This window comes from Marinomonas sp. NPDC078689 (genome assembly GCF_044542435.1).
Lineage (GTDB): Bacteria > Pseudomonadota > Gammaproteobacteria > Pseudomonadales > Marinomonadaceae > Marinomonas > Marinomonas arenicola.
The window spans coordinates 1-57,164 of record NZ_JBITUJ010000010.1; the positions used below are offsets into that span (position 1 = coordinate 1).

Here is a 57,164-nt window from a genome sequence, read left to right on the forward strand (position 1 = left end):
TGGCGAAATTATTGATCACCAAGGGCCATGAACGTTCCCTTCTTGCGTTAACTAATTGTTATTTATATCAAATTCGTGGGGATACCTCAGGCTCTAACCCATACGTTGAGTAGCGCCATTAAAACTTACCTGACAATCTGTTCATTTATTGATCTGCATCTAATCCCACCCTCTATAAGAGCTGTAAACTCAAATCCAACGGATGGCTTATAAAACAAACAGCCTTCTCACAAGCAATATTGCCTGAATCATACCCACAAGGAGTCAGTTATGTCATTACACGGTAAGGTCGCACTTGTAACAGGTGCAGGACAGGGCATTGGACGAGCTATTGCACTTCGCCTAGCAAAGGAAGGTGCGGATATTGCGTTGGTTGATTTAAACGAAGAAAAAATTCTAGCGGTGGCACGAAAAATAGAAGCATTAGGTCGTAAGACAGCCATTTTTACAGCGGATATAAGTGACCAAAAACAAGTTTATGCGGCAGTCGATCACGCTGAAAAAGTCTTAGATGGCTTTGATATCATGGTAAACAACGCTGGCATTGCACAGGTTCAAGCCATTACAGACGTCACCCCAGAAGAGTTTGAAAAAATCCAACAAGTAAACGTTGGAGGTACGCTTTGGGGGATTCAAGCGGCGGCGAAAAAGTTCATAGAGCGCAAGCAGAAAGGCAAAATAATCAACGCCTCTTCCATTGCTGGTCATAATGGTTTTGCCTTGCTCGGCGTGTACTCAGCAACAAAATTTGCCGTACGTGCGTTAACCCAAGCCGCTGCGCAAGAGTACGCAAGCCAAGGCATTACCGTCAATGCGTATTGCCCAGGTGTCGTAGGGACAGATATGTGGGTTGAGATTGATAAGCGTTTTTCCGAAATTACTGGTGTTCCCGAAGGTGAAACCTACAAAAAATATGTTGAAGGGATTGCGCTTGGACGGGCGCAAACACCTGAAGATGTCGCTAACTTTGTCGCGTATCTTGCCGGCCCAGACTCGGATTATATGACAGGGCAAGCCCCATTAATCGATGGCGGCATGGTCTATCGCTAATCGTTTAGCAAACAAAAAAGACAACATTAAAAAGCCACCATACGCTTAGCGAATGGTGGCTTTTAAATCTAACCATAACAAAGAAACAGCAGGTTTCTAGGCACTAAAAAACAAAGTGTACCAAGGCTTGCAGCACAACGAATGACATCACGCCCGCTAGAATATCGTCCACCATAATACCGAAACCACCATGAACATTTTTGTCCAACCAAGAAATCGGCCAAGGTTTCAAAATATCAAATAAGCGAAATAGCACAAAGCCCAGCACAATATAAAACCAACCTGCTGGTGCTAGCCACATGGTAATCCAGTAACCGACAAATTCATCCCAAACGATACCAGAGTGATCATGCACGCCGAGGTCTTTGGCCGTTTTGTGGCACAAGTAAATGCCGACTAAAGAGGTGACGATCAGCATTACTAAATACGCTTGATCCGTCAGATGTTGCAGAACAAAAAAGAATGGAATGACCGCAGCCAAAGTACCAAATGTGCCTGGGGCTTTTGGCGCAGCGCCAGACCCTAAGCCAAACGCCAAAAAATGAATGGGATTACGCCAAATTGAACGAGGAACAGGATGAGCCATGAATCTTTTCCGTGTTTATTAAAATCTAAATACAAAGTTGATAACCATCGCTATCAAGTCTTTAAAAATGTTGCCAGCCGTGACGCTCGCCATGATAACCATCGATTTCAAAGCCAGATTCCACAATGCGCCCCACTTTAGTACAAGGCAAATGCAGCGTTTGTGTGATCAAGGCAATTTCTTCAGCCATTTCAGGAGCAGCGGTAAAGCAAAGTTCATAATCGTCGCCGCCCGTTAAGGCCAACGCAATCGCGGCGTCTGGTTGCCACTGACACAAGATATCAGAAATAGGCAACGCGTGAGCATCAAGCATGACCCCAACGTTAGAGGCTTTGGCGATGTGCTGAAGGTCTTGCGCCAGTCCATCGGAAATATCCATCATGGCGTGCACGACTCTCTTCAATGCCATACCGGCAATAAGACGCGGCGTAGGGCGCCAAAAGCGATCATAAAAGTAATCAAAACGCTCACTGGAGACTTGCACCTCACCCGTCACAATAGGGACAGCAGCGGAGGCATCGCCCAGTAATCCAGTCACATAAATGTCATCGCCCACCTTGGCATGGGAACGCAACGGCACCTGATCGGCTTCTACGTAGCCATGAACCTGTAGAGTCAGAGTTAATGGGCCTTTGGTGGTGTCTCCACCGACGAGAATCAAGCCAATCGGCTCCGCCAATTCGGCCATGCCTTGCGCAAGCCCTGCGAGCCATTGTGGGTCTGATTCCGGTATCGTCAATGCCAGCGTAAAGAACGCAGGTTTCGCGCCCATCGCCGCCAAATCACTTACACACGTTGCCACGGCCCGATAACCAATATCCACCGGGTCCGCGTCGATTGGAAAATGACGCCCTTCCACCAAGGTATCCATGGAAAAAACCAAGCTTTGTCCCAAGGGCACAGCCACCTGAGCACAATCATCTCCAATGCCAACTAGAATATCGTCACGACCCTGTGTGTTGGCCATCATTGACGCTTGAAAGATGTTTTGTATTAACTCAAATTCTTTCAATAGAATGCCCTTTTTCTGATACGACGTAATGCCTTAATGACAGCCCCATATCTGCTTCATACTGATCTTTATAGAGGCTGCCATTGATCCGTAAAGAGGATACCCCATTGGCGCGACAGCTGCGACTCGAAAACGCGCAAAGCAGGTTGTGGATCGTTACTTTGATTCGGCGTTAACGACCTAAAATCTCAGCCCTTTCATCCAAACACTCATAGGAACCCATCTCGAATTCTCGGCAGATCCAAGGACGATTTTCATAGATGGTACACATTAAGGTTTCACGGTCGACCGCCGAACACCAACCATCGTCTAAACGCAGCATGGTTTCAGCGCCCCATTCATCCACAGAAATGTGTTTTTCAGGAACGCCAGTATCGGTAATGATCATCACTTCTAGACGACAGCAACAGGCCTCGCAATTGGAGCACGAGACTTCAGGGACGGTGACATTTTTAATCGGAATGGTCATTGCTATCTATCGTTAATATAAGTCGCCCTATAATACTGCAAAACGTCAGCAATTTATCTAACACTCTGATGCTAACCGTCTTGATCACGCTCTTCTTTTTCAGCTTCAGCTTCGGCTTCACTGTGCTCAACCGCCCACTCCCCAGCCGCTTCTACTGCGACCGCCGTCGCTGTTGGTAACACGCCCAAATAACTGTCGGTTTCTTCGACGGGCACCACAACCCCTTGTTGCGTCATGCAATACAAGGCATAACAAGCGATGGCGGCAAAGGTCACCGCCAGCACCAACCAGAACACAAAGGGGCCAAACGTTTGCATCATCCAACCACTAACGAGAGGCCCGCCGATGGCACCCAACCCAAAGGTAAACACCAAACCGCCTGACGCTGCTGGCATATCATCGGTGGATAAGGAGTCATTTGTGTATGCAAGAAACAGCGAATAAAGCGGCACAGTCACCCCACCAGAAAAGAAAGCGGTGACCATTAGCACCCAAAAAACATCGCCAAAATACCAGCCCATCACACAAAAAATGCCGCCAACACACGACAAACCAAAGATTAACTTACTCCGATCCACCCGATCAGACAGCCATCCTATGGGGTATTGGAGAATAAGCGCGCCGACAAACAAGACAGCCACAAACAGAGCAATATTGTTCGCCGTCATACCAATTTGGCTACCAAAAACGGCCCCCATCCCTGTTTGCACCGCATACGCTCCACCCAACAGAAAAATACCTACCGTCCCTAATGGGGATCCAGCAAAGAGCGTAGCTAAAGACATTGGCTTGGTTACTTCCACAACCGGCACCGATGTGACCGATAACAGAATCGGCGCAAAAGAAATAGACACCAATATAGAAGCACCAATAAAGAGTGCAGAATTGCTCGCATCACCAAAGCCTAATAATCCTTGAGCACCGATAACACCAAGCGTTTGGGCAATCATGTAAGCTGACAGCACCTTACCTCGTGTGTCATTACTCGCGGCGGCGTTCAACCAGCTCTCTGCCACCACATAAATACCCGACATACAAAACCCCAACAGCAAACGCAATATCGTCCAAGCCCAAGGCTCTGCGAGCAACGGCAAAGCAATCACACCGGCGGACATAAAGCTGCCAAGCGCCGCAAACACTCGTACATGCCCAACACGAAGGATCAATAAAGGTGAAAAACGGGCGCCTAATAAAAAGCCCATATAATAGCCAGAGGTGATGATCGCCAGCTCCGCTGCTGAGAAGCCTTCGATTCCGCCACGCAATCCAATGAGCGTGAATTGCATACCATTGCCCAACATAATCAGGACAATACCCAGCAACAAAGCCCAGACCCGCAATAAGACTTGAACCATAAACATCCCTATCAACACGCATTTGATTTATAAACAATGGCTCGTCTTTAGCTCCTGGTGAGCAGGCTAAAAACGTAATCTATCACCGTCGATGCAACCACTAAGGGGACGTCAAAAGACCATTTATCCTAGTGAAGGTGGCATTTTTCAGTCTATAACCCACATCTAAAAGCACATCGACTCACACCGCCATTATCTTATCTATTAACGCCATCCAAGACGTTAAGAGAGCCCGTTATGGACGCCTTATTTTACCGCTTATCCCTAAGGCAAGTGTTGGCCATAAAAAAGCCCTCGCACGATCACTTTTCAGTCATCCTGCGGGGGCTATTTGCCATTTTATAATGGCGTTATCTTATTGACTCACATCGCTCATACAGCATCAAAACGGGCAAGGCGATCGTATTATTACCCACGCCCACCATGACCATAAGACGATATTTTAGCTATTACGACGTGCGGCAATTTCTTCGCGACGAACACGCTGGGCAAGCTTATCAAGAATACCATTTACGTATTTGTGGCTTTCTGTCGCGCCAAATCCTTTCGCCAGCTCAACGCCTTCGTTGATAACAACACGATATGGAACATCCAAACGCTCAGATAACTCAAACGCACCGATGCGCATCACGGCAAGCTCAATAGAGTCTAGTTCGCTCAAAGAACGGTCTAGCAGCTCTTCAAACAAATCATCTAGTTTTTTCGCACGGCTAGTCACGCCCTGCAACAATTCACGGAAGTAGGCCTTATCACAATCGCTCATGTCTTGGTCTAGGGTGAACTGTGTTTCGATCTCACTGACAGCGGAATGATTCATCTGCCATTGGTAAATCGCCTGTAATGCCAAACGACGAGAAGCACTGCGCATTTGAGAACGTGAAGGTTTTTTCGCCTTACGTTTCGGTGCTGGGTTTTGGTCGTTTGTTGTTTCCACTTCGCTCATTTTCTGCCTCAGTTATCCAGACTACGTAGGACAGCCACGGTTTCTAGGGCAGAAATTGCTGCTTCTGACCCTTTGTTACCCGCTTTTGTGCCCGCACGCTCAATCGCCTGCTCAATGGTATCTACGGTCAACACGCCGAAAGATACCGGAATACCATATTGTAGCGCTAATTGGCCAAGGCCTTTCACACACTCACCAGCCACATATTCAAAATGTGGCGTACCACCACGAATGACCGCACCTAATGCGATAATGGCATCGTGCTTTCCTTGGTCAGCCACTTTTTTTACCACCACTGGAATTTCAAATGCACCAGGTGCACGAACAATGGTTAAATCTTCTTTGCGAATACCGTGACGCACTAATGTGTCCACAGCACCTTCTAATAAACTTTCAACGATGTAGCTGTTAAAGCGACCAACGACAAGCGCAAATTTCGCTCCTGGTGCTGAGAAGTTACCTTCGTAAGTAGTAATATCGTTCATTATCATCTCTCTTAATCTTGTTTCACGGCTGCATTGTCTGCACCCGGATAAGGAATAAATTCAACCGCTTCTAAATCGAAGCCCGTCACCGAAAATTTCTTCGGTGAGCTTAATAAACGCATTTTACGAATACCAAGGTCTCGCAAAATTTGTGACCCTGTGCCGACTGTCAAATAGGTACCAGAACCACTTTTATCTGGTCCTTTTCCAGCTGGAGGAGATAACGACGCTTCGAAGCTGCTCGCTAAATCATTCGTTTTCTCTGGGCTGTCGATCAACACAACCACACCTTGCCCAGCGTTACCTATGTATTCAAGTGATTTGCTCATCGACCAACGTGGTTCGTCTGATTCACAAATAATGCCTGCGAAATCACGCGCAGGATCGGCCACATGAACACGCACTAAACTCGGCTCATCATCTTTAATCTCACCTTTCACAAAAGCAAGATGCGATAAGCCTTGAACGGTATCACGATAGGTAATTAGGTTGAATTCGCCCGCTTCAGTTTGCACGGTACGCTCGTTTTCACGAACCACTGTGGTCTCATTCAGCGTACGATAATGTATCAGGTCGGCAATTGTACCAATTTTTATGCCGTGTTTCTCGGCAAACTTCTCTAAATCTGGTCGACGCGCCATAGTTCCATCATCATTGATTATTTCAACGATCACAGAAGCCCCTTCATAGCCTGCCATACGAGCCAAATCACAGCCTGCTTCGGTGTGTCCTGCACGGCTTAATACACCACCAGCACGTGCCATTAATGGGAACACATGACCTGGCTGAACAATATCAGAGGGTTTCGCGTTCGCCATCACGGCACGCTTAACCGTCAAGGCTCGGTCTGCCGCAGAAATCCCTGTCGTGACGCCTTCTGCCGCTTCTATCGAGAGGGTAAAGTTGGTCGCATAAACCGTGCCGTTGTCATTCACCATCAAGGGTAAATTCAGCTGTTGGCAACGCTGCGGAGTCAGCGTTAAGCAGATCAGGCCACGGGCATGAACCGCCATAAAGTTAATGATTTCTGGAGTAATGCATTCTGCTGCAACGATCAAATCGCCTTCATTTTCGCGGTCTTCATCGTCCATCAAAATAACCATTTTACCCTGACGGAAATCGGCTAAAATTTCATCTACACTATTTAACGCCATGTTTTTCTCACTTCTTATTCATGGTTGTCGTTGTATGTATTTTAAAATACGCCAAGGCGTGACCTAATGGAGACGCCCAATAAACCCTTGTTCTGATAAAAAAGCCCCACGGATTCAGCGAGTCTTTTCTTTGCTTCATCGTGCTTATCGTCGAAAACTGGCCAGCTTACTCTTGAGGTGCTTCGTCTAAGTCGCTGTCATCTTCTTCAAATTCTAAATATTGAGGCACATAGACCAAACGCAAATCTTGGCCTACTTGACGCACTGAGGTTAATTCTAAATTCAGCGCTTCATCCATCTTATCTAATGGTAGTTGAAACATAGGTCGAGCGGTTGACCCCAGCAATTTAGGCGCCATGTAAACCACTATTTCATCGACCAAACCGGCTTGTAAAAAGCCACCAGCAAGCTCAGCACCGGTTTCCACCAGCACTTCATTAATGCCCGCGTCGGCCAATTGTTCCATGGCATCTAGCAGATCCAAACGACCGTCATCACCACGGGGCGCAAAACGCACATTCACGCCTTTCTCTTGTAAGACATCCAAGTGCTCAGATTCCACTTCATCTTCCAACACAAACACACAGGCTTGCTTCGTTGGGTAGAGAATTTTGGCTTCTGGAAGAATCGACAAGGCCGTGTCCATCACAACACGTAGCGGCTGGCGAACCCGTTTTGCTTCAATCGCCTGATCAGCCTCATTAATACGTACCGTCATGCTTGGGTTATCAGCCAAGACAGTGCCAATACCGGTAATAACCGCATCGCTTTGTGCTCGTAAGCGCTGTACATCTTGACGAGCCTCCGCGCCGGTAATCCATTGGCTTTCACCGGATTCCATCGCGGTGCGACCATCGACGCTCATGGCCAATTTCACTCGAATAAAAGGCAAGCCTTCACGCATACGTTTAACAAAGCCTGGATTCAATGCTTCGCATTGTGCTTCTAACACGGGTCCTATGACGTCAATGCCTGCTTTGTTTAGTTTAGTCAGCCCTTTTCCTGACACCGCAGGGTTAGGGTCTTGCATGCCGAAAACCACGCGTGCCACACCGGCTTTCACCAAGGCGTCGGCACAGGGTGGCGTTTTGCCTTGATGGCTACATGGCTCTAGCGTCACATACGCCGTCGCACCAGCCACGTCTTGTGTGGCATTCGCAATCGCATTCACTTCGGCATGACCTTCACCAGAGCGAATATGGTAGCCCTCGCCAATCAACTCATCATCTTTCACCAGAACACAACCCACCCTTGGGTTTGGGTGCGTGGAGTACAGACCTTTACGGGCCAGTTGCAGCGCTTTCGCCATCCAATATTCGTGGTTATAGGTCATGATTTCTTCTCTTCTTTCAATACAGGGGATGGTTGATCGTCGTCGTTGTTGCTTTCTAGATGATCAATAGCATCGCGGAATTCACTAATGTCTTTAAAGCTTCGGTACACGGAAGCAAAACGAACGTAGGCCACTTGATCAAGACGCTGTAATTCGTCCATCACCGCCTCACCGGTCCAACGCGATGGTAACTCGCGCTCCCCTGTTGCCTGCATTTTTTCCATGATCCGAGTAATGGCGGTTTCTACTGCTTCAATACTCACTGGACGCTTTTCAATGGCTTTTAAAATACCACTGCGTAATTTTTCTTCGTCAAAAAGCTCTCGGCTACCATCGCTTTTAATTAATTTGGGCATCTGTAACTCGGCCACTTCAAACGTAGTAAAGCGCTCCTGACAATGGCTACAAGCACGTCGACGGCGCACTTGAGAACCTTCTGAGACTAGGCGGGAATCTACAACTTTGGTATCTTGCGTTCCGCAAAATGGACATCGCATGGCGTTTCCAGAATGACTGTAAAAAAGGATGAAAAAGCCGCCTGAACGGCTCTATTTTCTAACCAGAATAATACCAACCTCACTTTAATATAGCTACCAAACGACACACAAGCATTCCCCCATACAGTGATTTGGGTCATGGCTCTCGCAATGCTGGCTTAGCCTCCAATGAGTACTTTAATTAAGAAGCATTGGATTTATAAACTGAGACCTTTGTACAATGCGATAAATACAATAAAGGCGCTTAACAAAGCCTCTCATAAGCATTTTAATAAGGACATGACATGCCTTTCGCGGAATTATCTGGGCTCGTCGCAGCACTGTGCTGGACCATCTCTAGTTTAATGGCCCCTAGATTGATTGGCCGCTTTGGCACCATGCGATTCAACACCTTTCGAATCCTTACCGCCAGTACTATTTTGCTCTCTATTAGCCTCCTCACCCAGCGCTTTGACCCTTCTTTGTGGGAACATAAAAACAGCGTTATGTTGTCGGGCATATTAGGCATTTTCTTGGGTGACACCTGCTTATTCAGCGCGGTTCACCGGCTTGGCCCTAGACGCGCGGGCATCTTGTTTGCGACCAACGCTCCTATCTCGATTTTACTAAGCTGGTTGTTTTTAAATGAAACACTGACCCTATGGCAACTCTTCGCTTGTGGTTTAGTACTCACCGGTGTCGTCATTGCTATCCTGTTCGGCAGACGTACTCAAAGCCATGACTGGGAACAGACCAAAGGTCGTTTGAGTGTGGGCATCTTGATGGCATTAGGTGGCGCCTTAGGCCAAGCCAGTGGCGCCTTGCTCAGCAAACCCGCACTGTTGGATGGCGCAGACCCGATTGCCGTCTCAGCACTCCGCGTTTCCACTGGCGCCATTGCTCTGGCGCTTGCTTACGGCCTTTACTACCGTCATCACTTACCGGCGACGGCGCTTTCTTTTCAACAACTGACGTACAAAGATGCGCTGGGCTTAATGACGATCGCGATTGTTGGCATGGTCATCGGCATGAGTGTTTTGGTTTGGGGGATCGGCCATGCTGACGTGGGGCTCGTGACCACGTTATCTGCCACAGTGCCCGTGCTGATCTTGCCGGGGCTTTGGATAACGACCCGACAAATACCTTCTTTTGGTGCTTGGTTAGGGGCAATTTTAGTTGTTATAGGAGCCTCTCTAATTATTCTGCATTAGGGTCAGCTGTGCTATCCTTAGCGCACTTTGTTTTATCAGCACCCCTGGTTTTTAACGGTTAAAAAATCGCCGTAAAAACGAGGCGTGTTTCGTATATTCATTCATCTATTTCAGGATTATTACTCGCTTATGGCTCAGTTTGTTTACAGCATGAACCGCGTAGGGAAAGTCGTACCTCCTAAACGCGAGATTCTTAAAGACATCTCTCTTTCTTTCTTCCCTGGCGCCAAGATTGGTGTATTGGGTCTTAACGGTTCTGGTAAATCCACACTGCTTCGCATCATGGCAGGCGTAGACACTGAACATAACGGTGAAGCTCGCCCAATGCCGGGCATCAAAATTGGCTACTTGGAGCAAGAACCTCATCTTGATCCAGAAAAGAACGTCCGTGGCATTGTTGAAGAAGCCTTTACTGACGTTATTGAAGCGATGGCCCGCTTGGATGCCGTTTACGCGGAATACGCAGAGCCAGACGCTGACTTCGATGCACTAGCAAAAGAGCAAGGCCAACTTGAAGCCTTGATCGAAGCAAAAGAAGGCCACAACCTAGAGCGCGCGCTTGAAGTTGCCGCCGACGCCCTTCGCTTGCCGCACTGGGACGCGAAAGTAGAGCACCTTTCTGGTGGTGAACGTCGCCGTGTTGCCCTTTGTCGTCTATTGCTAAACAAGCCAGACATGATCCTTCTCGACGAGCCTACCAACCATTTGGATGCAGAATCCGTGGCTTGGCTAGAGCGTTTCTTGAAAGACTACCCAGGTACCGTTGTGGCGATTACCCATGACCGTTACTTCCTAGACAACGCAGCGGGCTGGATTCTGGAACTTGACCGTGGTCACGGTATTCCATACGAAGGCAACTACTCGTCTTGGTTGGAGCAAAAAGACGCTCGATTGGCCAGCGAAGCGAAGCAACAAGCCTCTCACCAAAAAGCCATTAAATCGGAACTTGAGTGGGTTCGCCAGAACGCCAAAGGTCGTCAGTCTAAATCCAAAGCACGTTTGGCTCGCTTCGAAGAAATGAACTCTCAAGAGTTCCAAGATCGTAACGAAACCAACGAATTGTACATTCCACCAGGACCACGTCTTGGCTCTAAAGTCATCGAAATCGAAGGCGTTAGCAAAAGCTTCGAACACAAGATGCTACTAGAAGACTTCAACATGGTGGTACCGCAAGGCGCGATCGTTGGTGTTGTTGGTGGTAACGGTGCGGGTAAATCGACGCTGTTCAAAATGATCGCAGGCATCGAACAACCCGACACAGGCACAGTCACCATAGGCGAAACCGTACAGCTTGCTTACGTAGACCAAATGCGTGAATTGGACGGTGACAAAACCGTCTTTGAAGAAATCGCTGACGGCCAAGACATGATCACGGTTCACAACTACAAGGTGCCGTCTCGTGCTTACATTGGTCGCTTTAACTTCAAAGGGTCTGATCAACAAAAATTGGTTAAGCATCTGTCTGGTGGTGAGCGTAACCGTTTGCACCTTGCGAAATTGCTTAAAGAAGGCGGCAACGTATTGCTACTGGATGAGCCGACCAACGACCTTGACGTAGAAACCTTACGTGCACTGGAAGACGCGCTATTGGCCTTCCCAGGCGCCGCGATTGTTATTTCCCACGACCGTTGGTTCCTTGACCGTATCGCCACACACATCCTAGCGTACGAAGGTGACTCTAAAGCCGTCTTCTTCGAAGGGAACTACGCAGAATACGAAGCCGACTACAAACAACGTACCGGTAACGACGCGACACCAACCCGTATCAAATACAAACGTATTGATGCGTAATTAATTCTATTTAATAGGATTGGTAAATCAGAAATGAGAAGCCGCTTTCAGGGATGGGAGCGGCTTTTTATTTTCAAAAGTTCATTATGAATAAGGACAAATAACGGTTTCAGCAGTGGGCAGCAGATAATTTTCGTGCAAAAAAATAAGTATCAGACAGCTGAATTGCATCACGGTTTATTTTTTCCACCTCTGTAATTCCAATAGATCTACTTACTTGGTTCGCTGCTAATATCATTGTAGGAGTTAAAGGTAAGTACCTATGCTTTATAAAATTATCAGGGATAATAAACTCTCCACCTGTAGCAGATAGAACACCCCAGTAAACGTGTTCACATTGTCTACAAACCTGATCAAATTCATACAGTATTTTTTCGCCGGTTAAGATTCGGCTTGATACGCAAGAATTTGAATCTACATATATATACCCTTTTTTTTCCAGTATTTCTCTTTCATCTAGAGTAAAATATTCTGGCTCAACACCATTAAGTTTTTGGCTAGGAATCGGGATTTTATTACGTTCAAAACGTAAACAGCAAAGAATATGCATTTTAGTAATTATTTCATTTTGAGCATCTGAAAACCGAAAAATTTTGTCATTCAACACATCACTTATAAGTGCCTGAAACTGATCTTCAATTTTCTTCATAAAGCCAGATTCTGATCCATGATCCCATACAAAATCAGCGCAAAATATTTTATTGTCAGATTTGGCTGTAAAGCTTTGCTTAGCTCCTATCCTTTTAACTTCTACATTTCCTTTAACATCTAAAAACCGCTCAATACTCGCTGCTGGAAAAATATGCTGCTTCCATGTCAATTTATGTGGGTTGCCTTTCTGTGGACGTTCCTTTTTCATTCTTTGATTATCCTTATCACAGCTCTCTTTGATTTCATAATAAGCAAGCTAGTATCAAGCGATCGCTTCGATTCCATTTTTCTCAGCCAGCGACAGCATTTTAAGTGCAGCGCCTCTAGGCTTGCTTTCGCCTTGTTCCCATTTTTTGACAAGTTTATCGCTGACGTTTAGGTATTGAGCAAAAACAGGTTGGGAGAGGTTGTTAGCCAGTCGCAGTTGACGAACTTTCTCAGGCGTAAATTCATGGATAGACGTGAGGCACAATGCATCAAACTTACGCATAGTCGTTTTGTCTATCACACCAGCTTTGCTTAGCCCTTTGGCCGTTTTATGTACAGATGTTAAAATATCACTCATGACCCTCTCCTTTCCCACTAGCACCGACTGTCGTTAATTCACCAGACAAGATCAGGCGATCTATCTCTTCCGAATCGAAAGAAATAAAAGTTTGAGCCAACTCTCTAAGTGCGAGTTTTTCTTGATGAGAAATATTTGCTCGTTGATTCTTAGCAAATGCATATAAGAAGAAGTACTTCTCATCAATAACCGCACCAATCAGAGTACGAAAGCCTCCACTCTTACCTTTGTTTCCTGACGCAACTCTCTTTTTATAAAGCGATCCGCCCAAGTCCGCATCGATCAAACCTCGCTTTATTTCGTCACATGCCTGAATCAAATCTGCATCAGACATGCCTTTTTTCTTAGTTAAAGAACAAAACGCTCTTGTCTTATAAATCAAAGTATACCCTCCTTGGGTAGTATTTCAACAATACTCTACACATCCTGTGTTTGTTTTATCTTGCCATCTATTTCACTGTAGCACTCTTTTAGACACTTCAACTAAGCACCTTAAAAGCCGATCGCTATGGCTCAAGTTATGCGTTTGCAACGCAGTGCGATCGTGTAGGGTTAGAAATGAGAAGCCGCCTTCAGAAATGGGAGCGGCTTTTTAAGACATAAAGAGGGTGGTTTTATCGATTTTTGAGGGGGTTAGAGGAAGAATTTTCCGATCTGGATCTTAAAACTGTCTTTTTGTACGAACGCGTATTCTACTTTGTTTAACAGCCCTAAGTTTCCTAGCACGCTCAGTAAGACGGTTTCATCGCAGCTCTCCATCCGCTCGCCGATGATGATTTTAGACAAGGACTTCTTATCATATTGCAGAGAGTCGGATTTTTCCGTTATAAAACGATATTCCCTTTCATTCTCAAATTCTTTCGGCTTTTGGAAAAAGAGGTTTCGATACATGTTTTTGTCGCGCAAAACCTCATGATCAACACCGGATAGCGGCTCTGGCCCTTGGTCGCTAGACAAGGGATCTAACAAGGTTCTACCCGATTGATAATGCACATCTCCATTGAATAAAACGGCACTCTCTATACTTGAAACAAAGCTGTCGAAGCCAAACACCAAACAGAAACCTTTTAATTCATTGCCGTAATGCGCCCACATAAAAGGGGAGTTTTCTATTTGAGAAGGCTCCCCTTTCGTCATACTAAGAATGCCAAATTTTTTTAAATCTTTACTGTGCCCCTCTAAAGCAAACATGCCTTCTGTTGGGTCATTTAACTGATCAGTTCTGGCAAAATATAGGCTATGTTTGATTAACCCTTCTAACGAAAGGTTATTGATCGTTTGAAACTTATATAGATTCATCCAATACTCCATCGATAACTTTTGACGAGCTCGGCCATCACAGCAATGTCTTTTTCAGCCAATGACAGTATTTTCAGCACAACATCTTGAGGGCATTCGCCTTGCCCCCATTGTTAACGCGCTTGTCGCTAGCATTTAAGCATGGTGTAGAAAACGCTGGCGACCGTTTGTTGATGAGCCTTAAAGCCTTGACCTACCCTAGGATGAAACCATAAATACCAGTAAGGCATCAAATTTACGCAGAGTTATTTCCTCCCGATAGACATTGCTTTAACCAGCCTACCGGTCATAGAGTCGTAATAGTGGCGGTTTGATCACGGCCGTTTTTTCAAGATGCCACTGGCGATAAGCACGCCGACGCTCACAAGAACTAAGCCAACAATAGCGTAGCTGGTAATGGCCTCGCCTAATACTGGAATGGCAATAAGCGCAGCGAGAACAGGCGTAAAGGCACCGATGGCCGCCATGTTTTCGGCCCCCAACTTATGAATGGCATACCCATAGGTAAAACCAGTCAGCAATCCCACCAGCAAACTTTGCACCAGTATCTGTCCTGCTAACATATCCCACGAAGCATCTGCCAATCCGCTAGACACCATTCCTGTGGCGTACATAAACAAGAGAATCACGGTGGACGATAATCCCATTAACGCGGTGGACACTAAGGGTGGCAAACCAGCAATGCGAAGGCTTACGGTATATATAGCCCAGAAAACACTGGCGCCCAGCAACATTAAATCCCCTATCCAGGTGCCTGCTGGTGCGGTAAACAATGATAAAACCATTAATACCACGACGCCTGCACACACAAAACTCAAGCCAATTTTACGCGCAGGGCTGACCTTCTCTTGATAAAAAAGCACCGCCAACAAGGTGACAAAAAACGGATAGGCGCCGAGGATCAATAAACCGGCATGGGACGCTGGTGCGTACTTTAGCCCTGTGGCGCTTAAATAGAAAAATGGTAATCCGGCACCACAAATAATGCCTAATAACAGCAGCGGCGATACCGCTTTTACTTGCCCGCGAGCGCGCCAAAGAATCGGCCACAACAGCAATGCCGGTGGCGAAAAACGCAATATGCCCAGGTCAAAGGCGGTTAATGAATTGGTCATGCCAGCACGCATACTGACCAACCAAGATGCCCAAATCAAAATGCTCACCAAGGCCGCTAATAAGCCAAGGCGAAAACCCCACCCGGTCGCGTATTGTTTGTATTTTGGAGGCTCGGCCGCCACGGTTTGTTGAGACTTTTCTAGGTATATTTGTGACATAGCCACCTCACGGAAATCGATACGCCATTATCTGTGCAGAACCGTGAGCATGTCCTTGCTATTACCCCTTATAAAAGGCTACTTTTTAGCATATAACACCCTAATACAATCTATAAAATATGAAGTATGCCAATATGGACAAAACCGATCTTGAAATCCTGTCTCATCTTCAATCCGATGGCCGCCTAACCAATGTGGCGTTAGCAGAAGAAATCCACCTCTCGCCGTCCCCTTGTTTACGTCGCGTTAAGCAATTAGAAGACGCGGGCGTCATCGAGGGCTATCACGCTCGTATTGATCGCCAAAAAGCCGGATTTTCAATGACGGTATTTGTTGAAGTGCGCTTAAAAAGCCACACAGACGACAAACACATCGCTTTTGAAAATGCGATTTTAGAGGTCAGCGACATCATCAGTGCCCACCTTGTTTCTGGCAGCGCGGATTACCGTTTGGAAGTCGTGGCGGTTGATCTACAAGACTACGAGCGCATTCTAAAAAAACTACAATACTTGCCTCACGTAAAAGACATTCAAAGCCATTTCGCCATTCGCACGGTGAAAACCGCAGCACCTTTGCCTTTAACAAAAGCATCAGGTAAAACAAAGGCATAGTCTGAATAAAATACCGTCAGCATAATGGAGTATGGATATGAGAATCATCAATGCACGCTTAAGACAAAAAACCGAGCTCTATACCATAGAGATCGAAAAAGGTCTGTTTTCTGCCATTAACACGCAAGACAAGTCACTCGCCGCGAGCGAAGGTGACATTGATGCTCGTGGGCAGCTGTTGTGCGCGCCATTTGTAGAGCCTCACATTCATCTTGATGCAGCCTTAACCGCCGGCGAACCAGAATGGAATCGCAGCGGCACCTTGTTTGAAGGCATCGAGCGCTGGTCACAACGCAAGCCCATGCTCAACCGTGAGGATATTCGCCGCCGCGTTAAAGAAACCTTAGCGTTATTGATCGACAATGGCGTGCAGCACATTCGCACTCATATCGACACCACAGACCCTTCACTGATTGCTATGCGCACCCTATGTGAGCTGCGCGACGAGCTAAAAGACGTATTAGACATTCAAGTGGTGGCCTTCCCGCAAGAAGGCATTCACTCTTACCCAAATGGCGAAGCTTTAATGGCACAAGCCATGGAAATCGGTGCCGACGTTGTCGGTGGAATTCCGCACTTCGAATACACTCGAGAGCTGGGCGAAAAGTCCGTTAAAACCCTGATTCAATTAGCGCTGAAGTACGATCGTTTAGTGGATGTGCATTGCGATGAAATCGACGATCCAAATTCGCGCTTTTTGGAGTTTCTCGCGCACGAGGCAATGCAAGCTGGGATTGGCGATCGAGTCACGGCAAGTCACACAACCGCGATGCATTCTTACGATAACGCCTACTGTTCAAAGCTATTCCGTTTGCTCAAGCATTCCGGCATTCATTTTGTCTCTTGTCCAACAGAAAGCATTCATCTGCAGGGTCGCTTTGACTCCTACCCAAAACGCCGCGGCTTAACCCGTGTTAAAGAGCTCACCGCGGCAGGAATGAACGTCGGCCTTGCGCAAGACTCCATCTTCGACCCTTGGTATTCGCTGGGTAATGGCAAGCTGTTACGCTCGCTGGATTTCGGCCTGCATATCTGCCAAATGATGGGCTATGACGATTTTGTTCGTGCTTTGGATTTTATTACCGACAACAGCGCCAAACTGATGCAGCTGAAAAACTACGGCATTGTTGAGGGGCATCCAGCCAATGCTATTTTGTTAAGCGGCGAAGACGATTACAGCGTACTGCGTAACCAAGGTGAGGTACTATTGAATCTGCGCCATGGCAAAATTTTGATGCAACGACAGCCTTCCACCGTTACTCAACGAGTCAGCTTGTAAATGTCTTTATCGTCGCCACACAAAACAGATCCACTTAACGCACCAAAAACAGGTCTTTCACAACGTGCGCAGTTATCCATTGCCGCTTGGTTGGAATCCAACACACAGTTTCGCTTACCCAACCAAGCAGCGACTTTAAAAGAGGCTCTGCAATCGCTGAGCGCCTTGCCACAAGAGAAAAGTTACCTAGCGCAAGCGGAGCAATTAAGACGCTATTTTATGCGCGGTTTGTTGCTGCTTTTTGCACTGACCTTTGTCTTAGGCTTGCTGGCTGTGCCACCTGCTTTTGCGGTCTCAGCGTCTGGTAAGGTGAATATTTTCTGGTTGCTGATCGTCATGCTGGGGTTTCATGGAATCAATCTCGCCATCTGGTTTATTGGTATGTTGGCGCTGGGACGTTCATCGAACCAATCGAAAGGCATTGTACTCAGCACCCTTATATTCCTGAACCAAAAGATTAGTAAGTATTCACATATAAACACGGACACCAGTTCGGCATTTTGGCATTGGCAGTGCCCTGCTCATTCTAATCGTTGGCTATTAAGCACTATTTCACATACTGCTTGGCTGAGTTATTTACTCGCGGGCTTTCTTATGACCCTGCTGCTGTTGCTCACCAATCAGGTCAATTTTGTTTGGGAAACCACACTATTAGACGACCAACAGTTTCTTTGGCTCACGCAACAACTCAGTATTCTGCCAAATTTATTGGGGATCACAGTCCCCAATCAAGTCGACATTCTTGCCAGCCGCGTCGACATCATTTCTCAATCCGCCAGCACCAGACAGCACTGGGCTAGCTTACTGCTCGCCAGCTTAATCTTGTATGGCGTATTGCCGCGACTTTTACTGGGTGTTATTAGCCTGCTTATGTATCGCTTGAAACGCGTAACCTTACCCAAAACAACACAAGAGCAAGCCATTGAGCGCCGCTATCAAGAACACGCCAATAGCCACATAATCGATAAAGAAACGCTCGATAAAGCAAAAACACAACGCCACACAAGCGCGTCCAATGCTCACCAGCAAGTTAGACTAACCGTCCTTCCCCAAGAGGCTCTCAGCCAAGTATGGGGATTGTTTGAATGGAGCCAAGCCGCGCCAACTTGCCTCGCCGGAGCCAGCCTTGTCACCATGCTCAATGACGCCAGCCAACAACACGCCTTTTTAGCAACACCTCATCCACAGCCGATGTACATTCTGGTGGATGGCGAGCACAGCCCTGATCGTGGCTCTCGGCGCTTTTTATTAAACGCGATCACCTCACACCCTGATGTCTCTTTAGTCATAGCGAATGGGCAGAGCGCCCCATTTGCCACCGATTGGCAACGTACAGGGCTGGAATCTGGCATTCATCCAGAGCGTCTTTTTCGCCTAATGGATGATAAGGAGTAACTGTGTCGATTTCTCTTTTGGTAGTGGGTCATGCCAATACAGGCAAAACCTCTTTGATTCGTACCTTGCTGCGCCAACAATCGTTTGGTGAAATCAGCAATCAAGCAGGCACCACACGCCATGTAGAAAGCGCGGTGCTCACATTGGCCGGAAAAAACCTGCTTACCTTGACCGACACCCCAGGCTTTGAAGATTCTATTGGCCTTTGGGAAGCTCGCCAAAAAGCCCCATTCGCCGCCTACCAAGGCGCAGATTGGATCGCCCCTTTTTGCCAGAGCCACTTAGCCAATGATGAGTTTGAGCAAGAAGCCAAAATTCTCAAACAATTGGATCGCTGCGATATCATTCTGTACGTGGTGGATATCCGCCAAGCACCATTGGGTAAATACCTCGACGAACTGACACTGCTCGCCAGTGCCAGTAAACCCATAGTACCGATTCTAAATTTCAGCGCGGCGCCCAGCGCGCACTTAGAGGCCTGGCGAAAAGTGTTAGCGGCTCGCCACCTTCATGCGGTGGTACGCTATGATTCGGTCGCCTTTTACTTCGAAGATGAAAAACGACTTTACCAGAGCCTACAAAGCTTGATGCCCGACCATTACAACGACATTGACGCCCTGCTTAAAAACCGTGAAGAAGCCGCACAATCACGTCGAAGCGCCGCCATTGAATTACTCGCCAACTTACAAATCAATGCCGCAAGCAGTCGTAAACGCTGCGCTCAACACCCTCCTCTGGCCTCCGATGTGAGCGAGTTTGAAAATCAAATCAGACGCTTGGAAAGCCAATTTATTCGTGCCTTATTACAGCTATATGCGTTTCGAGAAGAGGATGTGTTACCTGATAATTTTTCTATTCAAAGTGGTGCCTGGCAGCAAGATATTTTTGCTCTAGACACGTTAAAAGAATGGGGACTAAACACTGGGGCTAGCGCGATGACCGGCGCCGCGATTGGGGCAGGAATCGATGTAATGACCGGTGGTTTATCATTAGGTGCCGCCACCACTATAGGCGCTATTTTAGGCGCGTCTTGGCAAACCAGTCGTCACTATAAAGACACCTTAAAAAGCAAACTCACAGGACGCCATTACCTGTGTGTTGAACCCGCCACATTGGGCGTGCTCTGTTTGCGAGGACTCGCGCTTATTGGTCACCTTGACCAACGAGGACACGCATCACAACAAGCCTACTACTTAGACACAGCGGCTCTGAACAACACAGCGTCAGACAAAAAAGAAGCACAAGAAAAGCACGTTAAACGCTTAATCGAGACGTTAACACCAATCTGGAAGAACGCTCAACAGCACCCAGAGTGGGCGAGTCAAGAATTGGCTGCTGACCACGCGAGTAAACAGACGCTTATTCAGGTGCTCACCGACACGCTGCGTCAGAGCAGCCGGCCAAAAAGAACAGCTTAATAGCCAGCGCTCGTCGTCTAGGCGTTGTTCTTGAGCTCGTCGTCTAGGCGTTGTTCTTGAGCTCGTCGTCTAGGCGTTGTTCTTGAGCTCGTCGTCTAGGCGTTGTTCTTGAGCTCGTCGTCTAGGCGCTGTTTTGTTTCGTGCATGAGCGTTTCGCACTGTTTCACCAAATGCACGACATCGGTCTCATGCAACCCTTCGGTGCTGATCGGTGGCAGCATTTCAACAATCACTTTGCCATTGCTCCAACGGTTCACCTTCACTTGCTCGTGGGTATTACTGCACACGATAGGAATAATAGGAACGCCAGCTTGTACCGCCGCATGAAATGCCCCTCGCTTAAACGGTAACCAGCCTCGACCTCGGCTGCGAGATCCCTCAGGAAACATAAAAATAGACAATCCGGTGGTTTTCATCCCTGCCACGACTTGATCGATGGTTGCGATGGCCTTCTTTTTGTTCTCACGATTGATCATGATATTGCCGCTAATCCAATACAAGGCGCCGAAAAAAGGCACCCAACGTAAAGAGCTTTTGCCCACCGTCACAGCGCCTTTAGGAAACACCACAGGCACAGTAAAAAGGTCAAAATTGTTTTGATGATTAGACACATACACAGCTTGAGGAACCGACTTTGAGGCGTCTGCCATTCGACCTTCTACTGATAGACCAAACAAGGGCGCGACTCGAATAAAAATTTTGCTAAGGTGATAAACCCGATCTTTAGACCCCAACCTAAAAGCGCAATAAACCAGCCCCCATAAGGTGACGCCGATAATCAGAATCAGTAATAAAATCATGCGTATTAGAAACAACATATGCGAACTTACCTTGCCCTCAAAAATAAATACAACCAAACCACATTGGCGCAACTCAGACGCTGCGACTCTTGCTAGTTGTTATGAGCAACCGCTCTGATTGCTCAGCCATCAAGGCGGCACAACGATCTGTTAAGCAGGCTGAAACGCTTGCTGCCATTGTAGAAAATCGTCTGCCATAAGTGGTTTAGAGAAATAATAACCTTGTATTTTATCACATTGATAATGCTCAAGAAGCGCAACACCTTCGATATTCTCGGCGCCTTCTGCGGTCACTTGGAAGCCCAAACTGTGAGATAGTTCAATCGATGCTTTCACAATAAACTCATCCCCCTTGTTGGTATCAATGTATTGAATAAATGCCCGGTCAATTTTCACTTCATTGACCGGCAATTCGCGTAAATACGCCAATGAAGACTGTCCCGTGCCAAAATCATCAATCGCTAAATGAATCCCTAACGACTGCAAACCGTTTAGTACTTGAATGACTTTATTACGGTCTTTCATGACCGCACTTTCTGTGACTTCTAACGCCAACGCTTCCACAGGCAATTCGTTTTCTTTCAGCGCCTGCTCAATAAACTTCGGCAACTGCTCGTTGACCAAATCATGGGCTGATAAATTAATCGCTACCCGAATTCTATGCCCATCACGCCACCATACTTGCAACTGCGACAATACCGTGTTGATAACCCAATGGGTCAGCAACTGAATATTGCCAGCCTGTTCTAACAAAGAAATAAACTCATCGGGTGGAATAAAACCTAACTCAGGATGCTGCCAACGCACCAAAGCCTCGGCTTCGTTACAATCCTTCCCAGCCACACCCACTTTTGGCTGATACACAACAAACATTTGCTGTGATTCCAGCGCGGTGGATAAATCGCCGATAATGCGCAACTGGCGCTGATGACTCTCATCTTGGCCGGTTTGGTAAAAGGCAAAGCCTGCTGACTCTTCTTTAGCTCGGTCAACGGTGATGTCCAAACGGCGCATCGCATCATTGACGCTAGTAATGGTTTCTTCAAAAGGCAAAATGCCCACCGCGACCGACAAATGCACTTCCGAACCTTCTACGATAAAGACCGGATCAAAACAGGCGCATAAAGAGTGACATTGCTCAGGTGTGATGTCGCTTTCAAACACTAATAAAAACTGATCTCCCGCGATACGAGCCTGCATCACAGCGTGACTCGCCCAACCAAGTAAACGCTCTGTCACACTGAGTAATAATGCATCTCCGTTATCAAACCCCAACATATTATTAAGGTCTTTGAAATGACGAATATCCACTAGAACTAAGCAGCCATTTTCACGAGGCAGCGTGCTTGCTAGGTGCTGTTCAACAGCGTTTCGGTTATACAATCCAGTGTGCAAATCGTGCAACGCTCGATTGGTCAGCTCCTCTTCGCGCAACGCGATCGAACTTTGCATCGACATCATGGTATTGGAAAGCACACAAAACTCTCCCGTCACCGCCGGGGCTTTTGCGTCGCTGCCGACCAAACCAATTTGCCGAGCAAATTCGACTAAACGCTCAATCGGCGCGGTCAAGTTTCTCGCCAGTAAAATACCTACCAACAATGCCAGCGCCAGCGCCCCAGTAAAGATCAACAACAATTGATTGCGCGCCCGATTGTAGCTTTCAAGCCAGGGTTTATAAGGCAGATGCAAAACACCCCATTGATCCTTAGCGGTTAAATGAATGCTCAACGAAAGGTATTTATCCGCATTGGTAAATTGTGGCTTTTCCGACATGCCAGCAACATCTTGTATCTCTTGAAATAAGTCGTGTTTGTCTTGCTCGGGCAAGGTGGAATAGCCAGAGAAATCTTGCCCACCATTCGTGTCGCCTAAAAAGCTAATATCCAGCCCTGTGACCGCCTTGATTTGTTCGGCTAATTTTTTATCCAATAAAAAAGTCATGCCCACCCAAGCAATGGTATTCGGGGCTTTAATTGGCACCAGAACCAATTGATAGGCTTGGCCGTCAAACGAAATCATTGTGTTGATGGAAGCCCCACCAGAGCGGCGTGCGGATTGCACTAAACGCGTCACTGTCTGGTCGATATTAAGCTCTTTCGTGGCGGCGATAATCTTGCCATCGGGCGCAATAAGCAAAGACACATCGGCGCCAATACGAGCGCCGTGATTCGCAAGAACAGAACGAATTGTGCCAATCTCTTGAGTAGCGACCGCTTGTTTGAAACCAAAGTCTGACGCTAAAATTTTTACGCCTTTGGTTAACTGGTCCGCTCGGCTGCCTAACGAGAGATCAAACACATTTTTCGCTACGTCTATCGCCTGAACGCCTTGCTTGTAATTGTCTTCTTTTAATGAGCTAAGCACCGCCACTGCGGTCCCTAACTGAACCATCGCAAGCAAGCCCAACAATAAAGCAATTAACCGCGACCGAAAGCTGGTTAACATCTATGTATATTCCCTTCTGTAAGCATCAATATATGCCTTATTAAACAAGCGAAACCGCCAAGAGTTCACCACACTACCCACCCCACCACGAACAGGGTTAAACCATTCTCCCGTGGCGCATTAATGACTTAATTAGAAACTATCCTTTTTTCGACCATTGATCTATCCCTCAGGTTCAATAGAAGCGTCATTAAAAAATCTCCGCCAAGATAATACTATTAAGAAATGAAGCGAGCCGCCTTATTGGAGGCATGATTGATGTGGGTAAGACATTGTTAATAAAAAATATATGGAGAGTGAGCGCAGTTACCATAAAAACTAACGAGGCCTTCTTAGGAAGGGGCTACATGTGAGGCTATTTCTACAAAGTACATCAGCCGCATTCGCACCTTCCCAAGAGGTTAAGATTGCCAGTGGTTGTCTTGCCAGTAATCTATTTGATCGTCTTGTAAGAAACTCCACGCCACGAAGCGGCTTATTTTTTGCCCTTGGGCCATTTCGATGGTTTTTACTTGTCGGGCGCCGGCTTCTTTCAAAGCACGGTAGATTGCATCAAGATTGCCTTGTCTTGCCACCAAGGACGTAAACCAAAAACAGCGATCCGCATAGTGCGTGCTTTCTTTGATCATTCGAGACACAAAACCTGCTTCGCCGCCCTCACACCATAATTCAGGTGCGGTGCCACCAAAGTTCAATACTGGCTTTTGATTGTTAGTCACGACCTTGCCTTTTACACCGCGCCACTTACGGTTCGACTCACTCTGCATAGCGGCTTCGCTGGTATGAAAAGGCGGGTTACAAAGCACCACATCAAAACGTTCTTTTTCTTTCCAAATGCCGTCAAATAACTTGGCTGCATTGTGTTGCAAGCGAGCACTGATGGCGCCTTTTAAGCAGGCATTGGATTTAATAATGGTTTCGCAGGTTGCCACAGCAATAGGGTTAACGTCTGAACCAACAAACTGCCAGCCATATTCTTGATGACCGATAATAGGATAAACGCAATTTGCTCCCACACCGACATCGAGCGCCCTGACACTTTTCCCTCGAGGAATAACGCCATGGTTACTGCTTGCCAGCAAATCGGCCAGATAATGTATGTAGTCTGCGCGACCCGGAATAGGCGGGCAAAGATAGCCTGCTGGGATATCCCAAAATGCCACACCATAAAAATGGCTTAAGAGAGCACGATTTAACGTTTTGACAGCATCAGGATTAGCAAAATCCACCGACTCATTGCCATATTGATTTGGCTTAATGTAATGAGAGAGTTCAGGACAAGAGTCCGCTAACAACGCAAAGTCGTACCGAGCTTGATGTGGATTGCGTGGGTGCAACTCAAGCTTATTAGTGCGTCGTCCCTTTGATTGTTTGTTTTTCAATGCCGCCATAATGTTGTCGATTTGATCAAAACGTTAGTATAACTGAGTTTGTCTTTAAGGTGGACTAACTAGATCCCCTCTAATCTGCAGGATACGGTATTAAGGTCTTAACGACGCGTTCGCAAATACCTCTAAACCAAATAACGCCTGGGTCATTTTGTGCCGATCTCGGCCAGCTCAAGTAATAATCTAGAAAGGGAAACTCCATCGGTAAGTCTTTTATCACCAACCCAAACTGGGCGCTAAAACGTTCTGGCAATAGACCGCTGTTGCTCATTAATAACGAGGTTCTGCCCACAGTTTCCAACGCGGCCAACATATAAGGAGTGCGAAAAGCAAAATGCCGCTCGCGGGCGCGCTCACCTAATAAGGCGTCGCTTACCACTGGGTTAGACCCTCCTAGATTCACTAAAACATGCGAGTACGCCAAATAATCCTCTATGGTGATGCTGTCTTTGCTCGCCAGCTCATGATTAGCCGACATAATACAACGGAACTTTTCACGCCCTAATAGGACTTTTTCAAAACGCTTTGGCAGATGTATGTAGTCACTGCATAAGGCGACATCAATAGAATGCTCCGCTTGATTCAACAAGCTAGATTCTGTCAAGGTGCTGGCCTCTAACGAAGCGAATGGAGCCTCTTGATAGAACTGCTCAGCAATGGCCGGCATATAGGCTTGCGCTTGGTAATGCGTGGTTTGAATACGAAAGGTTCGATGGCTACTTTGCGCTTGGAATTCAGACGAGGACCCCAAGCCCGCCATTTGTTCTAGCATCTGCTTTAAGGGGGCTTCTAATGCTAAGGCTTTTGACGTGGGCACCATGGCCCTTGAGGTACGGATAAACAAAGGATCGTCAAACGCATTACGTAGACGATTTAACAGGCGACTCATCGCCGATTGGCTTAAAAACAACCGCTCTGCAGCACGCCCAACATTACGCTCTTCCAGCAAATACAGAAGCCCTGTTAGTGATTTCAAATCCAAATGCTGTAACGCGCTGGGGATCATAAGCTAATTCCGATTTGTGCATAATGGTTAGGACTATTATGCATTGGATTTCGCACCAATGGAAAGCCATGATGCTGAGTCACTCCTTACTTTTTTCAAGGTCATCATTATGCTCACCTCAAAACAAATTTTCCTATATGGCCTCTTTTTTAGCTGTATTACCGTGCTGTTCTGGGGAATGCTGCCGATCGCCTTGAAACTGTCATCTGGTTTTTCGGACCCTATCACCTTAACCTGGCTACGTTTTTCAGTGGCCGGCATTATTTTAGCCCTATGGCAGTGGCAACGCGGCAAGCTGGGCGAGTTTAAACGCTTGTCCAAAAAGGATTGGCTGCGCATTGCTGCCGCCGGCACCTTCTTAATTATCAACTACACCAGCTTTGCTTGGAGCCTACAGTTTTTGCTTCCTGGCTCAGCACAGTTGAGTTTTCAAATTGCGCCACTGTTCTTAGCATTAGGCGGATTAATTTTCTTAAAGGAAACCATTCATATCAAACAATGGGCCTGCTTTGCCTTGCTTGGTATCGGTATGATGGTGTTTTTTCACCCAGTATTTTCGAATAATCAAGGCAATACCATCTGGATTGGATTTGCCATTGTGCAGATGTCTGCATTGGCTTGGTCACTCTACGCATTGCTGCAAAAATCGCTTTTTACTCAGCTATCGCCATCCAATATATTGCTCGCTATTTATGGCTATGCTCTGGTGGTTATGTTGCCTTTTTCTTCCCCTGCGGAGCTAACCAAGATGTCCTTTACGGATGGCATGGTGGCGGCATTTTGCTGTTTCAATACCTTGATCGCTTACGGAGCATTTGCTCAGGCGTTACGTTATTGGCAAACCGTTCAAGTAAGTGCTGCGATCGCACTCACTCCTGTTACCGCTTTTATTTTGACTGAAGTTTGCGTGGCATGGGGCGTGTGGCCGGAGATCATTCAATCCTCTCATGCCGACATGTTAAGTCTATTAGGTATGTTTTTAGTGATTGTGAGCGCCATCAGCGTGCAGTTCATTAGCGCCTCAATGCAGCGTAAGAAAAATCGAGAAATTCTAGAACAACCGCTTAAAGTGGCGTGAGTATTTGCCTCAAGTCCGCAGAAAAAAACAGCAAGGACGTCCATAGCGAACTACACTAAAAGAGTCGCAACATCGAATCTTAATGGGTTTGTCATAAGGAGAACAATATGGCAGCAGAAACTCTTTTAGTGAGAGACATCATGTCCAAAGATACTTTTTTTGTGCATCCAGAAGACAGTATCACGCAATGCGCCATAGGCTTAGCTCAACACAACCTATCTGGCGCACCTGTCGCAGATCAGCATGGAAACCTAATAGGTTTTGTCTCAGAGCAGGACATGTTATCGGCATTAGTACAGAGTGCTTACTACTGCGATGAATCGAATAGCGTAGACAGCGTCATGCAGCATAATGTGTTAAGCGTCAGTCCGAATCAGCATGTCTTACAAGTCGCCAAACTCATGATGGAGGCCAAACCTAAAGTTTACCCTGTGGTGGAAGGTACCCGACTTATTGGCGTCATTACCCGCAAGCATGTTGTGCGGGCTTTGATTCAAAGTCAGGAAAAATGCGTTCCAGTTTAAAGCCAAGCCAAGAAAGGCAGCACAGAAACACTTAATATTATTAAGATCGCAAATAACGTAAACAGGCTTTCTACTGGGTTTTGTCGAGCGTATTGGACATAACCTACTAACCATTCCCAAGGCGTTGGCGGCTTTCGATCGGTTACGCGTTTCGCCTGATCTTCGCGAATGAGTGCCAACGCGGCCTTCGCCTGCTCTTTCTCTTTGACCCAAATGCCTGCTAACGAGATTTGCCAGCGGCCTGCGGATGTTTCATAAAAAGGAATATCATTATCAAACAGCAGTTGGCGGATGTCGTCTGCTTCTTCATCAGGAACATATTTAAGTCGAAAAACCAGAGTTGCCATAACACGCCTTTTGCTTTCATGAGGGAGGGAACCGCGCAAGGATAAGAGAAGCCCCTAAGAAATACAATCGCCCGCTTTATTCTGGGTCTACGACTTTCTCTATTACTAACGTCAGATAGCCAACGTCAAAGCCGAACTTACTCAGCACAGATTCATTAATAACAACACGATCATTCACTCGATACATTCTATCGTCCACGCTCACATCAAGCGTATCGCCATCATAAGGGATGCGTAAAACGTACTGCATAAAAAGGGCGTTACCCGCTTGACGAATCACACCATGACCAATGACATCATTAGCGGTTGCAATATATTGCCCATGTTCGTCTGAGGTCATCGTCCAGGTGCGGTGTTGTTTTTCACCATCGTCAAAGACAAAGTCTTCTTTTAACGTGCCCACGCCATCTTGCCATTGACCGTGTAAGTCGGCATCAAAATACCGAATCACCTTACCACTGCGATTTTTTAAAATGCCATGCGCCGTAAGATGGCCTGAGAAAAACTGAGATAACGCAAAATCGGGGGAGTTATCGGCATACTCAGATACCGTTGGGGAGGAACAGCCGAGCAAGCCGATAAAGCTCGCAAACACCACTCCTTTTAACCACACCATTCGTCTTGTTAATAACGCCATGTCTGGCTCCCCTAAATACTGAATCAATAATAGTGGTATTGGATATCAACCGCTTGGTAGTCGCCGTTTTTATCCGCTATGTTGGCACGACCGGTAAAACGCAGTAAGCGTTTTGTGTCTGAATCATAGGCTAATAAAATAGGGTCAACGAGTATTTTGACTACCCAAGAATCTGGGGTCAGAACAAAACACTCAGCGCCTTTTTGTGTGTCTGGTTTGCATAAGCTGCGACTCACGGTAAAACCAACCGTTGACTGTCGGCTCGGTACGACAAATTGAATGTCCATTTTGGTGTCATTCTCTAGCGACTGCCAATACTGCTTCACAAACGCATTAAAGCCTGCATCCACCACCATACCCGGTTGATAATCAATGCTGGCTACTTTGCGCTCTGTTTCTCGGTCTTTTTTATAATGCACAACAATTTTCTTGGCACTGCTGTCTACTTTGATTTCTTCGCCATTGCGCATATTGGTCTGAGTAAAGCTTGGCGCAATTTTGGAATGGCTTTCATCAATCACTTTATGACCAAACACCAAACCATCCGGCTCTGAATACTCCACCTTGTGTTTTCCATCTTCACTGATGGTATGCGTTTCTCGGTATAAAAGCGCACCAGTTTTTACACTATAAGCCGACCCCACTACCTTCTGAAAGCTCTCTTGGGCCGACGCAATTTGACTAAACGTCGCCCCTAAAAAAAGCGTAAACAACAAAGGCAAAAGTGGTTTTTGAATAATAGATTGTTTGATCATAACGGCTTATCCTCTTTCGAATACAAGGCCCATGTTTCGCAGTAATAAACACCTACGGGCAAAATCAGCGACCAAGCTAAAGCAACGGCAAATAAAGACAGCCACCAAGGTTCAGCTAATGAAATACCAGTTAGCTTTACACCAGCAAGGTAGCTACAGGTTGGCCCAATAAAACCCAGCATAGCACTCAAATAATAGCGGGTTCTCAAAAAGGCCAAGCTATGGGCAAATAAAGTGGCAACCGACACCCACAAACACAACAACCATATTGGCGGGAGGTTACCAAAATATTGCGCGTCGGCTGATGAGGAGAAAATACCAAAGTGGAAAAAACTACCGTCTATCAGAACGCCCAAGAGGAAAAACAGTAACACTAAACGCCACTCAGAGCGCTTATTCATAAAGTAATGATCATGCAAAAATAAGTACACTGACGTAATTATCAACGCCAGCGTATCGCCACCCAACACACAAGCGAACCACACCCCTTGAAACATCATGGCATTCATCAAGGGCTTCATCCCTTTCTACCGTACCGTAGCCAATTCAAAACGATGCTCAGGTTTGGCAAAAACAAATTGCCCGGTGCTGATAGCACGCTCTTTAAAGCCGCCTTCGCAATACGCCAAATAGAAATCCCACATACGACAAAACACATCATCGAACCCCATATCGAGCACTTCTCGACGGGCATTGTGAAAACGAGCCCGCCAATCTGCCAAGGTTTTCGCATAATGCTCGGTAATGTCTTCTAAACCGATAATCTGCATGTCCGTTTTTTGGGCTATTTTATGGGCTATCACCTGGTTCGATGGCAAGCAGCCGCCGGGGAAAATATAACGCTGAATAAAATCCACCGAACCGCGCGCGTAGTCATAACGCTGATCGGCAATGGTAATCGCTTGAATCACCATCACACCATGAGGCCTCAGTAATTCACTGCATTTACTAAAGTAGCTGTCGTAATATTCATGACCCACCGCTTCGATCATTTCAATGGAGACCAGCTTGTCATATTCCCCCGTTAAGTCTCGATAATCTTCTAATAAAAGGGTGACTTTATCACTCAAGCCCGCTTCTTCAACGCGGCGTTTAGCAAACTCATATTGCTCTTGGGAAATAGTGGTCGTGGTAACATGACAACCATAATGCTGCGCCGCATGAATGGCCATCCCGCCCCAACCGGTTCCGATTTCTAACAGATGATCGTCCGCGCAGAGCTGCAGTTTTTGGCAAATACGATCCAGTTTATTGACCGCAGCGTCTTCTAAAGAGGCGCTACTACTGGGGTAAATAGCGGCTGAATACATCATGCTAGGATCGAGAAATAACGAAAAGAAATCGTTGCCTAAATCGTAGTGAGCAGAAATGTTTTTCTTTGACCCTCGCTGACTGTTGGCATTCAACTTGTGGGCGATTTTGGCGCCCACTCGGCTCCAGATAGGACGTTTGGCATCCATCCTATTGATCACATTTAGGTTCGCAACCATAAGACGAATAACACCAACAAGGTCCGACGAGCTCCACCAGCCTTTCATATAGGCTTCCCCAGAGCCAATGCTGCTGTTTAAGAAAATATCCCGATACGCATTCTTATTATGAACCTGTATATGAGCATGGTAGCTAGCGCTTTCTTTAGGCTCACCGAATTCATACATTTGCCCCTCATCGTCTAAGGTTAAATGCCCCACGTCGAGTTTTTTTAACATGCTAAACACGACACGTTTCGCAAGTGCATTAAACCACTCACTGCGGCGGCTCTTAGTGACTTTCTGGTTATTGATACTGACTGAATTCATGCAACCATGCCCCTTTATCTTGATCATTTATGATGCGATGACGCGTCGCTTGGATGAGAATGAAATGGCACTTTTTTCAACCATAACTTCAACGCTTGCCAGTAAATCCCCATCGCCACTTTGAGTGTCATAACAGGATAGTTAAACAACACCTTAGCCAAAGCAGAGCGAGAAATACTCGCTCGATTGAGCGTTAAAGTCGCATCAAATACGCAGCGCTCGTTGTCATCTTGTTCTTTATTCTGCATGTGAATCGCCAACTTCTGACCTGGTAACGAACTACGCCAATCATAAAAATGGTTCATCGGATGAAATGGCGAAACATGCATTTCTTTATTAAAAAGAATACGTTGAGAATGACGAGTCGGATCACAAGAAAGTACATAAGTTACTCGCTCCTGCCATGGCGTATTCGTTACTTCTAGTAAGATGGCGCAAAGCTGCTCTTGTTCATTAAAGCAGTAATACAAAGTAATAGGATTAATAATAAATCCAAAATAACGACAGTTTGTGAGCACCCTAACCGGACCATTTAGCTGCGTTCCAAGCCTATTGTTAACCGCATTGAGCACCGCGTCTTTTAGCGGCACTGTGTCGTCACCAAAATAATCTTGGCGTTTAAATCGCGCCAGACGGAACGCCTTTTTTGACCACCAAGGGCTCAGGGCTAACACCTCATCCAGTTCATCAAGGTCAAAATACATCATGAAAACCGCATAACTAAAATCATGTTTTTTAGGTTCAAACCGACGATGTCTCACGGTGCCATGATAGATAGCACTGTGATAGCCGTCAGCCTTGATCGCCTTGTCCGTTACCATTCAACCCCCAAACCATTGGCCACCCGTACGCCACTCCAGCAGCCATCTTCATGGAAACCATTACGCCAATAAGCACCGCAAAACCATGTGTTGTTCACGCCATTAATGTCCTGCCAACGTTGCTGGGCCTTAATGCCATCTAAGGTAAATGTAGGATGAGCATACTGATAACGACCAAGCACCTTTTTGGCGTCAATCATCTCTGTTTGATTGAGCGAAACAACGTAGGTTGTTTCGCTGCTAAAGCCCTGCAAGATATTCATGTTATAGCTTAACGTCGCAGGCTTATTTTGTTCTTTTCCAAGATGGTAATTCCAACTCGACCACGCCAGTTTGGCATTTGGCAGCAAGCCTGTGTCAGTGTGCAGCACCACTTCATTATTACGGTAAGGAATAGCGGATAAAATCGCTTGTTCGTCGTCACTGGCATCATCGAGCAAAGCCAACGCTTGATCACTGTGGCAAGCAAAGATTACTTGATCGTAGTTTTCTGTCTCCCCATGCTCAAAGTGTAGCGTCACAGAGTCCCCTGAGCGCGTCACTTTTTTGATGTTGCAACTGGTTCGAATACGATCTTGGAACGAGGCCACTAAGGGCTGTAAGTAAGCGGAAGATCCCCCTTTGATAACACGCCACTGGGGGCGATGGCTCACACTGAGCAATCCATGATTTTTAAAAAAACGAACAAAAAACACCAAGGGGAAATCCATCATTTCTTCAAGCGTTGCTGACCAGATCGCGCTGCCCATAGGAATCAAATAATGGCTAGCAAAGCGTTCACCATAGCCTTTATTTTTAAGGTATTCCCCTAGCGACAAACCTTCTTTTAACTCACCACTGTCTAAGTCCTGAATGGCTTCTTTGTTGAACTGCATGATGTCTTTTAACATGCCTAAATAGGACCAATTAAAGAGATTACGGCGTTGAGCAAACAAGGTATTCAGGTTGTTGCCACCGTACTCAAGTCCAGTGTTCTGGCAACTCACGCTAAAGCTCATTTCAGTAGGAGTAGACGCCACGCCTAATTCATCCATCAGGCGAATAAAGTAAGGGTAAGTCCAGTCATTAAAAACAATGAAACCGGTATCAATAGCACGCAGTTGTTGCCCTTCTGGAATCTGCATTGTGGCCGTATGACCGCCGATTCTTGAGGCTGATTCAAACACAGTTATCTGATGTTTCTTTTGTAATAAGTAGGCACTCGTTAACCCAGAAATCCCTGATCCGATAATGGCAATATTCACTTACTGTCTCCTTAAACTCACTTGTTTCATCCAACAAGCGCATACTATTACTCTATTGTTTGGGGGCCGTCATAGCGGTCCAACGTTTTGGAAAACACCTTGCGAGCCACAACATGGCACTCAGCCGCTTGGGGAACGCATATTCATATGGGCGCTTCATTAACGCCGACTCAATGCGCGCGGCTGCGTCTTCGGGCGACATAAGAAACGGCATTGAAAAGGTGTTTTTTTGAGTCAGTGGTGTGTCGACAAAACCGGGCAGCACGCAGGTCACATCAATATTTGAAGACTGCAAATCGACCCGTAACGAAGACAGAAAATAGCGCACCGCCGCTTTACTCGCGCCATACGCTTCAGCTTGTGTAAAGGCCGCTTGTACCGCCTGAGAACTGATGCCTACAAGGTGTGCAGACTGGGCCTTTTTCAGCAATGGCAAACTGACGGCGACGCAGTTCACCAGCCCAAAATAATTCACCGACATGATGCGCTTCATCATTTCCCAATCAGGGTGTTGGAGATCTAAATATTCGCAGTTGCCCGCATTGAGAATCACACAATCTAAATGTTGGGTTTGCTGCTGTATTAAGGCACGTACATGGTCAATCTGAGACGCATCGGTCACGTCATAAGGAATAAATGTTAAGGCTGGATTTGCCTGTAATTCGCTCAGCTTCCCTTCGTTTCTGGCGCTTGCGAAGACCTGATAATCACGCGCCAAATAGCGCTCAACCAAGGCATAGCCAATGCCAGAACTTGCTCCGGTAATCCAAATGGTGAGCTTTTGCTGTACGTCTCCCATGCTTTACTCCCTAGTTCACCGCTAAGCGTTTTTTTAACCCTTTCACGACCCCGCCCAATAATGGCACCTGCTCATAGAGCATCTGGCCTAGGTCGTACACGTCTTCATGGTAGTAAATGCGCTCATTAAACTGGATTTGACTGATGCCACGAACGGTGATGGTCTGCTTGCCTAATTTAGGGTGCTTAAAGTGCATATTCCATTTAATGTAAGCGCTATGCTCTGCCACCATCTGATCCAGATATTCGAAACGTCCACTGTGAACATCCAGGCATAAATCGGATAAATAAGCATGCAATTGCTCTATGTTTCTGACTTCCTGTACTGGGTCTTTAAAAATGACATTGTCGTCATAAATATCGCCAATTTGAGGCAATGGGATCCGCTTTAGATCCTTATAAAAAAATTTAAAGCGCTCTATCAATGTGTCTTTAGCGTCCATTTTGGCTTCCACCGTCGCTTTGCAAGTCATCTTCGCAATGGCGGTATTTATTTGGCCATCGCACTACAAGAGGTTAAACGTATGCATTCTTCACTTGGACCACTTTAAAAACGATAAACACCAGAAAAATCTTTATAGGTTTATCAATTCACAAGTGATCCACTATGCTTAACCCAGCGTATAGATAACAAACACACGGCACGACAGTGCTACGACGTCGCCTTCTTAGCCTTTGATGGAGTCATATATGGAGCGTGCCAAACAGACACTATCTGATGACCAGTTAGTGCAAGACATACTTGCTGTAGCTGAACATCGAGATCAAGTTGCCTTGACTCGTCTGTTTGATCACTACGTGCCTAAAATCCGAGCGTTTTGTTTAGCGGCACAACCGGGAGCCAATTTAATGGCCGATGACATCGCTCAAGAGGTGATGATTCGAGTCTGGCGTAAAGCGCATTTTTATAACCCAGAATTAGCGGCCCTCAATACCTGGATTTTCACCTTAGCAAGAAACGCCAGAATCGATTACTTTCGTAAAAATGGGCGTCATCAAACCAACATTGATTCCGACTTTTTGTTTCAAGACATTGTTGATGAAAACGCAGACCCTTTCAAAAGTGCTCAGCATAAACGTGATCAAGAGCAGATTAAGCAAGGATTTAGTCATCTTCCGGAAGACCAAAAACAGGTGCTGTATAAAGTGTATTTAGAAGGCAAAACCCATAAAGAAGCGGCACAAGAGTTATCGCTACCACTTGGGACAATTAAATCTCGAGTACGATTAGCGCTCCATAAACTAACGATTCACATAAAGAGGTAGTCATGATGCTTAACTACCATCCAACCATAGAAATGCTCACGGACTATGCCGCTGGCTCATTACCATTGACCTATTCTTTGGCGGTTTCCACCCACTTAGAGCAATGCCAAGAATGTCAGCAACACGTACGTAAACTGGAACTATTAGGCGCTAATTTATTCACCAAAAAAGCCCCTGATCAGCAGACAACAGACACGCTAAAACAGACCTTTTTTGACAAACTCAACGCTGAAGTTGAGGCGAATACGGCGGCTCAAGCAATGGCTAGTACTTTAGAAGATACGGAAAAAGCACCACTCGATGGCTATTGCATTCCCCGTAGCCTGCGCCAATTTGTCAGCCGTAATTATGATGAACTGAGTTGGATGAGGCTGTCCCCTGCGGTCAAAATCGCCACCTTGTGCGAAGAAGATGGCGTACAAGTAGCGCTGACTCGTATAAAAGCGGGCGCTCATATCCCGACCCATACTCATGCTGGCGAAGAAATCACTCTGGTTCTTGAAGGCGCCTTCTCCGATGAAAAAGGCATCTATTCGTGTGGCGATTTTGTCAGCCGTAATGCCAAACACAAACACAAGCCAAGAGTCACCAAAGACGCGGAATGTATTTGCTTAACGGTATTGGACGCACCCATCGAATTTACCGGCTGGTTGACGCGTTTTCTCAACCCTATTATGCGCCGCCATCATCCCAGTACGCAGCGTGGCTAAAGTGGAAGGCTTCATGAATAAGCGGAACGATAGCGACGCGTTTTCCGAAGATAGGCTACAACAAGAAATAATTATGAAAATATGGTACAGTCCTTGTTCAACTAACAATAAGGACTCACATTATGGCTACTAAAAAGAAGCAACCTGCCGCCTCGGAAACTTCGGAATCCATTGAAAAACAAATGCAAGAGTTCCTTGCTCGCGGTGGTCAAATCGACCAAATTAACTCAGGTGTCAGTGGCCAATCTCAGCTTACGGGATCTCGTCATATTTCCCTAGGTAACAATAAAACGAAAAGCCAATAAGCTTTTCTTTTTATTGTTCAAAGCGTTAATTTGTATTGCAAGGATAGCGATCAAATGACCCTTTCCTTGCTATACAGCCCAAATCACTGCGCATTTCCTTTCTAATGCCAGCAACATCCTTTGCTGCTTTTTGTACTAAACAAAAACACGCCCCGCGTTATGCTTTTTTCTCTCTGCCTGCTTATTAAATATAGATCGCATTCTAATAATATCGCACACTAGAAGAGTACTCAGTCGCCACATTCTACAAAGGAATTACCCTCATTATGCTAACCGATTCAGATCGTGCTTTTTTCCGTCCTAAATGGCGCCGCGTGGCGGCCACTGTTTTTTGTGCCGCCTGGGCCGTACTCGAATGGGTATCGGGTGAAGAATTCTGGGGAACCGTGGCCATCGGAATTACCATCTATTGCTTATGGAATTTTTTCTACCGTTTTAACGAGACACCAGAAGAATAATCTCAAGACGCTCCTTGTTGATCTTGCCGACGTTTTTCTAAGTAAATGAAAATCGTCACAAAAATGTGAAGACAGCTCCTTACTAGAAGCGCATTCCATACCATCTTGAGACGCTTAATTTACTGACTCTTTGTTATAATTCTCTGCGTTGAGTTTCTACTTTTCTTTTTCTTGCTAGATAGGCTTTTGCCTCATCTGAAAAAGAAAGTTTCCCAGATGACTCCGTCGCAGCTGCCCTGCAGCTCGCGATTATTGCCCACTTCGGTGGGCTTTTTTTTGCCTTTCATTTATGAAAGCAACCCTCTGTGTTATCGCCATCCAGTACTCATATTCCCTGTCATTTTTCCGACATCTTATCGTCACCCGTTTGTCACATCCGCCCTCTAGTCTCAAAGCAACTAACAAAGAAACTTTCCCTTTCGTGGAGCGTCACTGTGATACAAGTAGAACAATTGATTGCCAGTAAATCACCTCAGTTCTTCGACAAGAGCCCTTTAATCACACGCCCAACTTTAAGCGTCCTAAAACGCCTCTTTCATGAAAATGAAGTGAATCATTTTTTAGAAGCCAATGGCGATTGCATCGGCTTCGAATTTATTGACCGTGTTTTAGACCATTTCAATTTTACTTATCAAGTCGGCCAAGTGGATCGTCGTAATATTCCCGCCAGCGGACGGGTTATGATCATTGCGAATCACCCTCTTGGCGCGCTCGATGGATTGGCTCTACTGCGCCTAATCGGTGAAATCCGCCCTGACGTAAAAATCGTTGGCAATGACTTATTAATGGGCTTCGATGGCCTCAAAGATCTTGTTCTGCCGGTTGATAACATGGGCGGAAAAACAGGACGCCAGCAGCTGAAAGCGATTATGAATTGCTTACACAATGAAGAAGCCGTGATTATTTTCCCTGCAGGAGAAGTGTCTCGATTGTCCCCAAGCGGTGTCAAAGACCAAGGCTGGAATCATAATTATTTGAAGCTGGCGCAAAAGACCAACAGCCCATTACTTCCTGTGCACATTGGCGGTCGCAACTCTATGTTGTTCTACACCAGCTCTTTAGTGTATCGCCCTCTTTCTACGATCCAACTTGCTAACGAAATGTTTCGCCAAAGAAACCGAAAAATTCCAATGCAAGTCGGTCAGGCTATCCCGATTCAAGAGCTCGCAAAATTACCGTTAAGCGACAAAGAAAAAAGCAAATTGGTAAAACGTCATCTTTACCGTATCGCTAAGGGGAAAAAGCCATTATTGAAAACGGAAAAGACCGTTGAGCACCCACAAAACAGACAGATGATTCGGGCTGAACTAAAACAATCCGAACACCTAGGCAGCACCAAGGACAATAAACAAATCTATTTGTTCGACCACGACCCATCCTCGGTCACCATGAAAGAGATCGGCCGCTTACGTGAGATAGCCTTTCGTAAAGTAGGGGAAGGCACTGGAGAGCGCTCTGACCTAGATAAGTTTGACCAATACTATCGTCACCTTATTTTATGGGATGAAGAAGAGCTAGAAATCGTTGGGGCTTATCGCATTGGTGAAGTCGCTCGCTATATGAAAGAAGAAAGCCCTAATCGCATATACAGTGCGGAGTTGTTTCGATATTCATGCGACATGGCAACGTATTTTGAACAGGGCATTGAACTTGGCCGCAGTTTTATTCAGCCAAAATATTGGGGCAAACGCAGCCTAGATTATTTATGGTATGGCATTGGCGCTTATCTCAATCGTCACCCTGATATTCGCTATATGTTTGGGCCTGTCAGTTTAAGCAACAGCTACCCGCAAATTGCCAAAGATTTTATTGTTTCTTTCTACCGCTTATATTTTTCTGATAAAGAACATCTAGCACGCTCTTTTACGCCGTACCAAGTAACCCCAGAACACGCTGAGATCATTGCGGGTTTATTTTCTGGTACAAGCTATGAAGAGGATTTCAAAGTACTCAAGGAGCAACTCGGGCATTTTGGCGCCAGCGTTCCGACCTTGTTCAAACAATACAGTGAAATTTGTGAGGTAGGAGGGGTTCGCTTCTTAGACTTTGGTGTCGATGCCGACTTTGGCTACTGTGTAGACGGTTTAGTCTTAGTAGACCTAAATACAATCAAAGAAGCGAAAAGAAAACGCTACCTAGGCCAATGATGATGGCGTTTAGAGTGATGGTGAAACTTTCGATGATGCTTAACGTGAGATCGTTTGAAAACGACAAGGTAAATGATCTTAATGACCAAAATAGCACTTAACACGACTAATACAGTCAGCTGAAGATCCATACTATCACCTCTCTTTTTACAGTGAGTGCGTTATGTCACTCTCTCATTATAGTGTATAGGTGAGAATAAAATGTGCATTTTTTGATCTACAGCACCAAACAATGGCAGCGATTTCGTCGCATTTTCATTATGATAGTAGAGTGTTTTTCTGAGTAGCAAGAGCAAGAATTGGATTCTTTAATAGTATTAACAAGTTACGATTCATGGCGCAGGACTTGCTTATATCAGGGGTGTCTTTAATTGCCACCCTAAACATTAATGGCCTCTCAAAATGGACGATGGAGTTGGAAATGATTGAGAAAAAGTACTTAAAAACCAAACCTGAATGCAAAGTAAAATTTGCCCTTCCTGCTGACAAAGTAGGTACTGCGAAAAGCGTTGCGGTCGTTGGCGACTTTAATAATTGGGATTGCACCGCCAACCCAATGAAAAAACAAAAATCAGGGGTATTTGCCTCAACTCTCAGTTTAGAAGTGAACGCAGCCTACCAATTTCGCTATGTGCTAGATGGCACCCAGTGGCTAAACGATGACATGGCCGATGATTACGTGCCAAGCCCGATAAGCTACGACAACAATGGTGTCATCAGCCTCTAAGAAGGCTTTATAGTTTTCTTCACACCCTTGCTTCATAGCACGAAGCAGGGGGTGTTCGTTCGTCTCAAGCTTTCTTAATTAACGGACTTTTACGTCCGGCTGCCATAAAGCCCTTTCTTTCTCTAGTAACTTAACTTTATCCTTAGACCACTAATTATTGGATTGCGGCTGCAATTTATAGTCAAAAAATGTACAATTGTTTTTATTAAACGAGCGTTTAATAAAAACGCGAAAGTCAAAACACCGATTATTCAAGCGAATTTATCGTCAAGAAACCAAACGATTAAAGAGGTTTATCATGGCACATCAGCAGCAATATATTCACGGTCGCTACCTTGCATCAACAAGCGGAGAACATTTCGACACGCTAAACCCAGCAACAGGCGAAGTGATTGCTACCATCGAGCATGCCGGACAAGCTGAGTTGGATGCTGCTGTCGAGTCAGCAAAAAAAGGCCAGCAAGTATGGGCTGCAATGAGCCCAGTTGAGCGTGGTCGCATCCTTAAAAGAGCCGCTGAATTGTTGCGTGAAAACAACGAAGAGCTGGCTCGTCTAGAAGTGTTAGACACAGGTAAACCTCTACAAGAAGCCATTTGTGTTGATATCGAAACCGGCGCCGATGTCATCGAATATTACGCAGGCCTAACCGATAAAATCCAAGGCGAATACCAGGACCTTGGTAACGGTAACTTTTATTACACTCGCAAAGAAGCGTTAGGAGTTTGTGCCGGCATTGGCGCTTGGAACTACCCTATTCAAATCGCTTGCTGGAAATCCGGTCCTGCTCTAGCAGCTGGCAACGCGATGATTTTCAAGCCTTCTGAAGAAACCCCACTAACGGCGCTAAAACTGGCTGAGATTTACACTCAAGCCGGCTTACCAGATGGCGTCTTCAATGTGGTTCAAGGGGATGCTCGCACCGGTCAAATGATTACCGCGCACCCTGGCATCGACAAGGTGTCCTTCACCGGCGAAGTTGGCACAGGTAAAAAAGTCATGGCGGCTTCAGCGCAATCTTTGAAGCAAGTGACCATGGAATTAGGTGGTAAGTCCCCTATGATCATTTTCCCTGACATGCCAATCGATCAAGCCGTGTCGGCGGCGATGCTTGCCAATTTCTATACGCAAGGCGAAGTATGTACCAATGGCACACGCGTTTTTGTGCATGCAGACATCATGGAAGCCTTCACCAAAGAACTAAAAAGCCGCACAGAAGCCATGATCATTGGCGACCCCATGAACATGGAAACCCAAGTTGGCGCGCTAATTTCTAAAGACCATATGCAAAAAGTATTGGGCTTTATTGAAGCGGCAAAAGCCTCTGGCGCAACCTTGTTATGCGGTGGTTACCAAGTCACTGACAATGGGTTAGAAAACGGCGCATTCGTTGCGCCAACCGTGTTCACGGATTGCACCGACGACATGCCACAAGTGCGTGAAGAAATCTTCGGCCCTGTTATGTCAGTCTTAAGCTTTACCGACGAAGACGAGGTTATTGCCCGTGCAAACGATACAAAATATGGCTTAGCAGCCGGTGTTTTCACCAAAGACTTTGCTCGTGCACACCGTGTGATCAACCAAATGCAAGCGGGTATTTGTTGGATCAACGCATGGGGGTCTTCTCCGGCTGAAATGCCTGTCGGTGGTTATAAAGAGTCTGGCGTGGGCCGTGAAAATGGCATCGAGACTTTATATCACTACACGCAAAACAAAAGCGTGTTTGTTGACTTAAACGACATTCAAAACCCTTATTAAGCGAGCACAGACATGAGCAACGAACTGTACGATTACATCATAGTCGGCGCGGGCTCCGCAGGGTGTGTGCTGGCAGACAGACTCACAGAAAGTGGTGACAACAAGGTACTGCTATTGGAAATGGGCGGTTCAGACAAAAGCCTATTTATCCAGATGCCGACCGCCTTGTCCTACCCGATGAACACGGAAAAATACGCTTGGCAATTTCATACCGAAAAAGAGCCAGGCTTAGACAACCGTGAAATGCACTGCCCACGCGGCAAAGTATTAGGCGGCTCTTCTTCCATCAATGGCATGGTGTATGTTCGAGGCCACGCTTGCGACTTTGACCAATGGGAAGAGCATGGCGCCAAAGGTTGGAATTACCAAACCTGTCTGCCGTATTTCAAAAAAGCAGAAACATGGAAAAACGGTGCGGACACTTACCGTGGTGGTCAAGGCCCTCTGTCGACCAACAATGGTAACGACATGACCTACAACCCACTTTATCAAGCCTTCATAGACGCAGGTGATGAAGCAGGTTACGGCAAAACCGACGACTACAATGGCTACCGCCAAGAAGGTTTTGGTGCCATGCATATGACGGTAAAAAAAGGCGTACGAGCCTCAACCTCTAATGCCTACCTGCGCCGTGCAATGCTACGTTCTAACCTGACATTAAAAACGGGTGTTCTTAGCCATAAAGTCGTATTCGAAGGCAAAAAAGCCGTAGGCATAGAATTCAGCAACAATGGCCACACCCAACAAGTCAACGCGCGCAAAGAAGTCATCTTATCTGCGGGATCTGTTGGCTCTCCGCAATTATTGCAATTGTCAGGTGTGGGGCCAAAAGACGTACTTGAGAAAGCTGGCGTGCCACTTTTACACGAGCTTCCTGGTGTGGGTGAAAATTTGCAGGATCACCTGGAAGTCTACTTTCAGTACTTCTGTAAGAAGCCCGTCACACTAAACAGCAAGCTTGGCTTGATCAGCAAAGGCATGATCGGAACCCGATGGATGCTCTTTAAGACAGGCTTAGGGGCGACGAATCACTTTGAATCCTGTGGTTTTATCCGCTCCCGTGCTGGCTTAAAGTGGCCTAATATTCAATACCACTTCTTACCTGCTGCTATGCGCTACGACGGCCAAGCCGCGGTAGAAGGCCATGGTTTCCAAGTGCATGTAGGGCCGAACAAGCCTGAAAGTCGTGGCAAATTATGGATTGAATCTGCAGATCCACAAGCTAAGCCTAGAATTCTGTTTAACTACATTTCAACAGAACAAGACAAGCAGGATTGGCGCGATACTATTCGCCTGACGCGAGAAATACTTCAGCAACCCGCCTTGAACGAATTCCGTGGTGACGAAATTCAACCTGGAATCGACATTCAAAGCGATGCAGACATCGACCAGTGGGTAAAAGAAAACGTTGAAAGCGCCTACCACCCTTCTTGTACTTGTAAGATGGGTGACGACAGCGACCCAATGGCCGTATTAAACGAATATTGCCAAGTTCGTGGCTTGCAAAATTTGCGCGTGGTCGACTCGTCTGTGTTTCCTACTATTACCAACGGCAACTTGAATGCGCCGACTATCATGGTGGCTGAAAAAGCCGCCGATATGATTCTTGGTAAGCAAGCGCTGCCTCGCTTAGAAGCGCCGGTTTGGATTCACCCAGAGTTTGAAAGCAAACAGCGTTAATCCATCGGACCTAATACGCCCGCGACGGTGAATGCTAGATCAGTACTTGAACAAACAAAAACCCAAGTAGATTTTTCTACTTGGGTTTTTTTAATGGCGGCAAAGACGCTGGATATTAGTGCCTAAAAAGGGTCTTCTACCACACGATATTGCTTACGGTGAGCATCAAATCGATACCAAATACCCTTACACTTAAAGTAGTCATGTTCTTGATAATGCACTACTTTATGGTCTTCAGGTATGTCGTCTACCCAAACACCTGGTGACGGCACAATAACGACATATCCTCTTGGTCCATCGCGATAAAAAACGCCATCTGAATAATAAATGTCGTTTCTGACGACCACATGACGCGGAGGCAGTGTCGTCAATACAGAACCAATTGCTACCCCAGCACCAAAAGCAAATAGACCCAGTGGCGCACCGCCGCGCGGCCCCATAGCGCAACCTGATAAGGTGAGGCAGCAGCTCAATGCTAAAACAGAACGAAATCTCATAACGATCTCCTTGTTATTTTATGATGAGCTACTAAGCCTTCTCAGATAGGCGAGTTTGGTGCTAGAAAGGGGAAAGTCCGACCTGTTTTTTGCCCCAAAAGCATCGGCTACGCCTCTCTAAATGCAGGTATCAGACTGGCTCATACATCGATTTAATTAAGAATAAGGCGTTTATTGATGGCTAGGTGGCGCAGGCAATTCGTCTTCTGTTAACGTGCCGCTGTTATCCGTATCAAAACGATCGAAGTCATCCGCTAGAGGGCCTCGTACTTCGTCTTTGGTCAGCACACCATCGCCATTAGCGTCTAGCTGTGCAAAAGAAGGTGGGTCTTTCGGTGGTTGTCCACCGGCTAGGCTATTAACAGAAAACAGCGCGAGTACGCTCGCCGTGATAACAGGCAGTAACACGGCCATTGACAGCTTTTTCATACTTTACTTCCCCTACTCGTTCATTGAACGTGAATCAGATTATTTTGTAAGGGAAGCATAAGTAGAAAGTTAGTATTCAATATGGAGAAAATGCCTACTGGTCGTCAAATTTATAACCAACACCGTAAACAGATTTGATGCAGTCTAGTTCTGGTTCTATTTCTTCTAGTTTACGTCTTAGGTTTTTGATGTGGCTATCAATAGTACGATCTGCAACCACTCTGTGATCGGAATAAATATGATCCATCAACTGATCACGGCTGTATATACGGCCGGCATTTTTGAACAAAAGCGCCAAAATTTTAAATTCAGCTGGTGTGAGAGCAACTTTTTGTTGGTGGTAACGCACCGTCATGGAAGGCTCATCCACTTGCAGTGTGCCTTGCGTTTTAATGGCTGGCGCTTCGCTACGGCGTAAAATATTTTTTACTCTGACCACCACTTCTCTGGTGCTATACGGTTTGCAAATATAATCGTCTGCGCCCAATTCAAGACCAATCAATCGATCAATTTCTTCTATTTTAGCGGTCGCCATAATCACAGGCACTTCACTAAAGCTGCGGATGTCTCGGAAAATATCCAGCCCGTTTCGGTTCGGTAACATCAAGTCTAGAATAATCATATCTGTATGATTTTCTTTAACAAAATCAACAACAAGCGAACCGTCATTCAACTGGCTGGCATGATAGCCTGCGTGTTCTAAATACTCACAAAGGATCGCCGCTAACGTCGGTTCATCTTCAACCACTAGAATACTTTTCTTTTTCTCATCCATTACTCATTTCTCTTTTCAATCTTACTTCAATGACTAAACCGCCCAGTTCGGAGCGCTTCGCCACAATGCTTCCGCCGTGCATCATGACGATATTATGGCAAATAGACAATCCCAAACCTGAACCACCGTGGGAACGGCTACGGGATTGGTCTACTCGATATAGACGCACAAATAGTTTGCCTAAGTGAGCATCATCAACACTTGGAGCGGAGTCCTCGAAGAGCAACACAAGGTCATCATTTTGCTCTAGAACCGACAGCTTTATTGTGCCGGGTGCGTCCGTATAGCGAAGGCTATTTTCTAATAGATTTACACACAGCTGCTCTAATGTTTTTTCATCTCCTTTAATAAAAATAGGCTCTGAAATCAATCGTTCTAAGCGCAGACCTTTTTGTGCCATCCTGTGTTCGAAACGATTGGCGACGGATTGCAGCAAGGCCACAATGTCCAACCGACGAACGTCCAGTTGATACACGCCCGCATCGGTTTTAGACAAGAGGTAAAGATCATCCACCAAACGACGCAATCCCATCACCTGATGGTGCATAGAATCCATGCGCGTCATTTCTGGTTTGCGAATACCATCTTGAATGGCTTCTAACTCACTGCGCAAAACAGCTATCGGAGTTCGCAGTTCATGAGAAATATCGACTAACCATTGTTCACGACTGTCTTTTTGGCGTTTCAGGCTGCCAGCTAAATATTGAAAGCGATTAGCAAGTTCACCAAATTCATCATTACTACTGCTCTCAAACGTAAAGCTGTAGTCCCCTTCGGATAGGGCATTTGCCCCTTGTTGTAAGCGTTTTAATGGTGACAAAAAGTGACGCACCAACCCCAAGGCAACAAGCAAGGAAGCCAAGCCAGCTAGGCCGATAATCCAGATGAGGTTATGCTGCTGTTGCGCATAAAACTGCCCTACCAAAGGCCCTGAAAGCTGATTTTTTTGTTTAAGTACAAGCCAACCAACAATCTGTTTTCCTTGTTTAATCGGCTCCCTAAACCACTCAACACTGCTCTCTTTTGAATCAGAAAAATACACGCCAGCGATCCAATGATGATTGTCATCTTCAAGAAAAAGTCGATGACTGATGGGGCCAAACTCTTCCGACATAGCCGCATCTCTAGGGGGGAGATCATGGGGATCTGGACCTCGATCTGGACCTCGATTAGGCCCTCGCTCTAAGCCTGAATCTGGGCCGCCAAGGTCAATATTCGGTTTAAAATGACGCTCAGGCGCCGCGCTATTTTTAGGAAACGGCACGCCTAATTTTACAAAAAGATCCCCCCAAATTTCAGGTTGCTCTTGCAACTCTTGCCAACCAACGTTCGCTGAATAATACCCAGACAAAAGACTCGCTAGCTGTTCGACTTGCTCTTTTTCTTGCTGATTTAAGTACTCTTGAAAACCTGATTTGAAGCTGTAACTAACAGAAAAAGTCATTCCGATGACCAATAAAATACTGGTCATAAACAAGGAAATAAACAGTTTCGTAAATATAGGGACTCGCACAATATTTCCTTTCTATATGGCATAAAACAAGCTTTTTAGGCTCAAAAAGCACGTATTTTGGCGAAGTAAACTTCTCACTTTTCTCCATATTCACCACAAAATTTATGGCTACCTTGGGCTCTATTATTTCATTCTTGGGTACGCGCATGGCAAGCTTACTAGAAAATCGGATCTTAGCGTCCTTCTCGCAGTTTATAAAACAGAAGACCTATCCAACACAAGGCTGGTTAACCATTCAACTTGCTCTTCTGGTGCTGCTTCCCTATGTTTTTCTAGCCATATTGCCGATGGATAACAAAGGCATTTACGTAGAAATATTAAGCTTTTTAAATCTCGTAATGATGCTTTCCATGATGCTGCAATTCCCGCTGGCCGCGCGCTTAAAACACGCAAAACTCTTCTCTCGTATTGATTGGAATATGCAACAGCATAAGCGTATGGGAAAGTGGATTGGTGTGTTTTTCTTCTTACATCCTCTGTTAATTTTGCTGCCGAAATGGCTGTTATCCAGCGCAGATTTACGCTTATCCATTATTGAATCGATCACAGCGCCACGTTTATTAACAGGGATTATTGCGTGGGTTTTATTGGCCGTTTGGGTGCTTTCTTCCATTTATAAAAACAAGCTTCCCATTGCCTATGATAAGTGGAAATTATGGCATACCGCAGGCTTCATGGTGGTATTAATTCTGGCGACCTGGCACATCACCCAAGTAGGCAGTCACGGGCAGTTTGGTCAGTATATCAATCTGCTTTGGTGGTCGGCCTGTTTCTTATCATTGGCATTTACCGTCTATGGTTATGCGATTAAACCCAAATTATTAAGCCAGCATGCCTGTACCTTGGTGAGCCGAGAAAAAGTCAGTTTTAACGATTGGTTAATCACCTTAAAAACCCACTCTGCTTTTACTTTCCAGCCGGGACAATTTGTCTGGCTGAGCACTAAGACAAGCGCCTATGAGCTAGATTACCACCCATTTTCCATTGCATCTACGCCCAGGTCTCTACCGAATTTGTCCTTTGTAATCAGAGAATTAGGCGACTATACAAGGTCACTTGAACAACTCAAACCAGGACAAGCCGTCTTCGTCGATGGACCTTATGGCAATATGACCTTAGCGGCCAATGATGCCAGTAACGCTATCATTTTAATTGCCAGTGGCGTCGGCATAGCACCGATTATCGGCTTATTACGCACTCTCGCTGAAGCCAATGATCCTCGTCCGATTCGTCTCATCTACGGTAACCGAACCTATTCGCAGATGCTCTTCACTGAAGAATTGGCGCACTTTGAGAACACGCTGAATAATTTTAAAACCCGTTTTGTTTGTTATTTACCCTCAACCTTTGCGATTTATTACCAAGGTTTTATTGACCAAACTTGCTTACAAAGTGCGTTGCAAGATGTTCCGGTCGAGACCAGCTCTGTGTATCTCTGTGGTTCTGACATCGCGGTAAAAAACATCCGTAAAGGCCTGAAACAATTTCCCATTCCGGCGCGAAATATCCATTTCGAACAACTTTCATTTTAATAGGATCACATTATGCCCATTCATCAAATTTCCGGCTGTATCGGTTGTAATGCTTGTATTGAAAGCTGCCCTACCGATGTAATAAAGCTCGATGAAGCAACGCAAAAAGCCGTTATTCAATACCCTGAAGATTGCCAAATCTGCCACTTGTGTCGGTTATATTGTCCGGTAGGCGCCATCACTATTACCCCTGAAAAATCCATTCCCGTGATGGTTTCTTGGAGGTAAGAATGAGCGATTCAGAACAAAAAGGACTCTCAAGGCGCCAGTTTATTAGCGCAGCAGGCAGCGCTCTGGGTGTTGCTGCCGCGGGGGCGTATGTGTTTAATCAAATGGATTTCAATAAGCCACCGATCAGCAATGATACGCCGATACCACCCAGCACCTTTTCAGTCAAACACATGGAAAGCGATGTGCTGGTCATTGGCAGTGGCATGGCAGGGTTATTTGCGGCCGTAAAAGCACACGACGCAGGCGCCAAAGTGACCATGGTGTCGAAAGGGCGACTGGGGAGCTCAGGCTTAACCCCGTTCGCCAAAGGTATTTTTAGTTACGACAAAAACACCAGCAACATGAGCATTGATCAGTTTGTTGCTAAGGTGACAGAATCTGCCATTCAAACCAATAATCCCGTGTTTACTCGCCAGCTTGCTGAGCACTCTAAAGCGCGCGTAGAAGAACTCAAAGAGTGGGGCTTCTTTGACTCTCCGCTCTACAACGAAACCTTCTCTCGTCCCATCAATGAAAGAGGCATTCCCCTGCATCAAAGGGTCATGATCACGCACCTAATCAAAGAAAATGGTCGCGTTGTGGGCGCCTCTGGTTTCAGTTTAGACAAGCCAAATTTAATCCATTTCAAAGCAAAGACAGTGATTCTGTGTTCTGGCTCTGGAGGCTTCAAACCCAGTGGTTTTCCGGTCTGTGACCTAACCCACGACGGCACAATTATGGCTTATAAAATTGGTGCAAAAGTCACCGGAAAAGAGTGGAATGACGGTCATCCAGGGTCCGCCAAGAATTCAGGCTCCAGCTACGACAACTGGCACGGTCAAATTGAAGAAAAGCCGCAAATCAATGGCGCTGAAGTACGTCATGATCTTGGAGTCGATATGAACTACCAAGCTTATAAAATAGGTCCGCCGATCACCATGGGTCCACCACCAATGGGGCCATCAGGAAATAATCCAAAACGACCAGAAATGACGCAGATAAAAGGCGGTCCTTTTGTACCATCCGCCTTTCGCCATAGAGCGGCACCACCGCCAGAACAAGAAGGCGGCATATTGGCTTTGTTTTCAGGTAAAAAACCCGGCGGAGGTCCACCACCAGGAATGGGCGGTGAACAAGTCGGTGGCTCCAGCGCTGGCATGGCCATTCATAAATCAGAAGGACTGACGCCGATTAATGAAACGGGGCTCAGTACCATTCCAGGCCTCTATGCCGCTGGCGATGCCCTCGGCTCGCATATGTCGGGAGGCATTTATGCACAAATTGGTTCCTCTCTCGCAGGCTCCGCCGTACAGGGCGCCATCGCAGGGGAAGCCGCCGCACAGGCCAGCAAAAAAATATCATCCGTCGCCATAAGCTCAAGTCGATTAAGAGACATTGAACAAGAAATTTTTGCGCCGCTAAAACGCAAGCGTGGCTACAGCCCGGCCTGGGTAACACAGGTTCTACAGGGCATCATGATCCCTAATTTTGTATTGTACATAAAGAAAGAACGTCTGCTGCAGGCGGCATTAGCGTATGTCGAAGAGCTAAAAGAACATCATGTTCCTATGTTAATTGCCAATGATTTGCATAAGTTAAGACTTGCCCACGAAACCGAGAATATGATCATCACGGCAGAGATGAAACTCAAGGCATCGATAATGAGAAAAGAAAGTCGCTGTAGCCATTATCGATTGGATTACCCAAAAATAGACGATAAAAACTGGCAGGCTTGGATTAATATCTACCAAGATGAGAAGGGTGAAATGGCGTTTGAAAAACAACCTTTTGGCACTTGGGCGAGCGCAACATAACCCTCAAAGTGCTTTGTCAGAGCCAATATCATGCGCCCTATTGTGGTACTGGCTCTGACTCAACGACAGGGATTAACGCTTAAACCAACGCCACACAAACAACATTCTCAACAAGGCGGCCGCAACATATGTCATCGCACAAGCGAATAAAATCCGCTTAACCTTAGGCAAATCTTCGTTTGGTAAATAGCCGCCTTTTTCTAAAATAGGCAATGCCTTGTTAAAGCTGGCATCCCATTCTTCTGGTAAAATAGCCACCTGCACCAAGACCGCTAAGATCCCTGACAAACCAACCACAAGCGCATGAATTGCCACCGCGTAAGGGATATGCAGCACAATCGATAACAAGGGCCAGCCAATTAATAACCCGCCCGCAAGGCGCTGTAAAAAAACCGCTTTGGGTAAATATCGCACACGCAGCCGCGCAATTTTCTCTTGTCGTTCATGGGCTATTGCGTGGCTAACTTCATGACTTGCCACCGCCACAGCGGTTAAAGATTGGCCCGAAAAAACACTCGGGCTTAAGCGTACTTTATGTTGCTGAATATCAAAGTGATCATGACCTTCTTGAGTGGTTTCAACCGTGACGTCATGCAATTCAAAACGACGAATCAAATGTTGCGCCAACTCGCCACCAGAACCGGGTAAATAATCTCGCGTACCCGAGTAGCGCTTTAAGGTAAATTTAACCCATAAATGTGGCCCACAAATAAGCGCTAAAAACAGTAAAATAGCTAAGATCCACAACATAACGCACCGTCTATTAATAACAAAAAATTGATCCATCCAGCGTAATGGCTTTGACCCTATGGGGGCCACTCCTCTACACTTTAGGCGTTTTCAAAGGAAAAAAACGAGCTATGCGAAACCCTCTAATCGGTCCCATTTTAGACATATTAAGAACACACCCAGAAGGCGTTGGTGAGTTTGAGATTCTTAAAACACTAAAACAACAGCTCCCTGAACTAAAAAATATTGCCACAGACCCCAATCTGCAATTGTTTCGGCAGCACTTTCTAATTATGAATGCGCTTTATCAACTGCAATCAAGCTTATGGCAAGAAGAATCACTGACTCTGTCGATCAGCGCCACTCACATTAGAATCCTTCCAAGTGAACAAGTTCCCCTTGCCAACAGTAAGGAGTTAAATAATAGCGTGGACGCAAAGCTCGCGGCGTATTATCTCGATTGGAACGAATATGAGAAGACCAATGAAGAGGCGGTAACGCGCTTATTAGACAGCTTTTACCAAGGCATTTATCAAACGGACGATCGTGAAGCGGCGCTTGCCACCTTACAGCTGACTCAAAAATCCCCCAGTAAAGACGAAATCAAACGCCAATATCGAAAGCTCGCACACCAAACACACCCAGATAGGGGTGGTGACACAGAGGCCTTTATTTCATTACGTCATGCCTATGAATGCCTGATGTTCTAGCCGTCAATAAGCCCATTATAAAGTGTAAATTCACCCTCTAAAGATTGCGTTGCTTCGGCGTAGCACGCAAGATAAATACTTCTTGGCAGCGACCACACAATCATTGCTGCTTATACTTTGTTTAATGAAAGAAGTTAATAGAAAGAGCGCTTATGCCACTATTTATATCGTCGAGCACCACCCCTGTAAAAAGCAAAGCAAAAAGTCTATTTACCACACTTAGCCTATTTTCATTGTTGTCGTTAACTGCGTGTAGCCAGTTTGAGGTCGATTCATCCAATGACTTTGAGAATAATGGCCTAGATAAAACAGGCATAAAACGAGACGCTCTTTATTTAAAAGAAAGCCTACCTCCGGGTTTACCTTACCCCGATCCTAACTTTCAAACCGGGCTAGACCAACAAATGGTTTACCTAAACAAGCTGCCTGAGCGAACCTACGAGTTAGAAGACACCAAAGTAAGCGTACAAGAGCTCAAACAAGTCACCAATGAAATCCAGCACTGGCTGACACAGCCCACTTACCAACCACAATTAAAGGCGCTGCAATTAGCAGGGCAAGATTACCGCGGTAACGTGCAAATCACAGGGTATTATGTGCCCGTCATACCGGTTCGCCACAAACCTGATGCCGTCTATCGCTACCCTCTTTATCGTAAGCCATTGACCCGCGACGCCAATGGCCAGTTTCCTAATCGCGAACAGATCGATTTCGAACACGCCTTACAAGGCCAAGGTCTTGAGATTGCCTACAGCGCAGACCTAGTCGACAACTTCTTTTTGCATGTGCAGGGTTCTGGCGTAGTGCAATATGAAGACGGCACGCGGGAGCTGCTATCTTGGGGTGGCGTCAACGGTTGGCCGTATCGTAGTCTAGGTAAAATCCTCATTGAAAATGGCGAAATAGCGCGCGCAGATATCTCGGCTCAAAGCATCAAACGCTGGCTAAAAGACCACCCAGATAAAGTCAGAGAAACACTTTCACAGAACCCAAGTTACTTGTTCTTCAGTGAAGGATTATCCGCACCAGTGGGCGCTGCCAATGTCCCGCTAACCCCACTTTATTCGGTAGCGGTAGACCCTAAAGTGATCCCTCTTGGCTCTATTTTGCTGGGTGAAATGCCTAAACTAGACCAACAAGGTAATCTCATTGGTCACCAGTTTCGACTCTTGCTAGCGCAAGACAAAGGTGGCGCGATAAAAGGACCAGGACACATAGATTGGTACCAAGGAATTGGCGATGAAGCCCACGTTCATGCGGGCCAACTTAAGCATTTTGGTAAAGTCTGGTTGTTATTGCCGAACAAAAAAGAGACCGATTTAACCCAATAAAAACCTTCTTTTTAGCCTATTTAAAAGGGTCATAGACGACCAATAAAAACGGCGCATTCTGCCATAAAATGCGCCGTTTTTTTACCTTGTATGCGAACAATACAATGATCCTAGAGTGAACCTATCTGGCTTCTAGCGTTTGTCCAAACTCAATAGTCACTCAATTTAAAAGAGACAGGCAAAGTAATACTCAGCTGTTTTTCCGGCATATCGTCGGAAAACTTAGGAAGAGGCACGGCCCGCTTCAGCATGGTTAGCACCGCTTTGTCTAACCGACGATAGCCGGAGCTTTTCACTATCTTCGCATCAGAGACACTGCCATTGGCATAGGCGGTGAAAGCCAGAGTCACAACGCCTTCTTCATTACGACGACGAGACGCGCGAGGGTATCGCTTATTCTGCGCCAACGCAGTAGTGAGCTGAGTAAAGTACTTGGCTTTGGCGCCAGGATTGCCGCCTGTGGTAACCGCATTCGAGCTACCAGTCGTGGCTTTTTGACTTGCTTGCGACTTGGGTCCTTGCTTCTGCGGTGTGGCACTCGCCACTTGGGTATTTTGGCTTGGCGCGTTTTCAAGCGTTGGTTTTGTTTCTGGCTGAGTCTCTACCTTTGGCGTCGGTTTGGGCGTAGGCTTAACCTTAGCGACCGGTTTCGGTTTTGGCTCAACCTTCGGCTTAGGCGTCACTTTAGGCACAACCACAGGTGAGGTTTGTTTGGCCACAACAGGGGGAGCAGGTTTTATAACGGGTTTTTTCACCGGCTCAGGTGTTGTCTCTTTAATCGGTTCTGGCTTCTTCTCGACCGGTGTTGGTTTTTTCTTTTCGACCGGCTTAGGCGGTTTTTCTTTAACCTTAGGAGGAGGATTGTCTTGCGGTTTCTTTTCCAGCGGTTTTTCTTCGGCTTTTTTCGGGGTGACGTTTTCTTGCTGCGCCAACGTCGTCTGTGCCGCTGCGCCCATGTCTCCCATCATACCAAGATCAAATTCAATGCCTTGAGCACCCGCGCCTTTACTGCCTTCAGGGGCATGATGAAACACCGCATAAAAACCCACAGCATGCATGGAAAGTGCGGCCGCACCAGCTATCAACCAATGACGCTTAGAGATCATTTCTGACCTCTTTCTAATTGCGTGGCCAAACTGACCTTGGTCAACCCAGACGCCCGAATTTCACTAAAAATAGGGCGTAAGACATCAACCGGAATAAGACCGTCTGCTTTAATTTGCACCCAGAATTTGTCTTTATTCTGTGCCTGTTCAAATTGGCTTTCTAAGGCGGGTTTTATGGCCTCAAGCGAGACCAATTTATCGTCTAAATAAATCTGTTTATTCTCACCCACAACAATCAATACATTCGGCTCTGTCGCCGCCTTGTTGTCATTAATAGAACTCGGTGGAATCACTGGAATTGGGTCGGCTTTGCGAATTTGCCCCGCGACCATAAAGAAGACCAACATAAGAAAAACCACGTTGATCAATGGCACCATACTGTCGTCGTCGGCTTTATTCTTGGCCGCAAACTTATCGGCTATTTTCATTCTTTATCCTTGCTGGAAAACGCGTTCGCAATCGACACGGTTTTCGCACCACTTTCCTTAAGACGGTCAGCCAGATTCAACACACTTTGTAGATTAACGCCATCTTCTGCGCTCACGGCAAAGGTGCCTTTTTTGTGCTCTGTGATCAGTTTTTTAAACCATGCTGCATCGGATATCGCGTAAGCACTGCCGTCTAACCACACCATTTGATCATTCTGCTTCAGTGTGAGCAGCACGATATCATTGTCTTTTGCGGCGCTTGGCGCATCCGATGCCACCGATAATGGCGTGTCTACTGTGCGCCAAGGCACAAAGCTCGAAGTCAACATAAAGAACAAAAGCAGAATAAAAACAATGTCTATTAACGGTGTCAGACTGATCGCAGTTTTGCGTTTCGGCTGACTTAAATTAAGCGGCATGCAGAACCTCTTTGGCCGCTTTAGCAACCAAACGCTCCGCTTCTTTGCAGGTAAATACTTGCGTCACCGCATCGTTCACCATATGAGAAATACGTTCCACTTTACGCTCTAACCAGCTGTGCATAGTCACCACAGGAATAGCGACCGCCAAACCGACTGCCGTCGTTAGAAGCGCTTGCCAAATACCGCCAGACAAGACTGAAGGGTCCACTTGGCTACCGGCGCCTTCCATTTGCTGAAACGCGGTAATCATCCCCAATACGGTTCCTAATAACCCAAGCAATGGGCTCAAAGAAGCGATGATTTCTAGTGGACGAAAATACGAGCGCAGTTGATTCAGCTTATTCATCGCCAGACGCTCAACTTCTTCACGGATACGATCAACTTCCATATTGCCAGACTGCAAGGAGCGAATTGAAAAGCCCACCAGCGAATCCACTGGGCGTGTTTCATCGAGTAATTCTAATGCTTGGTTTGGATTATGCTGACGCCATGCTTCCAATGCCTTATCAACGGTTTTACGACTCTCTGCACGCATCGAAGCAAACTGCCAAAGTTTCATTAAAACGATCGTCAAGGCAACAACAGAAAAGCCCATTAAGATCCATACCACAGGTCCGCCGACCTGCAAAAAATCAATAATCTGCTGCTGTACTGAATTTTCCACGTTGAGCTCCAAATAAGAGAATGACTAATAAAACAAATGGTATTCATTCTCAACTCCGTTTTCAACTAAACAATTGTGCAATGCAATGCATATTTCAACAATATCGTCTTTCAAAAGGGCTAAAGATGGCTTTTGTCTTGGCTTTTCGTTAATAACCAGGCTTTAGAAGCAAGAATGCCACTTGATACTCAGTAGCAAGTGGCATTGTTTGTGGCAGGAAATCAGCGTTCTAAAAAATACTCTAGTTATTTTCCACCATTTGTAGCGTGCGGCGGTACATATACCAAGAACAGATCCCGGCGAGTACATTACCAATCAAAACCCCCACAAAAAGGCCTTTTAGCCCTGCGATTTCCGATCCGATCCAAAGGCACGGCAAGAAAAAAGCAAACAGGCGTAAAGCAGATATAGTCAACGCGGTATACGATTTCCCTAAGGCATTCGAAATAGACACCATCAGCATACAAATACCCAGTGGCCCTAAACTAATAGGGACTATCATGAGATGCCAATGCAAAATCGTCTGAACCTGAGCCTCGCTCGTCATAAGATTCGCAAGCCCACTGGCGACCAAGAACGTCAGGATGGCAATCAACAGTTGGAACAAGAGCACAAAACGGCACGCGACCTTGACTATATAGCGAATGTCTTGGGTTCTTCCGGCGCCCAACAAGCGCCCCACAAATGGTGGCATCGACATAGTAAGGGCAAGCACCGCCACTATCGAGAAGAACTCAAACCGAGAACCTAACGCCCAAGAAGCGACAGCAGCGGTACCAAAACCTGCAATCAACTTTGTGGCCAACATAGACGACACAGGTGGCAATAATTGGCTGACCATCGCAGGCCCCATGATGTGACCTATATCCGCCAAGCTTTTGCTGATTTTTAAATCTTTCCAATCAAATGAAAGCCAATGGCGACGAGCAACCAGCGGCGCCACAATCAGCACCCCAATGCTAAATGCCAAGACAGTAGCAATGGCGGCGCCATTCAGGCCTAAGCCTAATGTAAAAATGAAAATCGGATCTAGCACCAGGTTAAGCAAGCTGGTCACTATCATCATAATACCGGGAAGCAAGGTATTACCGTTGGATCGGCAAATGCTGTAATAAAAGTAAATCACAGCGCCAACCCAAGCGCTAAGCAGCCAATACGGCCAATAACTGTCGATCACAGAGTAAACCGAATCAGGCGCACTCAATAGCGCCAATATAGGGTGACGTAATAACCAAATCAGTAGCGTGAAAAACGCCAGTCCAATACTGCCGATCATCAGAACCAAGCCGCCTAATTGCTTGGCATAACGCACTTTTTGCGCGCCTAATGCTCTAGAAATCATCGCTGTTGTCGCGATTCCCAAACCAACTTGTAAGCCAATCACAATCATCTGAATCGGCAAAGTAAAGCCTTGAGCAGCCAGCGGCAACACCCCCAATTGACCAATAAAAGCACTGTCCACTAACTGGAAGCTCATTAATGACAAGATCCCAAAGAGCATGGGCCACGTCATGGTAAAGAGTTCGCGGGCGAGAGATGGTTGAGCGGTGTTTGAAGACATAAGTTAGGTTTTTTTGAAAACTAAAGACAAATAAAGGATCCTGATTATACGTGATTTTTGTGACAAATTCGTAATATCGAGATTTGTCTATTTATAATCAAGATTCCCCTATCATATAAAGCTGCGACTATTCCGCAGATGGGTATCGCCGAGCAATAAACAGCAACACCAGACTGGTGGAAGAAAAAATCAGAAAGCCACACGCTAATGGCGTTACAGAATCATGATAAAACAGCCCCACGAGCGACGAAAACACCACGCCAATTAGGCTCGATGATGCTGACACAATGGCAGCACCCAACCCTGCGGTGCGACCAAGAGGCTCCATTGCCATCGCGTTAATATTTCCAAACAGCACCCCTTGGCAGAAAAACACCAAGATACCCAATGCC

60 protein-coding genes (1 of these 60 running past the window's edge) are annotated in these 57,164 nt (G+C 46.2%); 22 read left to right on the forward strand and 38 right to left on the reverse strand.

The window, feature by feature from the left end; all coding sequences use genetic code 11:
- Window positions 1-270: 270 nt before the first annotated feature.
- Window positions 271-1,050, forward strand: a complete 780-nt coding sequence (locus ACIGBN_RS14900) for an acetoin reductase (RefSeq protein ID WP_396666335.1) — start codon at window positions 271-273, stop codon at window positions 1,048-1,050.
- 103 nt (window positions 1,051-1,153) lie between these two features.
- Here ACIGBN_RS14900 and ACIGBN_RS14905 read toward each other — a convergent pair whose 3' ends face one another.
- From ACIGBN_RS14905 to nrdR, 9 genes are all read right to left on the reverse strand, one after another.
- Window positions 1,154-1,636, reverse strand: a complete 483-nt coding sequence (locus tag ACIGBN_RS14905) for a phosphatidylglycerophosphatase A (protein WP_133004359.1) — start codon at window positions 1,634-1,636, stop codon at window positions 1,154-1,156.
- A 61-nt stretch (window positions 1,637-1,697) separates the two neighbouring features.
- Window positions 1,698-2,648: a thiamine-phosphate kinase gene (thiL, locus tag ACIGBN_RS14910; protein ID WP_341565225.1), complete on the reverse strand. Its 951-nt coding sequence runs from the start codon at window positions 2,646-2,648 to the stop codon at window positions 1,698-1,700.
- A gap of 172 nt (window positions 2,649-2,820) precedes the next feature.
- Complete coding sequence (locus tag ACIGBN_RS14915; protein WP_133004357.1) at window positions 2,821-3,117, reverse strand: YkgJ family cysteine cluster protein; 297 nt, start codon at window positions 3,115-3,117, stop codon at window positions 2,821-2,823.
- A 71-nt stretch (window positions 3,118-3,188) separates the two neighbouring features.
- Entirely contained in the window at window positions 3,189-4,472 is a 1,284-nt protein-coding gene (locus ACIGBN_RS14920; RefSeq protein ID WP_396666338.1) for an MFS transporter, read from the reverse strand.
- 442 nt (window positions 4,473-4,914) lie between these two features.
- Window positions 4,915-5,415 carry a transcription antitermination factor NusB gene (nusB, locus tag ACIGBN_RS14925; protein WP_133004355.1) on the reverse strand — a complete coding sequence of 167 codons (501 nt, stop codon included), beginning with the start codon at window positions 5,413-5,415 and terminating at the stop codon, window positions 4,915-4,917.
- Window positions 5,416-5,423: 8 nt separating this feature from the next.
- Window positions 5,424-5,900 (reverse strand): 6,7-dimethyl-8-ribityllumazine synthase, encoded by a 477-nt coding sequence (gene ribE, locus ACIGBN_RS14930; protein ID WP_133004354.1) that lies wholly within the window; start codon window positions 5,898-5,900, stop codon window positions 5,424-5,426.
- An 11-nt stretch (window positions 5,901-5,911) separates the two neighbouring features.
- A complete protein-coding gene (gene ribBA, locus ACIGBN_RS14935) occupies window positions 5,912-7,054 on the reverse strand; it encodes a bifunctional 3,4-dihydroxy-2-butanone-4-phosphate synthase/GTP cyclohydrolase II (protein ID WP_133004353.1) in 1,143 nt (380 codons plus the stop codon).
- A 166-nt stretch (window positions 7,055-7,220) separates the two neighbouring features.
- Window positions 7,221-8,387, reverse strand: coding sequence for a bifunctional diaminohydroxyphosphoribosylaminopyrimidine deaminase/5-amino-6-(5-phosphoribosylamino)uracil reductase RibD (ribD, locus tag ACIGBN_RS14940; RefSeq protein WP_133004352.1), 1,167 nt, complete (start codon window positions 8,385-8,387; stop codon window positions 7,221-7,223).
- Window positions 8,384-8,884 (reverse strand): transcriptional regulator NrdR, encoded by a 501-nt coding sequence (gene nrdR, locus ACIGBN_RS14945; RefSeq protein WP_133004351.1) that lies wholly within the window; start codon window positions 8,882-8,884, stop codon window positions 8,384-8,386. The genes ribD and nrdR overlap by 4 nt, the downstream gene beginning before the upstream one ends.
- Before the next feature lie 284 nt (window positions 8,885-9,168).
- On the opposite strand from nrdR, the gene ACIGBN_RS14950 reads away from it, so the two are divergent.
- Window positions 9,169-10,074, forward strand: a complete 906-nt coding sequence (locus ACIGBN_RS14950; protein WP_396666342.1) for a DMT family transporter — start codon at window positions 9,169-9,171, stop codon at window positions 10,072-10,074.
- Window positions 10,075-10,203: 129 nt separating this feature from the next.
- Window positions 10,204-11,865 (forward strand): energy-dependent translational throttle protein EttA, encoded by a 1,662-nt coding sequence (gene ettA / locus ACIGBN_RS14955; RefSeq protein ID WP_133004349.1) that lies wholly within the window; start codon window positions 10,204-10,206, stop codon window positions 11,863-11,865.
- Window positions 11,866-11,974: 109 nt separating this feature from the next.
- Here ettA and ACIGBN_RS14960 read toward each other — a convergent pair whose 3' ends face one another.
- The 5 genes from ACIGBN_RS14960 to ACIGBN_RS14980 form a co-directional block, all read right to left on the reverse strand.
- Window positions 11,975-12,724: a hypothetical protein gene (locus tag ACIGBN_RS14960; RefSeq protein WP_396666344.1), complete on the reverse strand. Its 750-nt coding sequence runs from the start codon at window positions 12,722-12,724 to the stop codon at window positions 11,975-11,977.
- A 54-nt stretch (window positions 12,725-12,778) separates the two neighbouring features.
- Window positions 12,779-13,081 (reverse strand): DNA-binding transcriptional regulator, encoded by a 303-nt coding sequence (locus tag ACIGBN_RS14965; RefSeq protein WP_133004348.1) that lies wholly within the window; start codon window positions 13,079-13,081, stop codon window positions 12,779-12,781.
- A complete protein-coding gene (locus ACIGBN_RS14970) occupies window positions 13,074-13,463 on the reverse strand; it encodes a type II toxin-antitoxin system RelE/ParE family toxin (protein ID WP_396666346.1) in 390 nt (129 codons plus the stop codon). The genes ACIGBN_RS14965 and ACIGBN_RS14970 overlap by 8 nt, the downstream gene beginning before the upstream one ends.
- A gap of 251 nt (window positions 13,464-13,714) precedes the next feature.
- Window positions 13,715-14,380, reverse strand: a complete 666-nt coding sequence (locus tag ACIGBN_RS14975; protein ID WP_165943022.1) for a DUF2971 domain-containing protein — start codon at window positions 14,378-14,380, stop codon at window positions 13,715-13,717.
- A 314-nt stretch (window positions 14,381-14,694) separates the two neighbouring features.
- Window positions 14,695-15,654, reverse strand: a complete 960-nt coding sequence (locus ACIGBN_RS14980) for a DMT family transporter (protein ID WP_133004345.1) — start codon at window positions 15,652-15,654, stop codon at window positions 14,695-14,697.
- 134 nt (window positions 15,655-15,788) lie between these two features.
- Here ACIGBN_RS14980 and ACIGBN_RS14985 point away from each other — a divergent pair, with 134 nt between their 5' ends.
- Genes ACIGBN_RS14985 through ACIGBN_RS15000 form a run of 4 tightly spaced genes read left to right on the forward strand, consistent with a single transcriptional unit; the run spans window position 15,789 to window position 20,357 of the window.
- A complete protein-coding gene (locus ACIGBN_RS14985) occupies window positions 15,789-16,265 on the forward strand; it encodes an Lrp/AsnC family transcriptional regulator (RefSeq protein ID WP_133004344.1) in 477 nt (158 codons plus the stop codon).
- Window positions 16,266-16,302: 37 nt separating this feature from the next.
- A complete protein-coding gene (gene codA, locus ACIGBN_RS14990) occupies window positions 16,303-17,544 on the forward strand; it encodes a cytosine deaminase (RefSeq protein ID WP_396666349.1) in 1,242 nt (413 codons plus the stop codon).
- Window positions 17,545-18,939, forward strand: a complete 1,395-nt coding sequence (locus ACIGBN_RS14995; RefSeq protein WP_396666351.1) for a DUF2868 domain-containing protein — start codon at window positions 17,545-17,547, stop codon at window positions 18,937-18,939.
- 2 nt (window positions 18,940-18,941) lie between these two features.
- Window positions 18,942-20,357 carry a DUF3482 domain-containing protein gene (locus tag ACIGBN_RS15000; RefSeq protein ID WP_396666353.1) on the forward strand — a complete coding sequence of 472 codons (1,416 nt, stop codon included), beginning with the start codon at window positions 18,942-18,944 and terminating at the stop codon, window positions 20,355-20,357.
- Between the two features lie 95 nt (window positions 20,358-20,452).
- Here the strand turns inward: ACIGBN_RS15000 and ACIGBN_RS15005 are convergent, their stop codons facing one another.
- The 4 genes from ACIGBN_RS15005 to ACIGBN_RS15020 all read right to left on the reverse strand — a co-directional run bounded on the left by ACIGBN_RS15005 (window position 20,453) and on the right by ACIGBN_RS15020 (window position 25,999).
- Entirely contained in the window at window positions 20,453-21,175 is a 723-nt protein-coding gene (locus tag ACIGBN_RS15005; RefSeq protein ID WP_133004340.1) for a 1-acylglycerol-3-phosphate O-acyltransferase, read from the reverse strand.
- Between the two features lie 132 nt (window positions 21,176-21,307).
- Window positions 21,308-23,605 (reverse strand): EAL domain-containing protein, encoded by a 2,298-nt coding sequence (locus tag ACIGBN_RS15010; protein ID WP_396666356.1) that lies wholly within the window; start codon window positions 23,603-23,605, stop codon window positions 21,308-21,310.
- A gap of 401 nt (window positions 23,606-24,006) precedes the next feature.
- Window positions 24,007-24,996: a 23S rRNA (adenine(1618)-N(6))-methyltransferase RlmF gene (gene rlmF, locus ACIGBN_RS15015; protein WP_133004338.1), complete on the reverse strand. Its 990-nt coding sequence runs from the start codon at window positions 24,994-24,996 to the stop codon at window positions 24,007-24,009.
- Between the two features lie 70 nt (window positions 24,997-25,066).
- Entirely contained in the window at window positions 25,067-25,999 is a 933-nt protein-coding gene (locus tag ACIGBN_RS15020; RefSeq protein WP_341567566.1) for a LysR family transcriptional regulator, read from the reverse strand.
- 109 nt (window positions 26,000-26,108) lie between these two features.
- Here ACIGBN_RS15020 and ACIGBN_RS15025 point away from each other — a divergent pair, with 109 nt between their 5' ends.
- Both ACIGBN_RS15025 and ACIGBN_RS15030 read left to right on the forward strand, forming a co-directional pair.
- Window positions 26,109-27,077, forward strand: a complete 969-nt coding sequence (locus ACIGBN_RS15025; protein WP_133004398.1) for a DMT family transporter — start codon at window positions 26,109-26,111, stop codon at window positions 27,075-27,077.
- A gap of 107 nt (window positions 27,078-27,184) precedes the next feature.
- Entirely contained in the window at window positions 27,185-27,601 is a 417-nt protein-coding gene (locus ACIGBN_RS15030; RefSeq protein WP_396666359.1) for a CBS domain-containing protein, read from the forward strand.
- Here ACIGBN_RS15030 and ACIGBN_RS15035 read toward each other — a convergent pair.
- From ACIGBN_RS15035 to ACIGBN_RS15075, 9 genes are all read right to left on the reverse strand, one after another.
- Window positions 27,598-27,948 carry a DUF6164 family protein gene (locus ACIGBN_RS15035; protein WP_133004335.1) on the reverse strand — a complete coding sequence of 117 codons (351 nt, stop codon included), beginning with the start codon at window positions 27,946-27,948 and terminating at the stop codon, window positions 27,598-27,600. The two genes, ACIGBN_RS15030 and ACIGBN_RS15035, sit on opposite strands and share 4 nt — an antisense overlap.
- Before the next feature lie 76 nt (window positions 27,949-28,024).
- Complete coding sequence (locus ACIGBN_RS15040; RefSeq protein ID WP_396666362.1) at window positions 28,025-28,585, reverse strand: DUF3833 domain-containing protein; 561 nt, start codon at window positions 28,583-28,585, stop codon at window positions 28,025-28,027.
- Window positions 28,586-28,608: 23 nt separating this feature from the next.
- Window positions 28,609-29,340: a hypothetical protein gene (locus ACIGBN_RS15045; RefSeq protein ID WP_396666364.1), complete on the reverse strand. Its 732-nt coding sequence runs from the start codon at window positions 29,338-29,340 to the stop codon at window positions 28,609-28,611.
- Entirely contained in the window at window positions 29,337-29,861 is a 525-nt protein-coding gene (locus tag ACIGBN_RS15050; RefSeq protein WP_396666366.1) for a DUF2878 domain-containing protein, read from the reverse strand. The genes ACIGBN_RS15045 and ACIGBN_RS15050 overlap by 4 nt, the downstream gene beginning before the upstream one ends.
- A gap of 6 nt (window positions 29,862-29,867) precedes the next feature.
- Window positions 29,868-31,139: a class I SAM-dependent methyltransferase gene (locus tag ACIGBN_RS15055; RefSeq protein WP_396666367.1), complete on the reverse strand. Its 1,272-nt coding sequence runs from the start codon at window positions 31,137-31,139 to the stop codon at window positions 29,868-29,870.
- A gap of 23 nt (window positions 31,140-31,162) precedes the next feature.
- Complete coding sequence (locus ACIGBN_RS15060; protein ID WP_396666368.1) at window positions 31,163-31,960, reverse strand: DUF1365 domain-containing protein; 798 nt, start codon at window positions 31,958-31,960, stop codon at window positions 31,163-31,165.
- Entirely contained in the window at window positions 31,954-33,204 is a 1,251-nt protein-coding gene (locus tag ACIGBN_RS15065) for an NAD(P)/FAD-dependent oxidoreductase (protein ID WP_396666369.1), read from the reverse strand. Before ACIGBN_RS15065 ends, ACIGBN_RS15060 begins: the two co-directional genes overlap by 7 nt.
- Window positions 33,205-33,256: 52 nt before the next feature.
- Window positions 33,257-34,003, reverse strand: a complete 747-nt coding sequence (locus ACIGBN_RS15070) for an SDR family NAD(P)-dependent oxidoreductase (RefSeq protein WP_396666370.1) — start codon at window positions 34,001-34,003, stop codon at window positions 33,257-33,259.
- A gap of 10 nt (window positions 34,004-34,013) precedes the next feature.
- Window positions 34,014-34,445: a nuclear transport factor 2 family protein gene (locus ACIGBN_RS15075; RefSeq protein ID WP_133004328.1), complete on the reverse strand. Its 432-nt coding sequence runs from the start codon at window positions 34,443-34,445 to the stop codon at window positions 34,014-34,016.
- 247 nt (window positions 34,446-34,692) lie between these two features.
- Here ACIGBN_RS15075 and ACIGBN_RS15080 point away from each other — a divergent pair, with 247 nt between their 5' ends.
- From ACIGBN_RS15080 to betA, 8 genes are all read left to right on the forward strand, one after another.
- The gene (locus tag ACIGBN_RS15080; RefSeq protein WP_133004327.1) at window positions 34,693-35,268 is read left to right on the forward strand and encodes a sigma-70 family RNA polymerase sigma factor; all 576 of its coding nucleotides are present in this window, start codon (window positions 34,693-34,695) and stop codon (window positions 35,266-35,268) included.
- Window positions 35,269-35,270: 2 nt separating this feature from the next.
- Window positions 35,271-35,978, forward strand: a complete 708-nt coding sequence (locus tag ACIGBN_RS15085) for a ChrR family anti-sigma-E factor (protein WP_396666372.1) — start codon at window positions 35,271-35,273, stop codon at window positions 35,976-35,978.
- A gap of 122 nt (window positions 35,979-36,100) precedes the next feature.
- Complete coding sequence (locus ACIGBN_RS15090) at window positions 36,101-36,283, forward strand: hypothetical protein (protein WP_133004326.1); 183 nt, start codon at window positions 36,101-36,103, stop codon at window positions 36,281-36,283.
- A 266-nt stretch (window positions 36,284-36,549) separates the two neighbouring features.
- A complete protein-coding gene (locus ACIGBN_RS15095) occupies window positions 36,550-36,741 on the forward strand; it encodes a hypothetical protein (protein ID WP_133004325.1) in 192 nt (63 codons plus the stop codon).
- A 434-nt stretch (window positions 36,742-37,175) separates the two neighbouring features.
- Window positions 37,176-38,888 (forward strand): lysophospholipid acyltransferase family protein, encoded by a 1,713-nt coding sequence (locus tag ACIGBN_RS15100; RefSeq protein ID WP_133004324.1) that lies wholly within the window; start codon window positions 37,176-37,178, stop codon window positions 38,886-38,888.
- 421 nt (window positions 38,889-39,309) lie between these two features.
- Window positions 39,310-39,615: an isoamylase early set domain-containing protein gene (locus ACIGBN_RS15105; RefSeq protein WP_133004323.1), complete on the forward strand. Its 306-nt coding sequence runs from the start codon at window positions 39,310-39,312 to the stop codon at window positions 39,613-39,615.
- Between the two features lie 298 nt (window positions 39,616-39,913).
- Window positions 39,914-41,371 (forward strand): betaine-aldehyde dehydrogenase, encoded by a 1,458-nt coding sequence (gene betB, locus ACIGBN_RS15110; RefSeq protein ID WP_133004322.1) that lies wholly within the window; start codon window positions 39,914-39,916, stop codon window positions 41,369-41,371.
- A gap of 12 nt (window positions 41,372-41,383) precedes the next feature.
- The gene (betA, locus tag ACIGBN_RS15115) at window positions 41,384-43,051 is read left to right on the forward strand and encodes a choline dehydrogenase (protein WP_133004321.1); all 1,668 of its coding nucleotides are present in this window, start codon (window positions 41,384-41,386) and stop codon (window positions 43,049-43,051) included.
- Window positions 43,052-43,173: 122 nt separating this feature from the next.
- Here betA and ACIGBN_RS15120 read toward each other — a convergent pair whose 3' ends face one another.
- The 4 genes from ACIGBN_RS15120 to ACIGBN_RS15135 all read right to left on the reverse strand — a co-directional run bounded on the left by ACIGBN_RS15120 (window position 43,174) and on the right by ACIGBN_RS15135 (window position 46,265).
- Window positions 43,174-43,548, reverse strand: a complete 375-nt coding sequence (locus ACIGBN_RS15120; RefSeq protein WP_133004320.1) for a DUF6515 family protein — start codon at window positions 43,546-43,548, stop codon at window positions 43,174-43,176.
- 171 nt (window positions 43,549-43,719) lie between these two features.
- Window positions 43,720-43,977, reverse strand: coding sequence for an EF-hand domain-containing protein (locus ACIGBN_RS15125; protein ID WP_133004319.1), 258 nt, complete (start codon window positions 43,975-43,977; stop codon window positions 43,720-43,722).
- 94 nt (window positions 43,978-44,071) lie between these two features.
- Window positions 44,072-44,752 carry a response regulator gene (locus ACIGBN_RS15130; protein WP_396666373.1) on the reverse strand — a complete coding sequence of 227 codons (681 nt, stop codon included), beginning with the start codon at window positions 44,750-44,752 and terminating at the stop codon, window positions 44,072-44,074.
- The gene (locus tag ACIGBN_RS15135) at window positions 44,745-46,265 is read right to left on the reverse strand and encodes an ATP-binding protein (protein ID WP_396666374.1); all 1,521 of its coding nucleotides are present in this window, start codon (window positions 46,263-46,265) and stop codon (window positions 44,745-44,747) included. The genes ACIGBN_RS15130 and ACIGBN_RS15135 overlap by 8 nt, the downstream gene beginning before the upstream one ends.
- A 146-nt stretch (window positions 46,266-46,411) precedes the next feature.
- Between ACIGBN_RS15135 and ACIGBN_RS15140 the strand changes: the two genes are divergently transcribed.
- Genes ACIGBN_RS15140 through ACIGBN_RS15150 form a run of 3 tightly spaced genes read left to right on the forward strand, consistent with a single transcriptional unit; the run spans window position 46,412 to window position 49,821 of the window.
- Complete coding sequence (locus ACIGBN_RS15140) at window positions 46,412-47,797, forward strand: FAD-binding oxidoreductase (protein ID WP_396666375.1); 1,386 nt, start codon at window positions 46,412-46,414, stop codon at window positions 47,795-47,797.
- A 12-nt stretch (window positions 47,798-47,809) separates the two neighbouring features.
- Entirely contained in the window at window positions 47,810-48,025 is a 216-nt protein-coding gene (locus ACIGBN_RS15145) for a ferredoxin family protein (RefSeq protein ID WP_133004315.1), read from the forward strand.
- Between the two features lie 2 nt (window positions 48,026-48,027).
- Complete coding sequence (locus tag ACIGBN_RS15150) at window positions 48,028-49,821, forward strand: FAD-binding protein (protein WP_396666377.1); 1,794 nt, start codon at window positions 48,028-48,030, stop codon at window positions 49,819-49,821.
- 72 nt (window positions 49,822-49,893) lie between these two features.
- On the opposite strand, the gene ACIGBN_RS15155 is transcribed toward ACIGBN_RS15150, so the two are convergent.
- A complete protein-coding gene (locus ACIGBN_RS15155) occupies window positions 49,894-50,571 on the reverse strand; it encodes a zinc metallopeptidase (protein WP_133004313.1) in 678 nt (225 codons plus the stop codon).
- Window positions 50,572-50,681: 110 nt separating this feature from the next.
- Between ACIGBN_RS15155 and ACIGBN_RS15160 the strand changes: the two genes are divergently transcribed.
- A complete protein-coding gene (locus tag ACIGBN_RS15160; protein WP_133004312.1) occupies window positions 50,682-51,260 on the forward strand; it encodes a DNA-J related domain-containing protein in 579 nt (192 codons plus the stop codon).
- Between the two features lie 152 nt (window positions 51,261-51,412).
- Window positions 51,413-52,591: a murein transglycosylase A gene (gene mltA / locus ACIGBN_RS15165; protein ID WP_396666378.1), complete on the forward strand. Its 1,179-nt coding sequence runs from the start codon at window positions 51,413-51,415 to the stop codon at window positions 52,589-52,591.
- A 149-nt stretch (window positions 52,592-52,740) separates the two neighbouring features.
- Here the strand turns inward: mltA and ACIGBN_RS15170 are convergent, their stop codons facing one another.
- The 6 genes from ACIGBN_RS15170 to ACIGBN_RS15195 all read right to left on the reverse strand — a co-directional run.
- Window positions 52,741-53,697, reverse strand: a complete 957-nt coding sequence (locus ACIGBN_RS15170) for a TonB family protein (RefSeq protein WP_396666379.1) — start codon at window positions 53,695-53,697, stop codon at window positions 52,741-52,743.
- On the reverse strand, window positions 53,694-54,125 hold the full coding sequence (locus tag ACIGBN_RS15175) for a biopolymer transporter ExbD (protein WP_133004309.1): 432 nt from the start codon (window positions 54,123-54,125) through the stop codon (window positions 53,694-53,696). The genes ACIGBN_RS15170 and ACIGBN_RS15175 overlap by 4 nt, the downstream gene beginning before the upstream one ends.
- Window positions 54,122-54,544, reverse strand: coding sequence for an ExbD/TolR family protein (locus ACIGBN_RS15180; RefSeq protein ID WP_396666382.1), 423 nt, complete (start codon window positions 54,542-54,544; stop codon window positions 54,122-54,124). The genes ACIGBN_RS15175 and ACIGBN_RS15180 overlap by 4 nt, the downstream gene beginning before the upstream one ends.
- Window positions 54,534-55,211, reverse strand: coding sequence for a MotA/TolQ/ExbB proton channel family protein (locus tag ACIGBN_RS15185; RefSeq protein ID WP_207923427.1), 678 nt, complete (start codon window positions 55,209-55,211; stop codon window positions 54,534-54,536). The genes ACIGBN_RS15180 and ACIGBN_RS15185 overlap by 11 nt, the downstream gene beginning before the upstream one ends.
- A gap of 241 nt (window positions 55,212-55,452) precedes the next feature.
- A complete protein-coding gene (locus ACIGBN_RS15190; RefSeq protein ID WP_133004307.1) occupies window positions 55,453-56,772 on the reverse strand; it encodes an MATE family efflux transporter in 1,320 nt (439 codons plus the stop codon).
- 127 nt (window positions 56,773-56,899) lie between these two features.
- Window positions 56,900-57,164, reverse strand: partial view of a multidrug effflux MFS transporter gene (locus ACIGBN_RS15195; protein WP_133004306.1) — the 3' end only. It continues 968 nt past the right edge of the window; only the last 265 of its 1,233 coding nucleotides appear in the window; its start codon lies beyond the right edge, outside the window; its stop codon occupies window positions 56,900-56,902.

Excerpts from the sequence above, each read along its gene's own strand:
- ACIGBN_RS14900 (WP_396666335.1), top strand. The coding sequence starts at position 271 with ATGTCATTACACGGTAAGGTCGCACTTGTAACAGGTGCAGGACAGGGC.
- ACIGBN_RS14905 (WP_133004359.1), bottom strand. The coding sequence starts at position 1,636 with ATGGCTCATCCTGTTCCTCGTTCAATTTGGCGTAATCCCATTCATTTT.
- ACIGBN_RS14915 (WP_133004357.1), bottom strand. The coding sequence starts at position 3,117 with ATGACCATTCCGATTAAAAATGTCACCGTCCCTGAAGTCTCGTGCTCC.
- ACIGBN_RS14920 (WP_396666338.1), bottom strand. The coding sequence starts at position 4,472 with ATGGTTCAAGTCTTATTGCGGGTCTGGGCTTTGTTGCTGGGTATTGTC.
- nusB (WP_133004355.1), bottom strand. The coding sequence starts at position 5,415 with ATGAGCGAAGTGGAAACAACAAACGACCAAAACCCAGCACCGAAACGT.
- ribE (WP_133004354.1), bottom strand. The coding sequence starts at position 5,900 with ATGAACGATATTACTACTTACGAAGGTAACTTCTCAGCACCAGGAGCG.
- ribBA (WP_133004353.1), bottom strand. The coding sequence starts at position 7,054 with ATGGCGTTAAATAGTGTAGATGAAATTTTAGCCGATTTCCGTCAGGGT.
- ribD (WP_133004352.1), bottom strand. The coding sequence starts at position 8,387 with ATGACCTATAACCACGAATATTGGATGGCGAAAGCGCTGCAACTGGCC.
- nrdR (WP_133004351.1), bottom strand. The coding sequence starts at position 8,884 with ATGCGATGTCCATTTTGCGGAACGCAAGATACCAAAGTTGTAGATTCC.
- ACIGBN_RS14950 (WP_396666342.1), top strand. The coding sequence starts at position 9,169 with ATGCCTTTCGCGGAATTATCTGGGCTCGTCGCAGCACTGTGCTGGACC.
- ettA (WP_133004349.1), top strand. The coding sequence starts at position 10,204 with ATGGCTCAGTTTGTTTACAGCATGAACCGCGTAGGGAAAGTCGTACCT.
- ACIGBN_RS14960 (WP_396666344.1), bottom strand. The coding sequence starts at position 12,724 with ATGAAAAAGGAACGTCCACAGAAAGGCAACCCACATAAATTGACATGG.
- ACIGBN_RS14965 (WP_133004348.1), bottom strand. The coding sequence starts at position 13,081 with ATGAGTGATATTTTAACATCTGTACATAAAACGGCCAAAGGGCTAAGC.
- ACIGBN_RS14975 (WP_165943022.1), bottom strand. The coding sequence starts at position 14,380 with ATGAATCTATATAAGTTTCAAACGATCAATAACCTTTCGTTAGAAGGG.
- ACIGBN_RS14980 (WP_133004345.1), bottom strand. The coding sequence starts at position 15,654 with ATGTCACAAATATACCTAGAAAAGTCTCAACAAACCGTGGCGGCCGAG.
- ACIGBN_RS14985 (WP_133004344.1), top strand. The coding sequence starts at position 15,789 with ATGGACAAAACCGATCTTGAAATCCTGTCTCATCTTCAATCCGATGGC.
- codA (WP_396666349.1), top strand. The coding sequence starts at position 16,303 with ATGAGAATCATCAATGCACGCTTAAGACAAAAAACCGAGCTCTATACC.
- ACIGBN_RS14995 (WP_396666351.1), top strand. The coding sequence starts at position 17,545 with ATGTCTTTATCGTCGCCACACAAAACAGATCCACTTAACGCACCAAAA.
- ACIGBN_RS15005 (WP_133004340.1), bottom strand. The coding sequence starts at position 21,175 with ATGTTGTTTCTAATACGCATGATTTTATTACTGATTCTGATTATCGGC.
- ACIGBN_RS15010 (WP_396666356.1), bottom strand. The coding sequence starts at position 23,605 with ATGTTAACCAGCTTTCGGTCGCGGTTAATTGCTTTATTGTTGGGCTTG.
- rlmF (WP_133004338.1), bottom strand. The coding sequence starts at position 24,996 with ATGGCGGCATTGAAAAACAAACAATCAAAGGGACGACGCACTAATAAG.
- ACIGBN_RS15020 (WP_341567566.1), bottom strand. The coding sequence starts at position 25,999 with ATGATCCCCAGCGCGTTACAGCATTTGGATTTGAAATCACTAACAGGG.
- ACIGBN_RS15025 (WP_133004398.1), top strand. The coding sequence starts at position 26,109 with ATGCTCACCTCAAAACAAATTTTCCTATATGGCCTCTTTTTTAGCTGT.
- ACIGBN_RS15030 (WP_396666359.1), top strand. The coding sequence starts at position 27,185 with ATGGCAGCAGAAACTCTTTTAGTGAGAGACATCATGTCCAAAGATACT.
- ACIGBN_RS15035 (WP_133004335.1), bottom strand. The coding sequence starts at position 27,948 with ATGGCAACTCTGGTTTTTCGACTTAAATATGTTCCTGATGAAGAAGCA.
- ACIGBN_RS15040 (WP_396666362.1), bottom strand. The coding sequence starts at position 28,585 with ATGGCGTTATTAACAAGACGAATGGTGTGGTTAAAAGGAGTGGTGTTT.
- ACIGBN_RS15045 (WP_396666364.1), bottom strand. The coding sequence starts at position 29,340 with ATGATCAAACAATCTATTATTCAAAAACCACTTTTGCCTTTGTTGTTT.
- ACIGBN_RS15050 (WP_396666366.1), bottom strand. The coding sequence starts at position 29,861 with ATGAAGCCCTTGATGAATGCCATGATGTTTCAAGGGGTGTGGTTCGCT.
- ACIGBN_RS15055 (WP_396666367.1), bottom strand. The coding sequence starts at position 31,139 with ATGAATTCAGTCAGTATCAATAACCAGAAAGTCACTAAGAGCCGCCGC.
- ACIGBN_RS15060 (WP_396666368.1), bottom strand. The coding sequence starts at position 31,960 with ATGGTAACGGACAAGGCGATCAAGGCTGACGGCTATCACAGTGCTATC.
- ACIGBN_RS15070 (WP_396666370.1), bottom strand. The coding sequence starts at position 34,003 with ATGGGAGACGTACAGCAAAAGCTCACCATTTGGATTACCGGAGCAAGT.
- ACIGBN_RS15075 (WP_133004328.1), bottom strand. The coding sequence starts at position 34,445 with ATGGACGCTAAAGACACATTGATAGAGCGCTTTAAATTTTTTTATAAG.
- ACIGBN_RS15080 (WP_133004327.1), top strand. The coding sequence starts at position 34,693 with ATGGAGCGTGCCAAACAGACACTATCTGATGACCAGTTAGTGCAAGAC.
- ACIGBN_RS15085 (WP_396666372.1), top strand. The coding sequence starts at position 35,271 with ATGATGCTTAACTACCATCCAACCATAGAAATGCTCACGGACTATGCC.
- ACIGBN_RS15090 (WP_133004326.1), top strand. The coding sequence starts at position 36,101 with ATGGCTACTAAAAAGAAGCAACCTGCCGCCTCGGAAACTTCGGAATCC.
- ACIGBN_RS15095 (WP_133004325.1), top strand. The coding sequence starts at position 36,550 with ATGCTAACCGATTCAGATCGTGCTTTTTTCCGTCCTAAATGGCGCCGC.
- ACIGBN_RS15105 (WP_133004323.1), top strand. The coding sequence starts at position 39,310 with ATGATTGAGAAAAAGTACTTAAAAACCAAACCTGAATGCAAAGTAAAA.
- betB (WP_133004322.1), top strand. The coding sequence starts at position 39,914 with ATGGCACATCAGCAGCAATATATTCACGGTCGCTACCTTGCATCAACA.
- betA (WP_133004321.1), top strand. The coding sequence starts at position 41,384 with ATGAGCAACGAACTGTACGATTACATCATAGTCGGCGCGGGCTCCGCA.
- ACIGBN_RS15120 (WP_133004320.1), bottom strand. The coding sequence starts at position 43,548 with ATGAGATTTCGTTCTGTTTTAGCATTGAGCTGCTGCCTCACCTTATCA.
- ACIGBN_RS15125 (WP_133004319.1), bottom strand. The coding sequence starts at position 43,977 with ATGAAAAAGCTGTCAATGGCCGTGTTACTGCCTGTTATCACGGCGAGC.
- ACIGBN_RS15130 (WP_396666373.1), bottom strand. The coding sequence starts at position 44,752 with ATGGATGAGAAAAAGAAAAGTATTCTAGTGGTTGAAGATGAACCGACG.
- ACIGBN_RS15140 (WP_396666375.1), top strand. The coding sequence starts at position 46,412 with ATGGCAAGCTTACTAGAAAATCGGATCTTAGCGTCCTTCTCGCAGTTT.
- ACIGBN_RS15145 (WP_133004315.1), top strand. The coding sequence starts at position 47,810 with ATGCCCATTCATCAAATTTCCGGCTGTATCGGTTGTAATGCTTGTATT.
- ACIGBN_RS15150 (WP_396666377.1), top strand. The coding sequence starts at position 48,028 with ATGAGCGATTCAGAACAAAAAGGACTCTCAAGGCGCCAGTTTATTAGC.
- ACIGBN_RS15155 (WP_133004313.1), bottom strand. The coding sequence starts at position 50,571 with ATGTTGTGGATCTTAGCTATTTTACTGTTTTTAGCGCTTATTTGTGGG.
- ACIGBN_RS15160 (WP_133004312.1), top strand. The coding sequence starts at position 50,682 with ATGCGAAACCCTCTAATCGGTCCCATTTTAGACATATTAAGAACACAC.
- mltA (WP_396666378.1), top strand. The coding sequence starts at position 51,413 with ATGCCACTATTTATATCGTCGAGCACCACCCCTGTAAAAAGCAAAGCA.
- ACIGBN_RS15170 (WP_396666379.1), bottom strand. The coding sequence starts at position 53,697 with ATGATCTCTAAGCGTCATTGGTTGATAGCTGGTGCGGCCGCACTTTCC.
- ACIGBN_RS15175 (WP_133004309.1), bottom strand. The coding sequence starts at position 54,125 with ATGAAAATAGCCGATAAGTTTGCGGCCAAGAATAAAGCCGACGACGAC.
- ACIGBN_RS15180 (WP_396666382.1), bottom strand. The coding sequence starts at position 54,544 with ATGCCGCTTAATTTAAGTCAGCCGAAACGCAAAACTGCGATCAGTCTG.
- ACIGBN_RS15190 (WP_133004307.1), bottom strand. The coding sequence starts at position 56,772 with ATGTCTTCAAACACCGCTCAACCATCTCTCGCCCGCGAACTCTTTACC.